We start from the raw sequence: 56,446 nt of genomic DNA on the forward strand, positions 1-56,446 counted from the left end.
ATGCTTATACAGTTTAATGAAGGGCTTCCTGGATTTGAAAGAGAAAGGAAAACAATCAATACCACCTCTTCTAATTTCGAAGAAGAATTGATAAAGTTTTATGAACTTTATTTTGAAATAATAGAAAGAAAAAATCTTGATTTACTTAAAAATTTTTCTCTTTCAGAAGATTATGCTAAGGGATTTAAAACCTTTTTAAAAAGAATCCAAAATTTAAATCTTCCTATCGTGAAAGGACAAATTACAGGACCATTTACTCTGGCTACTTCATTAAAAACAGAAAATAAAGAAATTTCAATTTTTAGAGAAGATCTGAAAGATTTGATAACTAAATTTTTAACTTTAAAAGCCCTCTCTCAGGGCTTAGAATTAAAAAAATTTTCTTCAATAGTAGTTATTTTTCTTGATGAACCTGGTTTATCAGGCTTTGGATCTTCTTCTTTTATAACTCTTTCTAAAGATTTAGTTCTTTCAATTTTAAATGAAATGATAGAAATTTTAACAAATTTTGAAATAATTACAGGAATCCATATTTGTGCAAATACTTCTTGGGATATAATTTTAGAATCAAAAGTCAATATTATAAGCTTTGACAGTTTTAATTTTTACGATAAATTAATTATCTATAAAAATTTTTTAAAAAATTTTCTAAAGGACGAAAACAAATATTTAGCATGGGGGGTGATTCCTACAAATAGTGAAATATTAGAAAATATTAGTTTAGAAGAAATTATTCGTAAATTTAGATCTCAATTAAGTGATCTCAGCTCTACTTTAAATATTTCTAAAGAGGAAGTTTTAAGAAAAAGTCTTTTTACTCCGTCTTGTGGTCTCGGTAGTCTTTCTGAATCTTTATCTATTAAGGCTCTTGAACTTTTAAAAAATTTTAAAAGTTTTATAATAAAGGAGTAAAAATATGGCTATCCGTGCTTATATTTTAATTAATACCCAAATTGGACAAACCCAAAAAGTGGTAGAGGAATTAAAAAAATTACCCGAAGTAAAAAAAATTGATATAATTATGGGACCTTATGACATAATAGTAGAAGTTGAAGTTTCTACATATGAAGATCTTTCTCACATTCTTCTTAATCAAATACAAAATATCTCTGCTATTAACCATACTATGACCTGCCCGGTGGTGGAATAAAAATTGAGTCAAAACATTCTTCAAGAAAAAGTTTTAGTTTTAAATAAATATTATCAAGCTATACAAATTACTACAGTACAAAAAGCTATTTGCCATTTAGTAAAAGGAACTGCTAAAGTAATTACTACTCAATGGAGTATCCATGATTTAGATGAATGGATAAAAATAACTAAATTTCATGAAAATGGAAATAGTAGAATAATAAGAAGCCCTTCTATTTCTATTTTGGTTCCCGATGCAATTTATTTACCCTATTATGAAAGTCTTCCGAAAGTAGATGTAGTTTTTTCAAGACAAAATTTATTATTACGAGATAAATATACCTGCCAATATTGTGGTAAACTTCTTAAGAATCCAAAAGAAAGAACCATAGACCATGTAATTCCTAAAAGCCGAGGTGGAAAAACTGTATGGACAAATGTAGTTCTTTGTTGTAAAAAATGTAATTTAAAAAAGGGAGATAGAACACCAGAAGAAGCAGGCTTAAAACTTCTCAAACAACCAAAACCTCCTAAATGGCAAGCTCTTATTTTAGAAGAATTCCCTAAACATAAAAAGGAAGTTTGGAAAGTCTTCTTAGATTTTGCAGGGATTTTTGAATAAAAAATCTAAAACTTTTTAATCTTCCTGAGATTTAACAATTTTAACAGCTTCAAGAATCAATTTTTTTGCTTCAAAAGGAATTTTTTCTGGAATATAAATTTGAAAATCTATTAAAAGATCTCCTCTTTTACCATCTTTAAGGAAGGGTCCTCTGCCTTTTATTACTATAGGAGAACCATTAGTGAAAAGTTTTGAAGGAATACTTTCCTTTCCTTCTAAAGTATAAATAGTTATTTCTTCTTTTAATATTATTTCCCAAAAGGGAATTTTACATTTATATATTAAATTATTATTTTCTAAAGAAAAATAAGGATGAGGAACAACAGAGATTTCTAAATATAGGTCATAAGGAGAATCTATTCTTTCTTTAGGAATAAAAATAATATCTCCTTCTTTTAGTCCTAAAGGGATATCTATATAAACCTCTTTCTGGATCCTTAATTTCCCTTTTCCTTTACAATTATCGCAGTTTTCTGTAAATAAAAACCCTTGCCCTTTACAGTAAGGACAATTAAGATAAGTAGGGATATTTCTTCTTTCATCTCTTATTTCTATAGATCCAGATCCTTTACAAAATCCACATGTTTTAGTTAAGCCATCTTTCCTTTTTCCTGTCCCATTACAAGAAGGACAGATTATTTCTTCCCCAAAAACTTTTATTTTCTTTTTTCCTCCTAAGGCTATTTCTTCAACTGTTAATTCAAGCACTGAAAAGAGATAATTTCCTATTAAAGGGCATTTATTAACTACTTCTATTTTATGTTTTTCCTTAAAATTTTCTAAAACCTCTTGATACCAATTAAGTAAAATTAAAAATTCTTTCCTATTTCCTCCTTTGTCAGGATGCAGTTTTTTTGCCTGTTCTCTAAAATACTGTTTAATTTCTTCAAAAGAAGAGAAATTCAAATTAATCTGGGACATTTTTAATCCTTCTTTCTATAAAAAATTGTTTTTCCTATTAGTTTTTTTTCCATATCCGAAAAAGTTACAGTTGGAACTTCTGTTGCTCCAAGAAGTAAATAGCCTCCAGGATTAAGCAATTTCCACAGATCTATTAAAACTTTCTTTTTAATTTCTTCAGAAAAATAAATTAACACATAACGACATAAAATAAGATCAAATTTTTCTGATAATCTCATTGAACTTTCTAATAAATTTAGTCTTTGAAATTTTACCAATTTTTTTACCTTTTCATCAATATACCAATGAGCTCCGTCTTGTTTAAAATATTTTATCAAATAAGTAACGGGTAACCCTCTGTTTATTTCAATCTGATTATAAACTCCCTTTTCAGCTTTCTCTAAACATTTTTGAGATATATCAGTTGCTAATATAGTAATTTTATAAGTTTGCAAAAAACGTGGAAAATGTTCAAGTAAAAGCATTGCTATACTATAAGGTTCTTGCCCGGTTGAACAGGCTGCTGACCAGATATTTATTCTTTTTTCAACTTCTCTTTTTTTAAATAATTCAGGGAAAACATGAGTTCTAAGTGCTTCAAAAGGGTGATAATCTCTGAAGAAATAGGTTTCATTAGTAGTTAAGGCGTCTATAATTTCATTTAATAATTTCGAATCAACTCCCTTTTTTACTATAGATTGATAAAGTTCATTAATATCTTTATATCCTAAAGATAAAGCAAGTTCATTTAATCTACTTTCAATTAGATATTCTTTCCCTGTAGTATAAGAAATTCCTGATAATCTTTCTAAAAGGGCTGTAAAAAATTCTAAAATTTTCTCATCCATTTTTTATTTAACTCCAAAAAGTTCTTTTAATCTTTCAGGAATTTTAAAAAGATTTATCACCTCATCTGCTAAGCCTTCTTCAATTACTGCTTTAGGCATACCAAATACAACTGAGCTTTCTGCATCTTGCGCTAAAACTACTCCCCCTTTTTCTTTTATTTTTTTTGCTCCCTCCTTTCCATCACTTCCCATACCTGTTAAAACTAAGACCAAAGTTTTGCCATTATAAACTTCAGCTAAAGATTCAAAAAGTTCATCTACAGAGGGTCTACAAAAATTACGAGGAGGTCCTTGATGTAATTTTATTTTAACAAAAGCATTCTCTTTTTTAACTCTCATATGATAATCACCAGGAGCAATATAGACTATTCCATCTCTTACGATTTCACCTTCCTCTGCTTCCTTGACCCTTATTCTTGAAATTGAGTCAAGTCTTTCTGCTAATTGTTTAGTAAAAAGAGGGGGCATATGTTGAACAATTAAAATAGGAGCTGGAAAATTAGGCGAAAGTTCAGGAATTATTTTAAGAAGAGTTTGAGGTCCTCCTGTTGAAACCCCTATCCCACAAGCTTTATAAATTCCCTTTTTTATCTCAGAAACCACATAAGAGGGTCTATAAATTGATTTTATCTTTTCTAAAGGTGTTACACTTTTTATTTTAGGTATAAGATCTTGTTCGATTTTTTTTATACTTTCCCAAAAGGACTTACTTGAGGGCTTAGGAACAAAATCATAGGCTCCCAAAGTTAAACATTCAATTGTTATTTTGGCACCTTCTTGAGTAAGTGAAGAAAACATAATAATTTTTGTTTGAGGTACCTCTTTTCTTAAAATTTTTAGAGCTGTAATTCCGTCCATCTCAGGCATTTCTATATCAAGGGTGATTACATCTGGTTTTAAAATTTTTGCTTTTTCTACAGCCTCTTTACCAGTTTTTGCAGTGTCAATTACTTCTATTTCTGGATCATTTTTCAAAATATCTGTAATTAATTTTCTCATTATAGGAGAATCTTCGACTACAAGAACCTTTATTTTTTTGTCCATTTTTTAAAAAGCCTCTAAAAGATGTTTGACTTTTACTTCTAACATTTCTTTATCAAAAGGTTTCATAAGATATTCATTAGCTCCAGCCATAATAGCTTCAATTACACTTTTTTGTTGATTTTCCGTAGTTACCATCATAACTTTAATATCTGCCCACTTAGGATTGGATCGAAGTTTTAATAAAAATTCATATCCATTCATTACTGGCATATGCCAATCAAGTAAAATTAGTTTTATATCAGGATTTTCTTCCAAAATTTTTAAAGCTTCCTCTCCATTTTCCGCTTCCAAAACTTCAAAACCCAACTCTTCTAAATATTTTCTTTCTATCTCTCTTATTGCTTTTGAATCATCAACTACTAAAATTTTATACATACTATCCCTCTTTTTTTAAAAGCTGTCCGGGCAAAATTTCTCCCATGTTTATACTAATTTTGGCAGGAATTTTGTATAATAAAAAGAGATTTTCTAAACTTTTAATCTCCTCTTTTGCAAATTCAAAAGATTCTCTATTAGCAAAATAAAGGTCTATAAATACTTCATTCTCCATATAACTTAGAAAACATTCCATTAATCCTAAATATTCAAAAAACATTTTAAAATAAAAAAGTTTAATCTTGCCTTGTTCTTCCTTAGGTTCTCCTAATTCTAAAAATCCCCAAGATCTTTCATCGCTAAAAACAAAGGAAATTACTATTTTTTCGTCTTTATAAAAAATGTTTAGAGATTTTATTTTCTCTCCAAATAAATCTTTCAATTCCTTATCAATAGTTTCTTTCTTTTCTTTATTTGTTACTCCTGTTAAATCTTTAATTAATGTAGCTAAAAGATTAAAATCTTTTTGGAAAACTTCTTTATTAAAAGGTTTTTCAGCAAGTTTTGCATTTATTAAATACAAAAATTTAAGTTCTTCTGCTTCTTTTTCTGGAGAAACAATTTGAAGAATAATGGGATTACCTGTTTTTACTACTCTTACCTTTAAAACTTCTCCTATAGCAAAATTTTCTGAGGTAAGAGTACCTCCAATTCTTGCTTGAAATTTTTCGCCTCCCAACTCTAAATAAAGGGTTTTTCCTTCAATATTAAGCACTCTTATTAACAATTCTCTCCCAGGTCGCGTAAAAAGGGACCATAAATTTTCAGGAAGATAAATAATAGGTGCTGGGGCTGTAATTTGCATAATTTTTTATTTTTTTAAAATTTTTTCTTTGATGACAAAACTAATTCTACCTCAGCTTCAGAAATACCTAATTTTTTAGCAATTTCCTTAAAAGAATATCCTTGCTGAGCTAATAAATGAATCTCCTTTTTTAAATCCTTTTCAGAACCTTTATCCGGAATTGCTCTTAATTTTTTAAGCTCTTCAACCAATTCTTGAGCTCTCTCAATACTTTCTTTAATATCTTCCCAAGGTAATTCAAAAACTTTCTTAAACCTTATATAAAAGAAAACAAAAGCTCCTATCATAATAATATCTATTATTAAAAGAAGAATTAAGAGGGCTTGCATTTTTTTACCTTTAACCTTTTAATATTAACCCTTCTAATCTTATCTTTTGGGGCAAAGGTTTTATGTTTTCTTTTTCAAACTCTTTTTTAATCTTTTCTTCTAAAGCTTCAACTTCTTTAGCATCTTTCCATATATCTGGTGATACATTTTTTAGATAACTGTAAAGTTTCTCTCTAAAATAAAGTTCTGCCTCTGCTAATTCTTTTGCTGAAGTACTGTTATCAAAATAAAGGGTCACATTTAAACTTAAAAACTCTTTTAAACCAAATGGAATTAAAAAATTTTTAAGTTCTAATTTATAAGGATATTGAACCTCTTTTTCTTCTTTTGAAATTACTATTTTAGAGAATTTTTTAATTACTTCCCCTTCTGGAATTGAGACATTGGATTCAGAAAAAGAATTTAAATCCTTCCCTTTTTTAAATTCCCCTTTTATTAATTTTAGACTTATCCATACCCCAAAAACAATAGATATTATAATAAAAATACTTCCAAATATAAGAACCACATCTTTTGGTTTAAATTTTTTTGGTTTTTTTTCTGGTACTTCTTCTTTTTCTTCTTCAGGTTTTATTAATTTTTCTACTAAACCTTCGGCCTTTTCAAGAGTTATATCTATTTTTTCTTCGGTTTTTTCTTTTTTAGATTCTTTTTCTAAGGAGGTTTCTTTTGCTTTTACTTCTTCTTTAATCTCTTCTAATTCTTTTTTAATATCTTCTTCCAATTTAGTCTCCCAACACCTTTTCTAATTTTTCTTTTAAAGTTTCTGGAGTAAAAGGTTTTACAACATATTGATTAACTCCATATTTAATAGCTTCTATAACGTTTTCTTTTTGTGCTTCAGCTGTAACCATAATAAACTTTATATCCTTTAATTCCTCATTACTACGAACAGCTTTAAGAAGCTCGATACCAGGCATTTTAGGCATATTCCAATCAGAAATTATTAAATCTACTTTTTGTTTTTTAAGAAGTTCAAGTGCTGTTGTTCCATCATCTGCTTCTAATATATCTTTAAATCCAAGTTGGAGGAGAATGTTTTTAATAATTTTTCTCATAGTTGCGAAATCATCCACTACTAAGATTTTAATATTCGTATTGAGTGCCATTTTTATACCTCATTAAATATTATTTATTCAAAAGGCTTCTAAGTTTTAAAATTGCTTTGTTATGTATTTGAGAAATTCTACTTTCTGTATAATCAAGTATTTTTGCAATTTCCTTCATAGTTAAACCTTCATAATAATATAAAGCTAACACCAATCTTTCTTTTTCTGAAAGACAATCTAAAGCTTTTTCCAATTTTTCTTGTAATTCCTTTAAAGCGTATTTTTCAAAGGGATCCTCTCTTTGGTCTCCTGCTATAAAATTAAATATATCTTCTTCTTCTAATTCTAGAAATCTTTGCTTTAAATTTTCTATATCAATAAAAGTGATTCCTTTTATACTTTCTAAAAACTTATAATATTCTTCTAAACTAAGCTCCATAAATTCTGCAATTTCCTCATCCTCTGGCATTCTACCCAATTCTTGATAAAGTTTTCTTAATCTTTCTTCAAAATCACTTATTTTACTCTTTATACTTCTTGGTATTATATCTAATTTTCTTATTTCATCAAGCATAGCTCCCTTAATTCTAAATTCTGCATAGGTTTTAAATTTTACATTTTTAGAAGGATCATACCTGTGATAAGCTTCTATAAGTCCTATAAGCCCAGCAGAAACAAGGTCTTCTTTACTAATTACTGGCATCCCGTAATAAACATATCTATTTGCCCAATAATTAATTGTAGGTAAAAATTCTTCTATCAGTTTTTCTAAGGGTGGCTTTTCTAAAAAAATTTGATTCATTAATTTTTCTTTCATTTTTAACCTGTTGTTAATTTTTCTAAAAATTGTTCAAGCCCTTTTGTTTCTTGAGGATTAAATTTAAGTAATTTCAAAGCAATTTGTGTTAATTTTTTACTAATTTCATTTTCAGGACAAAGCTTTAAATAAGGAATTTGAGATTTTACAGCAGTTTTAACACATTCATCAAAAGGAAGTCCTCCTAAATAAGAAAGTTTAACCTCAGGTAAAAACCTTTCAATTACATATAAAAGTTGTTGATAAATTCTTTTACCTTCTATCTCATTTTTAATCATATTTACTACTAAATAATAATCTTTTATTCTATGATGTTTATATCCCACTTTCATAAGGGCATAGGCATCAGCTATTGAAGTCGGTTCAGGGGTGCAGATTATAATTCTTTCTTCAGCAAGATACATAAAAAAAAGCACATTTTCTGAAATCCCTGCAGAACTATCAAAAAGTAAGTAATCGTATTTTTTAAATACTTCCTCCATTTGATCTTTTAAAATAAGTTTTTGATTAGAATTTAAGTTTGTTAATTCCACTACTCCTGAACTTGCAGGAATAAGATCAAAATTATATTCTGTAGGATAAACAATGTCTTTTAAATTAAGGTCTCCATTAATTACATATCTTATATCATATTTAGGAGATATCCCCAACATTACATCTATATTTGCAAGCCCAAGGTCTGCATCGAAAATAAGAACTTTTTGAGAATATTGGGAAAGAGCCAAAGCTAAGTTTATAACAAAACTTGTTTTGCCTACTCCACCTTTTCCACTTGCTATGGAAATACTTCTCATAAAACCTCCTTTTGATTTAAATTTAAAATACTTTTAAAAAGTATTTTCTTAATTATTTCTTCTTCTGCCTTCAAAATGTCTTCTGGCAATCTTTCTCCATTAGAGATGAAAGTAATTGGGGGTATTCTACTATCAAGAATCCATAAAAGTGGTAAACTACTATAAACCTTATCCACAAAAGTAAGAACTATACCTTCCACTGGAAATTTTTCAATTCTTTCCCATTGTTTTAAAATATATTCATAATGTTCAGTTGCTCTTACAACCCATTGAAATCTTAAAAAGGGCATTTTTAAAATCAGTTCCTCTAAATCACTTATAAGCAATCTTTTTTCTAAACTTGGAGTATCTATTAGAATGAAATTATATTTAGGAAAAACTATTGCTATTTCTTTAAGTTCTTCAAGATCTAAAATCTCAAAATCAACTTCTAAAAGTTCTGCCAGTCTTTTAGTCTGAAAATGGCTACCTATTTTATAATTATCAAGGCTTATTACCAAAACCTTAGCTTCATATTTATACTTATACCAAGCTGCCAATTTAAAAACACTTGTAGTTTTCCCAGTTCCTGAATCTCCTATGAATACTTGATATTTAGAATGGGGAACAGTTCCTTTTTCTTTTAAGGCTTTAGAAACAAATTCTTCTAAATCAGGATTTGCTTTGCTTAGTTCTTTGGCTATAAAAGGAGGCACACCTTTTTCAATCAAATCTAAATAATTTACATTTTCAGGCTGAGGATTTAAAACTTGATTAAGCATTTTCTTTATTTCACAAATCTCCCTTTTTAAATATTCTTTTAACTCACTATAGTTTTCTTCTGCATAAGTTTTAAAAACTTGATGTCCTCTTTTTATCTTAATTTCTTCTTCTTCAATTGCTGCAGTTATTTCAAAAAGTGTTCCTTCTTCAGTTTTTATCTGTTCTGAAGCAAGAATAACTGCTTGTTCTCCAAATTCTTCTTTTACTCTATTTAAAGCTTCTAATATAGTTTTCCCTCTAAACTTTTTGATTCTCATTTCTTATTCCCTCACCAATCTGACAACTTCTAAAACCTCTATTTTTATTTCTGTTGGAATTTCTGCTTGAGAAATAACTGGTACATAAGCCAAAGTTCTTTCTATAAGTTTTCTTAAGTGCCTTCTTATTATAGGACTGCATAAAATTGCAGGTATAATATTTTTTTGACCTGCTCTTTCTACAGCCTGAGTAAATGCAGTCACTATTTTACTTCCTATCTTGGGATCAATCATAAGAAATGTTCCCTGTTCAGTTCTTTGGAGAGATTTTTTAATGGTTTCCTCTATATCATCTCCCGTTAAAATTACAGGTAAAGTATGATCTTTTAAAACAGGTTTTATTATGTATCTTGATAGTTTTTGTCTTACATATTCTGTTAAAATTTCTGGATCTTTAATAGTTGCCCCATAATCCCCTATTGTTTCAAAAATGGTTATTAAATCTTTAAGAGGAATACCTTCTTTTATTAAATTCTGAAGTACCTTCTGAATAATAGTTAAGTTAACATTATTAAGGCACTCTTCTACTATTTTTGGATAATACTTGCTTAAAGTATCTATAATTCTCTGAACCTCTTGTTTAGTTAATAATTCGTCTGCGTATTTCTTTATTATTTCAGAAAGATGAGTGGTAATTACTGTAGATAAATTAACTACAGTAAAACCTGCTATTTCTGCTTCCTCTCTAAGTTCTTCACTTATAAAATAGGCATCCATCCCGAAAGTAGGCTCTTTGGTAGGTATTGCACCTTTAGGAGGAATTAGATCAGACCTTGAAGGTAAAGCCATTAAATAATTAGGCATAAGTTCTCCTTTTGCTACTTCAACACCTTTAATTAAAATAGAATATTCTCCAGGTTTTAAAGCTAAATTATCTCTTATATGAACAGGTGGAATCATTATACCAAGCTCTTGGGCTAAATGTTTTCTTAAATTTTTAATCCTTGCAAGCAAATCTCCTCCTTTTGTTTCATCTGCAAGATAAATTAGTCCATATCCCAATTCAATAGCTAAAAGTTCTACCGGTCTTATTTCCTCTATTTCAGGAGGTGGTGGAGGAGCTTTTTCTTCTAAAATTGTCTCTTTTGCTTTTTGAGCGGAATAGGAAAGATATCCTAAGGCAAAAAGTAGAGCACTTAAAAGGAAGAAAGGTAAAAAGGGTAATCCTGGAACTAAAGAAAGAATAAAAACAACCCCACCTGCAAGCATTAAAACCTCTGGACGTCCAGCAAATTGGGTTGCTATGTCTCTTCCCATTCCTGCTTCTGCTGCAGCTCTACTTATTAAAATTCCAGCAGAGGTTGAAACAATAAGAGCAGGAATTTGAGAGACTAATCCGTCTCCTATAGTTAAGATAGTATAGGTTTTAGCTGAAGTTGCTAAATCTAAACCCCTTTGTAAAGTTCCTATTAATATACCGCCAATTATATTGATGCAGACAATGATAAGTCCTGCAATTGCCTCTCCTCTAATAAATTTAGAAGCACCATCCATAGCTCCGTAAAAATCTGCCTCTTTTGCTATTTCTTCCCTTCTTCTTTTAGCTTCATTTTCATCAATTAATCCTGCATTCAAATCTGCATCTATAGCCATCTGTTTTCCTGGCATAGCATCTAAGGTAAATCTTGCTGCTACCTCAGCAATTCTTTGAGCTCCTCTGGTAATAACTATGAAATTAATCAAAACCAAAATTAGAAATACTATAAAACCTACAACATAGTTTCCTCCTACTACAAATTCACCAAAGCTTTTTATAATATGCCCAGCTGCATGGGTTCCTTCATGCCCCCTCAAAAGAATTACTCTTGTGGTAGCTATATTCATAGAAAGTCTATATAAAGTAGTTATTAGAAGCAAGGCAGGAAATCCTGTAAAATCAAGCGTTTTGTTAACCTGCATAGTCATAATGAGAATAAGGATAGAAATTGAAAAATTAAGAGCTAAAGCAAGGTCTATAAGATAAGGAGGTAAAGGAAAAAGGATAATAGAAAGTAAAATAATAATTCCTATTATGGCGGAAATATTATAAAAATCGAAAAATTTTTTTAAAGTAATATCTCTTTCCATAATTTTTACTTAATTTTACATGTTTTCTTTAAAGATTGGTTCTTTAATTTTTCCCATTTTTTTCTTAAGCATATAAACATAGGCAAGAACTTTTGCTACAGCTTGATATAATTCTTCAGGTATAAACTCTCCTACTTCAACCTTTTCATAAAGTAGCTGAGCAAGTGGGGGGTCATGATATATGGGAATTTTATGCATTTCTGCAATTTCTCTAATTTTTTGAGCAAGAAAATTTTTACCTTTAGCTATTACTTGTGGAGAAACCATTTTACCTAATTCATATTTTAGTGCTACAGCATAATGGGTAGGGTTTGTAATTACCACATCTGCTTTGGGCACTTCTGCAAGCATTCTTCTACGTGCAATTTCTCTTTGTTTTTGCCTAATTCTTGCCTTAACCCAAGGATCTCCTTCTGTTTGTTTTAATTCTTCTTTCAATTCATGACGGGTGAGTTTGATTCTTCTTTCCACATCCCACCAGTTATAAACCCAGTCTAAAATCCCAAGAATAGCAAGAATAATAAGAAGCTTTGAAAAAAAGTCTTTCAGTAAAACTTTAAAATTGTATGCTAAATAGGGAACATCTACCCCAAAAAGTTTTAAAATATTTGCCATATATTTGCTAACAATCCAGTAGGTAACCCCTGCAATAATTAAGATTTTTAATAAAGCCTTTACTAATTCAAAAAGAGCTGTTAAAGAAAAGAGCCTTTTAAATCCTTCTACAGGATTAATTCTTTCAAATTTAAAACCAATAACTTCCTCTGCCCAAACTCCTCCTCCTGTCTGAATAAGATAGACTATAATAGCAACCAAAGAAATAAGTAAGAAATAGGGTAAAAGGATCTTAAAAACAAAAAGAAAAATTGTTTTATTTAAACTTAAAAATGTAGCTAAATTTAAATCAAAATAATAGCTATTAAAAGCTTTATAAAAAACTAAATAAAATTGACGGAAAAATACATAACTAAGAAGTATAAAGGAAAAAAATCCCACACCTAAAATAGCAACTGAGGAAAGTTCTCTACTTTTAACAACCTGTCCTCTTTTCCTTGCTTCTTCACGCCTTCGCGGCGTAGGTTCTTCTGTTCTTTCTTGAAGAAGTTCTTCAGGCATTTTTTACCTCAAAAAGAAAAATATAGATTTAAAATAATCAGTAAAACAGGGATATATAATCCTTGGAAGAATAGCAAGCATAAGACCAAAAAATAAAATTCCAAGTCCTGTTATCAAAGGAAAGGCTACAAAAATAATGTTTATTTGAGGTATTAATCTTCCAATAACAGCCAAACTCACATAAATAAGCATCATAAAAACTAAAAGAGGTGCTAAAAATTTAATACTAAGCTCAAATATAAGTTTACTCTTTTTAAGAATAAAAATGCCAATTTCTTCTTTTAAAAGAAAGCTTCCGGGAGGTATCTTTTCAAAACTTTCATAAAGAAAATAAATTAATTGATGATGGAAATCAAAACTAAAAAAGAGTAACAAAAAGATAATATACACAAATTGAGAAATAACAGGCATACTAAACCCAGATATAGGATCTATGGTTTGGGAGATGCCAAATCCCATTTGTATTCCTACAAGCTCTCCCCCTAACTGGATTCCTGCTAAAATAATTCTGAAAATTAAAGAAATAAGGAAAATGAAAATAAAATCTGAAACCAAAATTCTTACTACATTCACATCAGTAAGAGGAGGGAGTTTAAAGGTTAAAACCGGAGCTAAAATTAGGGCAAAAACTAAAGAAATAATAATTTTTAACTTAGTAGGAAAAAAGGTTACACTAAAAAGAGGAAAAAGAAGAAAAAGAAGAAGGGTTCTATAAAATATAAAAAAGAAAGTATAAATATTTTTTTCTAATATCTGTAGTATCTCCATGCTATTTAACAAAGTTAGGTATGTTTAAAATTAAATTTTCTGTAAAGGTAATCAATTTTTTTAAGGTCCAGGGCAAAGTCAAGATAAATACTAAAACCATAGCAAGTATTTTGGGAACAAAGGTAAGTGTCATTTCCTGAATTTGAGTTACAGCTTGTAAAATACTTATAATTAAGCCAACTACCAAGGCAGTAAGAAGAAGAGGTCCTGAAAGAATTAGAGAAAGAATAACCGCTTCTTTAGCTAAATTTAAAACTGTAGTATCAGTCATTTTATGCTCCCTTTAATAAAAACTTTTAACTAAAGATCCAACTAATAAATTCCAACCATCTACAAGGACGAAAAGAAGTAATTTTATAGGAAGAGATATCATCATAGGAGGTAACATTAAAATTCCCATAGATATAAGAACGCTGGATACGACCATATCTATAACTAAAAAAGGTATATAGAGTAAAAAGCCTATTTGAAAGGCTGTTTTAAGTTCACTTATCATAAATGCTGGAATAAGAGTAAAAATAGACACATCTTCAGGTGTTCTGGGACGTTCTTCATTTCTTAACTTTATAAATAAAGCTAAATCTTTTTCTCTTGTATTTTTAAACATAAATTCTTTAAAAGGTTTTGATGCTCTTTTAAACATTTCTTTTTCATCTATCTTTTTATTTAAATAAGGTACTAAAGCGGATTCATAAGCTTCTTTAAAAGTAGGAGCCATAATAAAGAAAGTTAGAAAGAGTGCTAAAGAAATTAAAACTTGATTAGGAGGTGTTTGTGCTGTTCCAATAGCATGTCTAAGAATAGAGAAGACTACAATCAATCTGGTAAAGGATGTAAGCATTAATAGAAGTGTCGGAGCTATAGCAAGGAGAGTAAGAAGAATTAAAATCTGTAAAATAGTAGAAAATTGCTCTGGAGATTGAACATTTTCAAAACCGATTTTAACAGTAGGAAGCATAACTGCATAAAAACTAAGCATCATCTTTAATCTCCCCTAAATAGGTAAATCCCTTATCTGAATATCCTAATAATATTTTTCGATTTTTAACTTCGATTAACAAAATTTGTGCCTTATAATTAATAGGTTTTATCTCAAGAATTTTTATATAATCAGATGCAAACTTTTTGACATTTAATTTTTTATAAAAATGAGCTCCTAAGGGTAAAAAACTTAATATTAAAAGGATAATTCCTAAACTTTGTAAATAATTAATCCATTCCATAACTTTTTAAGATCCTAATTTTTTAACTCTTTCTTGAGCACTGATAATTTCTGTGATTCTTACTCCAAATTTATCATTCACTACAACTACTTCTCCTTTAGCCATGAGCTTTCCATTAACATAAATTTCAACAGGTTCACCTGCAAATTTTTCAAGCTCAATAATGGAGCCTTGGTTGAGTTTCAAAAGATCTCTAATTAGCATCTTAGTTCTTCCGATTTCAGCAGAAATTTCAAGAGGTATATCAAGGATAAATTCCAATTCTGGATAAGCTCCTGTTCTTTGGGCTGGAGAAAGTTCTTCTAATTTGGCTGGCTGGGAAGATGGAGTTTCTTTTTTACTTAAAGCTGAAGTTTCCTTTGCTTGAGCTTCTTTTGCTTCTGCCTCCTTTGCTTGAGCTTCTTTTACTTGTGCTTCTTTAAGTGCTTCTTCCCACATAGCCATTAACTCGTCAGGACTCATATCTCCAGAATCTTCAGGATTTTCAGAGCCTTCAGGTTCTTTTTTAAGTTTTTTTTCTTCTTCTATTCCTTCTAAATTTTCCTTTGTTTCTTCAGGCATCAACTTTCCTCCTTTTTAATATTTTCTTCTTCAAGGGTTAAAAATTTTTGAACTTGTACAGCCATATGATTTTTAAATACACCTAATTTACCAAGTATTTTCGGAACACCTTCTATATAAACTTCTACAGGCTCATCTATCTTTTTATCTAAAACGATTACATCCCCTTCTTCAAGATTTAATAAATCTTCCAAAGTTATAGTAGTTTTTCCTAAAACAGCAGAAAGATTAACTTCGCTATTAAAAACATATCTTTCTAAAGATTTTCTCCAAGCCAAATCTATATATTCCTCAAATTGATAAGGAGAATATAACTTTTCTTTAACTGGCTGAAGAGTATTTAAAGAATAACAAAATAGAATTTTTCCACTTATAGCCTCAAGTTCTATATTGTAACCCATAACTATTACAGTTTCTTCAGGCATTAAGACTCTTGCAAATTGGGGATTAACTTCTCCTCTTATATATTTTGCTTTAACAGGTATTATATTTCTCCATGCTTTTTCTAATTCATTAAAAATAATATTGACTACTTTTTTAATAAGTTTTTGTTCAATGGGTGTAAATTCCCTACCCTCAACCCTTACGTGTTTTCCTTCACCACCCAAGAATCTTTCTATAAACAAATAAGCTAAGGTTGCATCTATAACCAAAAGACTTTGACCTTTCAGAGGTTCTAATTTAAAAATATGAATGGATGTAGGAACAGGTATCCTATTTAAAAAGTCTTTAAACCTTTCCATATAAAGAGGAAGACTATGAATATCAACTGCTTCTCTTAAAATAGTTGAAATATGCATCCTTAAACTTCTTATTAATTGCTCACTTATTACTTCTAAGCCCGGAATTCTTAAACGAGTTGAAATAGTATAATTTCTAAAATCAAAGGGTTTAACCTCCCCTACATCTACCTTTTTCTCAGGTTCAGTTTCTATTTTTCCTTCAGCAAGTCCTGCAAGTAATGCATCTATTTCTTCTTGACTTAAGATTTTTTCTTCCATTCTTTACTCCACAATATATTGGATTATATATATATTTGAAATAGCCTCCTCTCCTAAGGCTGAATTTATTTTTTGTAAAAGTTCAGTTTTTATTAAATCCTTTGCTTCGGGCTGTAATACATCTTCAGGAGTTTTTGTACTTAGGGTACTAATGATTACATCTTTAATTTTTGGCTCATTAATTTTGATTTCTTCTTCCATTTTTTTATCCTTAAGTTCTAAAGCAAGTCTAATCTGTATGTATCTCTTTCCAGTAGGATCAAAAAGATTAACTACAATAGGCTCCATACTATAAATAACCGTTTCTTTAGGACTCCTTTCTTTTTCCTTTCCCTTATCACCTTTAAAAGTTGAAAACACAGCAATCACACTGCCTGCTAAAACTACTATCACTAAACCTATTACTAAAAATAACAAAAGCTTCTTTTTACTTACCTTTTTAACCTCCTTTTCTTGTTCCTCTGTTTTTGTCTCTTCAGCCATAAGCAAACCTCCTACTTTATTATTATTTTTTCAAAATATATGCCTAATCATAAATTGTTAAAATTCAAGCCCTTTAAAAACATTATGTCATCTTTTTGACATTATTTGTCAAAAATTTATAATTAAGTTCTCTATATATTAAAAACTGTTTAAGAAGTAGTCCTTGGGAATATCCTGTAAGCCCCTTATTTCCTATTATTCTGTGGCAGGGATAAACAAGAGGCAAAGGATTTTTTGAAAGAGCTAACCCTACAGCTCTATAAGCTTTTTTAAATCCTATTCTTTCTGAAAATTCTTTATAAGTTAAAATTTCTCCTATTTTAAGGGATTGAAGTTCTTTTAAAACCTTAATTTGGAAATTGGTTGCCCAAATTTTATGAGGAACTTTTATATAGTCTTCTTTGAAATTCCAGTAATCAAGAAGGGAATAATAGAAATTTTTAACCCAATCTAACACTATAGATGAACTTAGAACCTTAATTTTAGGTTTTATATCGAAACTAAATTTAAATTGCAATTTTATTAATTCTCCTCCTTCATTCCAAGTAAGATGGAACTCAAAAGGAAATACATTAAAAATTGCCTCTTGAATTTTCATATAAATAATTATAATAGTCAGTATGAAAAAGGTTAAGATTGGAGAATGCGTTTTAGAGCTTGTTCAAGGAGATATCACTGAACAAGATACAGAAGCTATCGTAAATGCAGCTAATGAAAGGCTTATTCCTGGAGGTGGTGTTGACGGAGCAATTCATAAGAAAGGAGGTCCTTCAATCTTAGAGGAGCTTAGAGCAAAATATACTCATTGCCCTACAGGACAAGCTGTTATAACAGGTGCAGGAAATCTTAAAGCTAAATATATTATTCATGCAGTTGGTCCTATTTATAAAGATGGAAAAAGTGGAGAACCAGAATTATTAGCCAGTGCTTATAAAAACTCGCTTTTAAAAGCTTTAGAATATAATGTAGATTCTATCTCTTTTCCAGCTTTAAGTACTGGTGCTTATGGTTATCCTCTTAAAGATGCTGCTCAAATTGCTCTAAAAACTGTTATAGAATTTTTGAAAGAAAATAAAAAACCAAAACTTGTTCGTTTTGTCCTTTGGGGAGAAGAAAGTTATAAAACCTTTGAAGAAGTCTTAAATACTCTTCTATAAATTTAGCTTTTTGTCCCCTTTTTTGGCAAAGGAATATATTCCACTGTAGGTGTTCCTCTTACTGGTTGAGGGAAAAGTTTCATAAGCTGATATATTTCAACAGGCATTTCATTACTTACTGGTAATCCCAGTTTTTTTGCTTCTTCATAGGTAATTGGATAATCATGAGTAAAATAACCTTGAGATAAAATTTCAGCAATTTCCTCTATTTTTTCTGGTGGATATCTCTCATCAAGAATTATTTTTAAATTTTCTTTCATTTGTTTTAAAGCCATTTCAGCAATATCAGCTAAAATAAGAGTGCTATCATCAATATGTTCTGGTGGTTTTCTTTTAACTGCTCTCAAAATGGAGGCAGCAGGATATTCTCTTATTTGTGGATCAACTGGTCCAAGAACTGCATGCTCACCCATAACAATTTCATCGCAAGCAAGGGCAATTAAAGTCCCTCCACTCATGGCATAATGTGGAACAAAAGCAGTAACTTTAGCTGGATGTTTTTTAATTGCAAGGGCTATTTGAAGAGCTGCAAGAACAAGCCCTCCTGGTGTATGAAGAATTATATCTATAGGCACATCCTTATCAGTAAGACGAATTGCTCTTATTACTTCTTCTGAATCATCAATATCAATATATCTCATAATAGGAAATCCCAATAAACTCATAGTTTCCTGACGATGAACCAATAATATAACTCTTGAACCCCTTTTTCTCTCTATAGCTTCTATAGCTTTCTGTCTGGCAATTTCTAAAAATTTTTGCCTTAAAAAGGGTTGCATTGCTATAGCAATAAAAATAATCCAGAAAAGATCTCCAAATCCCATACTATTTTCCCTCCCCTGCATTTCTTATTTTTTATCTATGTCAAAAAGGGAACCAAATATACAATATTCATCTAAATAAAATCTTCTTTTTTTACAAAAGATTCTGTAGGTTAATGCACCCACTAAGAATCCTCCTATATGAGCAAACCAAGCAACTCCACCGAATGAAGTAGGAAGGGCTAAAGAAAAAAGTCCACTATAAAATTGAATCAAAAACCAATAGCCTAAATATAAAAAGGCTGGAATTTCAAAAAAGATAGGAAAGAAAAATATAGGAAAAACAACCAAAATCCTTGCTAAAGGATACATCATAAAATAGGCACCCATAACAGCAGATATAGCTCCACTTGCTCCAACAACTGGAATAACAGAATCTTTATAAATTATAGCATGAGTTAAGGTTGCAAAAATTCCACAAAGCAAATAAAATAAAAGGAATCTAAAGGGTCCTAATCTATCCTCTACATTATCTCCAAAAATCCATAAAGTCCACATATTTCCTATTATATGAAGCCATCCTCCATGAATAAATAAATGAGTAATTAAAGAAAGATATTTACGATAAGCTGGTTCTCCTATTAATGCTGAAAAATAATCATCAAAAAATCTTGCTGGAACAAATCCCCAATGTCTAAAAAAAATTTCTCTCTCTAAAGGAGATAAAGAGATTTCGTAAAAAAACACCATCACATTTATTAAAATTAGAATCCAGGTCATTATGGGCGGATTTCTTCTTGGAAGAATATCTTGAAGGGGTATCATCCAAGAGCTCCTATAAGTTCTCCTCTTACTTTTTTCCTAAAAGCTTCACTTTTTTCCACAAGTTTATCAAATTCTTCTTTTTGCAAAGGAATTTTCCCAAATTCATAAGGCTCTTTTTTAACTAAATTTTCTAAAGGCTCCTTTCCTTCTTCTGAAAAAATTTTGGCAAGTTCTAAAAAAATACCTCCCCTTTTTGAGAGGGCATAAAATTCAGCACTTCTTAAAGCATATCTATTTCCGTTAAAGCTAAGAGAAACCCCCTTATTTTCTTTAATTAAAGACAATGCCTGAGTATCAGTTATACTATCTCCAACATAAAATCCTTCTGAAAGAGAAATGGATAGCTCTTTGGAAATCCTTTCACAGGCTTTTGCTTTTTCGGAGCCTCCAATTGGATTTACCTCCCTCAAAAAAACTCCTATATCCATATTCCAAATTATATCAAAAAATATTTTTTCTAAATAGTCCAATGTTTTTAAAAGTTCTGAGGGTAAATCTTCAGGTTTTTGCGCTTCCTTAGGTAGTTCTATAAGTGGCATATTAACTATTTCTTCATGAAATTTTTCTAAAATTTTAGCTTCAGAGGGCGAAAGTTTTACTTTATCTAAATCAACCTCTGTGCAAAAAACATTTTCCATAGGAAACTTTGTAACCTCGCAAAGTGCCTCTAAATAGGGCTTATAACTTGTGCTTATTATAAAGGTAGGCAAAATCTTATTTAAATTGGGCAAAACCTCTGGGACTTCAAGTAAAAAGGTAAGGGTTTTTTTAGAAAATTCTTTTAAGCTTTTATTATTAGCCCCAAAAAGTTTTAAAAAGGGCAAAATCAGTTTTAAAGTATCTCCAGCCTTATACCCTTCTTTCTTTTTTATATCTGCAAGATAATCGTCAAATCTTGAAATTTGAGTGAAAAAATAATCTCCCTTAGGAATAATAGCTTGGGAATATTCAAAGGCATTGTCATTAAGAGTTAATGGTCCTTCGCAGTCAAGAGCTAAAAATGGCATAAATTTTGTTTATTTAAAATTATCCTTTGCAATTTTAAAAATTATAAGGTTAAATTTAAAGGAAGTCAAGAAAAATCGATAAAAGAAAGGAGGAAAGTATGTTCAGTCCCTATTCAGCTTTTAAAAAACCAGTTATTGTTGAAAAGGAGCTCCATAAAAGGGTAAAAGTTAAACCCATTTCCAATTTTGAATTTATTAGAACTGTTGAAACAGTTCCTCTTGGTTTTTCTGAGCTTCTTTCAGCCTCTATGTATTATCCTGTGCTTTTTGGGGTATGGAAAGGGAATATTTTTCCTTTTGCAGTAATGGGAATCAACGGAAAAAATGTATATCTTAATGAAGAAGGGCTTTTTAAAGTAGATTACATTCCAAAAAGTGTAATGGTTTATCCTTTTGGAGTTATTAAACAAATTGAAGAAGACAAAGAGGAATTTTTAGTTATTGTTGATGAAGTTTGTTTTGATAAGGAAGGAAATTTTATTTTTGAAGAAAATGGTTCAGAAACTCCCTATTTTTTAAGTATAAAAGAGGAATTAACTCAGCTTGCCCTTGATTATCAGAAAGCACTTGATTTTGCTAAGGAACTTTTTGAGATAAAAGCTTTAAAATTAATTAATTTTACAGTAGAAACCAAATATGGAAATGCTGAATTTAAGAATGTTCTTATTGGAGATCTTGAGGGGATAAAGAAGATACAACCTGAAAAACTTTATTTTCTTAATGCTATAGGTTATCTTCCCTGTTTATATTCAATCTATTTTAGTGTGCGCAATTTTAAGCTTTGGAACCTAATCTAATTTTAGATTTTATCTCCTTCTCCCCAAATAATTTCTACAGCAGAAAACCTGATAGCTCTCTCAATAACCCTTTCCCAGTCTATTTTAGACTCACCTTTTACTGCAAGAGCATACATAAAGTTTCCTAAATAGCGAGAATTAAGATAAAGGGGTTTTAGATTTTCAAGAAGAATGGCTGTGCTATTAAGAGTGATTGTTCGTCCATCTTCAAGTTTTAGAGTAAAATTTAAGGGAGTTATACCTTCAAGAACAGTTCCCGGAATAAGTGGCTCAGTAAAGATATAGACCTGTGAGAAACCAGCTTTCTTTAAGGCATAAAAAAGGGTCCAGGGCTTCCAACGAGTTAGATGATGTGGGGGATAATCCCAAAACCACCATTTGAATTTACGGTAACCCTTAGCTAAGTTTTCAAAATTATAAAAAGGTGGGCAACTCATAAGAAAGTATCCTTCATCAGAAGAAAGAAGATTATAGATTCCTTTTAAAAACCCTAAGGGATCATCTACATGCTCAAGCACTTCAAAAGCAGTTATCACTTTATATGGTCCTCTAAATTCGGGAGTTAGCTCCTCAAAGGTTAAAGCTTTACATACTTTTAGACCAAAGTTTCTTTTAGCTATTTCAACTGCTTCAGAAGAAGCCTCCATTCCATAGACTTCAAAACCAAACCTTTTTGCTATGAGAAGAAAAAAACCCGTGCTACAACCAATGTCAAATAAGGTTCCCTTAGGAAGCTTATCTAAGATTGCTTGCAAGAGGGTAAAATGAGGAACTTTAAGCCATTTTTTGACTTCTGTTTTTGGGTCGGAAACTTCTTTGAAAGATTGATATGCAGTTTTAGTTAAATCAATAAGACCCATATACTTAGTTTTGCTATCATAGGCTTTGTCATAGTCTTCTGCTTTAATGGGATAGGCAAACTGAAGTCCGCAAGAGGGACACTCAAAAATTCTTGCTCCATTTATTACTTCAAAAAGAGGAATTTCTCCTTTGTATTCACAAACTAAACACTTATCAGGCTTAGCAAAATTTTTCTCTGCTAAAATTTCAGCATCCTTTAGAGCATAATAAACTACTCGAGCAGGAATACTCTGAAGGCAGGGACTATAAAATTCTCCTTTGAGTTCTGCCTCAGGGCAAGGACCACTTATGGCATGCTTTCCACAAGGGGCAACACAGGTTTTACCTCTGTAATTTGCAGGAACATTTATTACTGTAGGATAAGTTCGAGAGCGCAATTCTCCATCAATTGGTCCTGCAAGAAGAACTGTAGGCTTCTTTAATCCTCCTGCTATGTGAAGTGTTGCAGTATCAGCAGTTATTACTGCATCAGCTAAACTTACTCCAGCTATAAGATATCTAATATCTTTCATAAGATAAGAAAGATTACCAGCTGTTATATCGTAAGTTTCAAGTGCCACATCAACAGTTATATCCTCATCAGGAAGGCTACAGATAACCGGCACATACTCTTCCTTAATATATTCTTCAATCTCTTTTAAAAGTCTCGGAGGAAGAGTGCGGTGAACTGAAGAGGCAAGGTAATGAAAGAGAAGTATCTTCTTACCTCCGCTTAATCTTTTTATTTCTTCAAAAATCGGCTTTAACTCAGCAACAACCTCTTCATCAATCACTATATCTGGTGTCTCATCTTCAGCATGATAGACATAACACTTCCAAAGATAGTATTCTACTAAATTTAACTCATCAAACTGCGGAGTATTTACCATTTCTATAACTTTAACCAGGTAGTCTGCTTTAGAAACATATTTATAAGGTATAGGCATGGGAAGAAGTTTATCTATATAAGAAAGTTTCTCAAGCACAGGACGAGCTCTACCAGAGATACTTACCCAAAGCCTACAGTCAGGATATCTACGCTTAATTTCACGAAGGGCTGGAGTCATACAAAGGGCATCACCAATTGCTGCTTGAGCAATAACTAAAATAGTCTTTCCATTCAAATTTTCTCCACGATAAAATGGCGGAAAACCAACTTTTTCCTCTTTAAAGAGTGTTTTTAGATTTTGTGGAAGAAGGGCAAAAACATCCTCTGCAAAAAGAAGTTTCTCTCCTTTTTTCACTTCAAAATCATATCCATTAAAGTTGAATTTTAAATCCGCCCGAGCCATGTAAACTTTCATAACCCATCCTCCCCTGCACAAAACATGTTATTAACTTTATTTGCAAATTTTATACCTATCTTTTTTTCGCACTTCGTAAGTGCGATATCTTAGAATAATTCTAATTTATCGCACTTCGTAAGTGCGAAAGGTTAGAATTATTTTTATTTAGGGGGATTTTTAAATTGAGAAAGGGGGGAAAAATGAAAAAGTGGCGAGAGGGGGGAAACCACCTCTCGCCACTTAGAAGTTAAGGTTTAAAACCTTACCTCATGAGCTGAAGCACAAGTTGAGGTAAGGTGTTTGCCTGAGCAAGCATAGCAACAGTTGCCTGCATACGGATCTGATAGGTTACGAATTCTGCCATTTCCTTAGCATAGTCAGTATTGCGGATGACAGATTCAGCTTCTTTGGTGTTATCATAAGCTACTTTCTGAGAATCAAAGATAGACTGAAGGTTATTCATAACAGCACCAATTTGAGCTCTCACTTTATCTACCTTCTTAATTGCGGTATTTACAATATCCATTGCAAGTTCAGCACCAGAGTTTGTGGTCACATCAATGCTATAGAGATTATAGAAACTTCCATTACCTATATTTGCTACACCAAGGCCCTCATTAGTAGCACTTATTCCTGTAAAATTGTAGTTATATGAATCTGTTCCAGCAATTGTAAGATTTCCAACTTTTACAGCAGATGCTGTGGTGCTACTCCCTGAAGCACTTGCTGTAGCACCCTGAAGAAGCATTCCAAGATCAACAGAAGCAGCATTTGTATCTGATCTTATTACCTCCACTCCTATTGTTTCTCCAGTTGTTTGAAGGACAAGTTTATTTCCAGAGCTTGAAGCAGTAATATTTAATCCTTTAGCTGAAGCCTGTGTATTAATTTGTGATATAAGCTGATCTAATGTAAGAGTTTCACCTTGAGCAACAGTAATTTCTATTGCATCTGCAGAATTAGTTGATTTACCCACATAAAATCTCATTGTAACTGATCCTGTTGTACTTTGAATATTTGACCATTCAGTGGAAGCTATGCTAATATTTGTTGCTCTTGCAGAGATTCCTACTTGCTGTAAAGTAGCGTTATTATTTATTGCATCTGCTATTGCCTTTGCATCAACAGCTCCTGTATAACTAAGATAAATTGAACTATTGAGATTAACCCCTGCAACAGTTACTGTATCAGTTGAGCTATTATATTGCCAGTTTCCTGTTATTAATGAAGTATAAGCTGTAGTATCTGACTTAACCTTACCAGTACCCTGAACAACATAAGCACCGATATTAGATGCTTTTAGATTTGAAATGCTTACCGAAACTACCTGGTCTGCTCTCGGTCCATAATGGATATACTTCTCTGTAAAAGTTCCATCAAGAAGTTTAATTCCGTTATACTCGGTATCAGTTCCAATCTTTTGAATAGCATCAATGAAGTTGTTAATTTCCTGTTGTAAAGCTGCTCTTGCATTGGGGTCGTTAATGTCGTTTGCAGCTCTCTGGGCTCTTACATAGATTTCCTGAAGTTTTGTGTAAATCTGTCCAGCAGAGGATTCTGCAATCTGAAGAGCTGAAATACCTGTTTGAATGTTAGCATTTCCCTGATCCAAGGCTGCAGCTACAGTTCCAAGCATGTCAGCAATGAAAAGCCCTGCTGAGTCATCAGCAGCATTCAAAATTTTGTAACCTGTTGAGAGCCTTAAAAGGCTCTTACCCATTGCGCGCTCATTTTGAATGAGCGCAGTGTGTGTTTTTGCTGCTTCTGCGTTAAAATTAATTTTTACAGCCATCTCCTCCACCTCCTTTTGTCTTTATTTTCTTTTTGTATTTTTATATCGAACAATTTTTAAAAAACTTTAATCCAGTTTTTAACCCTTTAGTCTCATCTTCTTGACCCCTACCCTTTTCTACCACTTCCGAAGTGGTAGAAAGTTACCACTTCGGAAGTGGTAGGGAGTGAAATTGGCTCTTGACAAGACAAAATTAGACTTTATACTTATTTATAGCTTTTAAGTAGCTTTTAAGTGGCGGCGTAGCTCAAATGGTTAGAGCATGTGGCTCATATCCACAGGGTTGGGGGTTCGAGTCCCTCCGCCGCCACAAAAATGGAAAAATTGGCGGCGTAGCCAAGCGGTAAGGCGACGGCCTGCAAAGCCGTGAATCCAGGGTTCGAATCCCTGCGCCGCCTCATTCCTATCTATGTTCAAACTAAAAGTCCAAGACTACTTCTCCTCTGCTCATTACCTTAAAGATTATAAAGGACCCTGTGAAAAAATTCACGGACACAACTGGAAAGTAGAACTTATTGTTGAAGGCTCTGAATTAAATAGCTTAGATATCCTTATAGATTTTGCCATCCTTAAAAAAATTTTAAAAGAAGTCCTCTTTGAACTTGACCATAAACTACTTAACGAAATTCCCTATTTTGAAAATATTAACCCTTCCTCAGAAAGACTTGCAGAATATATTTTTAAAAAGGTTAAAGAAAAACTCTCTTCCTATCCCAATGTAAAAGTAAAAGAGGTTACTGTTTTTGAGACTGAAAAAGCAGGGGCAACCTATTACGAATAAAAAAAACAAAAAGTGTCTAAATTAAAAATTTCTGAGATATTTTTTAGTCTCCAAGGAGAGGGTCCTCTCATAGGTTACCCTACCCTATTTGTTAGACTTTTTGGCTGTAATCTAAACTGCTCCTGGTGTGATACCCCCTATGCAAAAGGAGAAAATCCTTATGAAGAAAAAGAAATCTCTGAAATAATTTCTTTTTGGAAAAAAAATTTTAGCTCTATACCTTTTATAACTATTACTGGAGGAGAACCTCTTATTCAAAGCTCTGTTTATAATTTAATAGATGCGTTTTTAAAACTTGGTTGTACTATAGCTTTGGAAACCAATGGAAGTATAAGTTTAGATAAAGTCCCTAAGGAAGTAATAAAGGTTATGGATGTTAAAACTCCTTCTTCTAAAATGGATAAGTATAATCTCTATGAAAACTTTAAATTTCTTACTAAAAAGGATGCAGTAAAATTTGTGATAAAAGACCGAGAAGATTTTGATTTTGCTATAGATATTGTAGAAAAATTTTATCTCACCTATTATACTCAGGTCTTTCTATCTCCTGCTTATCCCTTTTTAGACCCTAAAATCTTAGCAAATTGGATTCTTGAAACTAAAAAACCCATTAGATTCCAAATACAGCTTCATAAAATAGTAGGAATAAAATAAATTTGTGATAAAATATTTTTTATGAAAAATCCAAATAACGATAACGAGGCACTCGAACTTCCTAATCCAGTAGATTTAGATATAAGCACTCTTTCTGCCTTACCTATTATCATCGAAGATTATGAAGAACAGGTTCCTGCTAAATTTGATCCTCTGCAAAAATACTTGCAAGAAATAAGTAAATACCCAGTTCTCTCAAGGGAAGAGGAAGAGGCAATTGCGAAGGCTTATTATGAAACTAAAGACCCAAGATTAGCTTATAAGCTTGTAGTTTCCAATTTGAGACTGGTAGTAAAAATAGCTCTTGAATTTCAAAAATTTTGGGCACATAACTTTTTAGATCTTATTCAGGAAGGAAACGTAGGTCTTTTGCAAGCAGTTAAAAAATTCGATCCCTACAGAGGAGTTAAATTTTCTTACTATGCTTCTTTTTGGATAAAGGCTTATATACTTAAATATATTATGGATAATTGGAAACTTGTAAAAATGGGAACTACCCAGGCTCAAAGAAAACTTTTTTATAAGCTAAGAAAAGAAAAAGAAAGACTTGCTTCTCTTGGTTTTGAACCTACTCCTGCTGAAATAGCAAAAAGGCTTGGGGTAAAAGAAAAAGAAGTTGAAGAAATGGAACAAAGAATGTTTTCTCAAGATTTAAGTTTAGAAGCTCCGGTTTCTTATGATTCAGAAGATACTCTTGCTAATTTCTTAAAAGACTCAAAACCAACCCCTGAGGAATCCTTTGCAAGAGAAGAAATTTTAAATAAATTTAAACATCTTCTTAAGGAGTTTGCTCAAAATCTAACTGGAAAAGACTATGTAATTTTCCACGAAAGACTTATAGGTGATCCACCAAAAACTTTACAAGAACTTTCTCAAAAGTTGGGAATTTCTAAAGAAAGAGTTAGACAAATAGAGGAAAAATTAATAAAAAAACTCAGAAAATTTCTGGAGGAGAAATTGCCAGATGCGTACTACTATCCCCTTGCCCTACCTTACAAAGATTAGTCTTGTAATTTTTATTCTCCTTTTTATGAATTCTACCTATCTTTTTGCTGAAAAAGATAAAAAAGCTCAAGCCTATTATTATTATTTACTTGCCACCCAAGAAAGGGATCCTTCTGTAGCAGAAAAATATCTTAAAAAAGCCATAAAATATGATCCCCAAAGTTTGTATCTTAAAAAAACCTTAATTTCTCTTTATTTAGAAAATGGAGATTTAAAGAAAGCAGAATCTCTTTGTAAAAAACTTTTAGAAAATTATCCAAAGGATAGAGAAATTAATCTTTTTTTGGCTAAGATATATATCCTTGAAAATAGACCCCTTCGTGCTATTTCAATTCTTGAAAAGTATTTAGAATACTTTCCTAAGGATGAAATCATTTTAAGCCTTCTTGTAAATCTTTATCTTGACCAGAAAGATTGGGATTCAGCGTTAATTAATTTAGAAAAGTTATTAAAAATTAATGAAAATAATTATACAGCCTGGGTTTTTAAAGCCAGAATCTTAAAAGAACAGAAAAAGATAAAAGAAGCAAAAGAAGCCTATTTGAAGGCTTTAAATCTTGCCTCAGAAAATAAAGCTCTTTTATTGGAGGTACTTAAATTTTTAGACGAAAATTCAGATGTTGAAGAAATTGAAAGGCTTCTAAAATCTTATGTAGCAAAATATCCTGAGGATGAGGATTTTATAAAGCTTCTCCTTAGCTTCTATATTGAAAAATCTAATTGGGTAAAAACTGAAGAGGTACTAAAGGAATATTTAAATAAAAATAAATATACCCCAGAACTTCTTTTCTTTCTTGGATACTCACTTGAAAAACAAAATAAAATGGAAGAAGCTCTTCAAGTTTACGAAAAACTTATTTTTGAAAATAACTGGCATTATGAGGTCTCAAAGAGAATAGCAGAAATTTTTAGAGGAAAAACAAAAGAAGAAGCCTTAAAATATATGGAAGACTTTTCTAAAAGGTATCCTAAAAATAAAAACTATTATATTTTCTTAGCTAATTTTGCTGAATTTCTTGATTTTTGCGAAAAAGGAGTAAAGTATGCAGAAGAAGGAATTAAAGCCTATCCTGAAGAACTTGATATGATTTTAACTTTGGCTTCAGGTTATGCCTGTTTGGAAAATTATGAAAAGGTTTTGTCTCTTATTGAACCGCTTTTAAAAAAATATCCTCAAGATCCATTTGTGTTAAATTTTGTAGGATATAGTTATGTGGAATTGGAAAAAAATTTAGATGAAGCAGAAAGGCTACTTTTAAAAGCCTTACAAATAAATCCTTTAGATCCTTATATTCTTGATAGCTTAGGATGGTGTTACTATAAAAAGGGTGATTTAGATCTTGCTATTCAGTATTTAGAAAAAGCTGTAAAAAGACTTCCTGAAGATGAAGCTGTTATAATAGAACATCTTGGAGATGCTTATTTAAAAAGGGGAGATAAAGAAAAAGCTTGCGAACTTTACCAAAGGGCTTTAAAAGCAGTTATTCATAAAAGAGATAAAGAAAGGATTGAAAAAAAATTTGAGAACTGTCCAATTCTTAAGTAAAATTTTCCTTCTTTTTACCTTATGCTTTTCCTTGGGATGCTCTTATAAAGCACCTCCTTTAAGTAAAATATCTGCTAAAAATGTCTATTATGGAAAAATCTGGTGGGAGATTACTCTTTTTACTAATAATGAAACCAAAACCATAAGTAATTACGCAGATTTTCAAGCAGAAAATAATTTTATTTACTTAAGATTTAAATCTCCCTTTAATACTACATTAGGATATGGAAAATGGGAAGCCTCTTTTTACAATTTAATAGAAATCTTTGATCTCTATGATAAAAAACATTATTTTATAGTACTCGAACCAAAACCTGAATTAAGAGATATTCCCTTTTATTTTTTAGGTTTAAAGGAAAAAAATTTAACCTGGAGTTTCCTAAAAACTTCTTTTAATTATTCTTTTTTAGAAGATAAGAAAGAAGGTACAATAAGTTCTAAATTTTTTATACTGAGGTGGAGATTTAAAGAGGTCTTTACTTCAGAAGATGTTACACCTATGCTAAAAGATATTTCTCCTTTTAAAGATTTTCAAAAAGTAGAAATTACTTTATGATTTTTATTTTTACCTCTTCTACTTTCCGAGGGGTAGCTTTTAAAATTTCTATTTCTAAGTTTTTATAAGTGATTATTTCTCCTTGTTTAGGAATTCTTCCTGTTATAAAATAAATAAAACCATTAAGAGTTTCATATTCTCCAGAAGGAATTGGTATACCGAGAGCTTGTAATTTTTCTATTTCTATAAAACCTTTACATTTATATAAATTTTCGCTAATTTTTTGATATTCTGGAACATAATAATCAAGAGCATCTCTAAATTCTCCTAAAACTTCTTCTACTAAGTCTTCTATAGTTATAATCCCTGTAGTGAAACCATATTCATCAACTACAACAGCAAATTCAATCCCACTTTTTTGAAGCTGAGAAAGTACTTCATGAGCCAAAGCAACTTCAGGAACAAAAAAAGGCTTTAAACTAAAATCTTTAAGAGGTTTATCCTGTTCAAATAAGGTCTTACCTATAAGATGTTGCACTTTCACCACAGCCTTTATATTGCTTATGCTATCTTCATAAAGAGGTATATAAGAAAAATTATATTTTCTGCTGAATTCTATAGCATCTTTTACAGTAGCTGTAATAGGTAATCCCTTTACTTGAGTTAAAGGAACCATTACTTGAGAAACTCTCTTTTTAGCAAATTCAACGATTTTATGCATAAGTTCTCTTTCTTTAAAATCTATCTCTTCTTCGTATTTAATAAAAGTTAAAAGAACTTCTCTAAATTTGGTCAAAAAGAAAGGACTCTCCTCTTTTGATTTCATAATTTTGTTAGCAAGTTTGGCATTTAAAACAATAATAGGATAAAATGCAAAGGATATCAAATAAAGGATAGGCATTAAATAAAGAACTAATGGATAGGAAAATTTTCTCCCAAAAGTTTTAGGAATTATTTGCCCAAAAAGAAGCATAGATAAAGGTAAAAGGGTTGAAACAACTAAAAGCCCTTTTGTACCTAAGCTATTTATTAAAAAATAAGAAGTAAATATTCCATTTCCAGCAACACAAAGGGTAATCCCCATAAGGGTTGTAGTAAAAAGACGTTCAGGATTTTCCCAAAATTTTAGATAAATTTTAGCACCTATATTTTTAGAAGCTAAACTTTCTATAAAAATCCTTTCTGCAGAAAGAAAAGCAATTTCACTACAAGCAAAAAAGGCTTCTCCAAAAAGGAAAAATAAAAAGGAAATAAGAGCCTTAATCATTTCTTTTTTCTATTTCTACAAAAAGTATCTTTCTTCCCTTTATTTTCTTAACTGTAAATTTAAAATTTTTGTACTCTATACTATCCCCTTCCTTAGGTATTTCTTTAAATAAAGTTAAAAGAAATCCGTTTAAAGTTTTTATATTTTGAAATTCTTCTTCTACTATTTCTATTCCCAATAAAACCTTAAGTTCTTCTAAAAGAACTTTTCCATGAACTAACCACTTTTTATCACCTATTTTTTGAAAGGGCTCAATTTTAAGTTCCTTTTCTTCATAGATTTCTCCAAAGAGTTCTTCAAGTACATCTTCTAAAGTAACTAATCCTTTTAAAATACCATATTCATCTATTACCAAAGCTATTTTTATTTGTGCCCTCTGAAATTCAAAAAGCAAATCCCTTACTTTAAAAGTTTCAGGAATAAAATAAGCTGGTCTAACAAAATCTGAAAGTTTTTTAACATTTAGGATTTCTGGCGAGAAATTTGTAATAAGATCTTTAGCATATAGAATACCTATAACATCATCAAGAGTTTCTTTATAAATGGGAAATTTGTTATAGGGAAAGTGTTTTATTTTTTCAAGAAATTCTAAGGTTACAACTTGATCTTTAAAAGCTACTATTTCTGAACGTGGAGTAAGAATAGCTGAAACTGGTATTTTTTCTGAAAGAAAAAGTCCATGGATAAATTTCTTTTCCTTTTCTGTAATTTTTTTCTGTTTGTAAGCAGAATCTAACATATAAAGAATAATCTGCTCAACAGGAGAAAAGGCGTGAGAATAAAAAGGGGTAGAGGGAAATCTTTTTTCTAAACCAGAATAAATAAAGTTATAAATTTTTCTTATTGGATAGAAAATTTCGTAAAATAAATAATTTAGATAAAAAATTTTAGAAATTATTAAAGTTCTAAACTTAAATCCCACAATTTTTGGAAAAAAATCACCTAACCAAAATGCAATTATAGCAAAAATTATAAAAGCTATTTCTTTTCCTTTTCCTGAAAATAAACTGGTAAAGCCTTTAGAGATACAAAAGCTTGCAAAATAATCTACAATTTCATTTCCTGCTATTATAACAATCAAAAGTTCTTCAGGATGTTTTAACATCTGGAAATATTTTTCTGATAAACCAAGATTTCTTAATGAAGCAACTTCTAAACGTGAAAGAGAAAAAATTCCAGCTTCACTTAAATTAAAGAACATAGAAAAAAGTAGTAGAATTAATGCGACAATAAAATAAATTTCAACCATTAAAGGCTAAGAAACAAAACCCCTGTTTCTGATGAAGCTTTTAAGAAATTATTTTCAGGTATTTCTAAAATTTCAGATAGTGAAGCTTTAAATTTATAAAATTCCATCTCCTCGTTTAAAAATTTCTCTTTTTCAAAAATAAATTTTTCCTTCCAATCCTCTAAAAGTTTCTTTTCAGTTATTAATAAATCATTCAAGGAATAAAGAGATTCCCAATCTAAGTATTTTCCTATTAATTTCCAGGCAAAAATCCTTAAATTTAGGTTAGGAAGTTCTTCTTCAAATAAGTAGTTTGTTAAAGGCTCTTTTATATCTAAAATTTTCTCAAAGGTTTCGTCTTCTCCTATTATTTTTTCTTCAAAAATTTGATTATACCTATTTTCCATTTCTTTTAAAGATTTTTCAATTTCATATAATCTATAATCGAGTTTCTCAGCTAAGCATAAGAGAATAAGCGCTCTTTTAATTTCAGTTTCTTCTTTGGTTTTTTCTTCTTTTTTATTAAAAGAAGGATATATATTTTCAAGAGAGTCCTCAAGAGTTTCTTTGAATTGACTAAAATATTTAAGAGTTTCTGGGGTTCTAAAGTTAAGCCCCCATTCTTCAATAACGTCAACTTCTCTACTTAATTGATTCCAATCTATTTTTATTTCTTTTTTAAATTCTAAAAATGTTATCTTTTCTTTCCAAAAAATGGGCAAATCTTTGTAAATATTTTCTATCAAATCTTCAGTTTTAGAAAGTTTAAGAAAAACTATTTTTGAAACCAAGGGAAAAACTTTAACTACTTTTTCCGGAGAAAGAAAACTTTGTGGGTAAAGTAAAAGTTTTTGAGGAAGATCAGTCATTTTAAGAAACTATTTTTCTAAAAAGATTTTTAAAATATTCAAGCTGTTTCCCATATTCTTCATCAAGTTTTTCCTTTATCTTGTTCCATTCTTCTTTGAATTGAGGATGCTCTTCTACATTAACTTTAACCTCAGCTCCCAGTTGATCAGAAAGGGCTTTTTCTAAAGCAGCAACTCCAGCATTAAATCTTTTTAAAAGTTCATTATAAATAGCTTCTTTATGCATAACATATTCCTTAAGAAGAGCTTCTAATTGTTGGCAAACCTTTGACATTTCTGGAACTTTTTTAAAGATTTTTTTTAGCCCTTCAAGAGCCCTTTTAGCATCATCAAGCTGATATTCATATTTAGGAAGAACTATATTTTTTAAAAAAACATCTACTACACCTTGATAAATAACTTTCTTTTGTTGAGGGGTTTTATCTTTTAAAAGATTACTTAAGGAATTTTCAAAATCGGAAATTTCATTTCTTAAAAACTTTGCAGAAAGTCTTTGAGCTTCTTCTTTTAATTGGAAAAGCTCCAATTCTTCTTTTGAGGCTTTACCAATCTTTTCCGCTTTTTCAAGTGCTATTTCTAAAGTACTTTTTATCTCTTCAGCCATTAATCCCTTAAACCCCCTTTAGTTTTTAAATCTAAAATTAACATCTATCTTTATTTAATTCAAGGGGCATTTAAAATTAGATTTCTTAAGCCCCCTTGTAGATTCTTGCTAAAAAGTTTATAATTTAAAATTATGAAAAATTTAGAATTCTTAAAAGAACTTAACCCAGCTCAAGCTGAGGCTGTAAGAACTATATTTGGTCCCCTTTTAGTTATTGCAGGTGCTGGGTCTGGGAAAACAAAAACTATTATTTGTAGAATGGCTTATTTAGTAGCGCATGGAGTCCCTCCTGAAAAGATTCTTCTTCTTACTTTTACTCGTAAAGCTGGAAAAGAAATGATTGAAAGAGCAGGAGCGCTTCTTAAAATGGATTGTAATAAAATTATGGGAGGGACATTTCATTCTTTATGTCAGTATATGCTTAGATTTTACGGATATCTCTTAGGATACAAACCTAACTTTACTATTCTTGATAGAAGTGATTCCGAAGATTTGATAAATTTATTAAGGAACAGTCTTGGACTTGCTGAGAGAAAAAAGAGATTCCCTAAGAAGGATACTTTAGCAAGTATTTATAGTAAAATGATAAATCAACAAAAAACCCTTGAAGAAATCCTCTCCCATGAATATCCTCAATTCTTAGACCATTACTATGAAATAGAAAGGCTATTTATAGAATATGTAAATTACAAAAAGGAACACCAATTAATGGATTACGATGATCTTTTATTAAATTGGCTTGAGGTATTAAAAAACTTTCCTGAGGTAAGAAAGGAGATTGGTAAAAAATTTGAGTTTATTATGGTTGATGAATATCAAGATACAAATTTTCTTCAAGGAGAAATTATAAAATACATGGGAGAAACTCACAAAAATGTAATGGTAGTTGGAGATGATTCCCAAAGTATATATGGTTTTAGAGGTGCATATTTCAGAAATATCTTTGAATTTCCTAAACTTTTTCCTGATACAAAAATAATTAAACTTGAACAAAACTATAGAAGTACTCAAAGTATTTTAGACCTTGCTAATGTAATTATTTCTAATTCAAAAATAAAGTATACAAAAACTCTTTTTACTCTAAAAAAAGGAGGTAGAAAACCAGTTTTATTTAAAGCTAAGGATGAAACAGAATCAAGCAAATTTGTAGCAGATAAAGTATTAGAATTTAGAGAAAATGGAATTAAACTCTCTCAGATGGCAGTACTTTTCAGATCAGCTTATCATTCTTTTGACTTAGAAGTTGAACTTACTAAAAGAGGAATACCTTTTGTAAAATATGGAGGATTAAAGCTTTTAGAATCTGCTCATATGAAAGATTTTCTCTCCCTTTTAAGAATTATAAGTAATCCTCAAGATTTTATTTCTTGGCATAGAGTCCTTTTACTATTAGAGGGGATAGGACCAAAAAGTACAGAAAAAATTATCAGTTCTTTAAAACAGAATCTTTTAAATATTGATTATACCTTAGAAAAATTGATTTTTCAGTTTCCCCAAAAAGAATTTAAAGAATTGGTAATTCTTTTAAAGGAGTTGTGGAAAAATAAAAAATCTCTTTCAGAAATTTTGATTAGTGTTTGGGATTTTTATAAACCTATTTTTGAAAGGATATATTATGAAGACTATCATAAAAGAGAAAAGGATATAGAAGGAGTTATAGCCCTTTCAGAAAAATATAACCTCTTGGAAGATTTTCTTACAGATTTGATACTTGAACCTATTGAAGTTACAGATATAGAAAAACCAGCTAAAGATGAAGATTGTCTTACTCTCTCAACTGTACATTCTGCAAAAGGTTTAGAGTGGCATACTGTATTTATTATATCTCTTATTGAAGGAAGATTTCCCTCTGCTTATAGTATCCACAATGATGAGGAGCTTGAAGAAGAAAGAAGGCTCTTTTATGTGGCAGTAACCAGGGCAAGAGAGAACCTTTTCCTTATTGCTCCTATGACAATTTATATTCCGGGAGAGGGCAAAACCTTAGCTAAATTATCCCGTTTTATAAAAGAAGTCCCTCCTTCACTTTTAGAATTTTATAAAGAAGAGGAATTTAAAGAAAAAGAATTAGATAATGGCAAGAAATTTAAAGTGGGAGATATAGTTAAACATCCTCACTTTGGAATTGGAGAAGTAAGAGAAATTTTGAGTTCAGAAAAAATTAGAGTATTTTTTGAAGAAAAAGGAAATACCCTTTTAAATCTTAAGTATACCAATTTGGAAAAACTGATTATGTAAAAAATTTTTTTAGAGGGAATTTATGGAAAAAATAAGTCTTTCCAACAAAATAAAAACTTCAATCTTAATAAGAAATATTCAGTTAGGATCCCTTGATTATCTTCCTGATTATTTAAAAGCTGATTTAATAAACAAAGCCTTAAAAGGTGCTCTTATTTTTTATAATCAAAATCTTTTAAAAGGGACTTTAAAAGCTATTAATGAAAAAGAAATTTTTCTTGAAAAAGGACCGGGAATCCCTGAACTTTCAGAAGGTGATTTAGTAATCATTATTATTCCTCAGAGTAATGTAAGATTTGTTTTTCAAACATTAGTAAAAGAGATTCTTCCAGATGGTTATAAACTGGAAATTCTAAATCCAAGACATGATAAAAGACTAATTTTAAAAACTATTGTTCCAGCTTTTATCACTTACCTTAAGCCCAATTTATTTATCAATTTTATAGAGAATGAATATTACTTAGTAAGAAATTCAAATTTTTCTCTTGAAAATGCTCCTCAATTAAAGGAATTACAATTTTATGATCTTATCTTTAATGAAAAAAATCAAATTGATGAAGAATTTAAAAAAGCTATAAATACCCATCAAATACAAGGAGAAATTGTAGATATAAGTAGTGGTGGATTATGTATAAAAGCACCCTTTATAGTTCAAATTCCAGAGAATATCCATTTAGTTTATACTAAATTTGAAATTATTGTAGAAGATAAGAGTATAAAATCAGGATTACTTTGTCATTTAAGAAATACTCGCTTTGAGGGAACAAATACCTTTTTACATATGGCATTTTTGATACCTTTTAAACCTGAGGTGTGGAAAAATATAGAAGAGATATTAAAGCCTTTAATTAAGTAATCTTTTACACAAATTAATAGCTAAATCTAAAGGATTTTCACTAAATCTTATAAAAATTTTGGCAAAATTTTTCTCATTTTTAAAATAGAAATTGCTTCTCAGGTCTTTAAAAATCTTTCTAAATTTAAGGAGATTTTCTTGATTCTTAATAAGAAAAACCAAATTATTACCTTTTACTTCTATAAGTGGAAGTCCTATTTTTTTCATATAAAGTTTTAAAAGATAGATTTTAATTAGATTTTCTACAGAATCAGGCATTTTCCCATATTTATCTTCTATTAATTCGTAAAATTCTTTTAATTCTTCTTCATCTTTTATAAGAACAAGTTCTCTATAAAGGCTTAATCTTTCTTCTGGCTCAGGAACATAATTTGCTGGAATATACGCAGGAACTTTTATATTTACTTCTGGCTCCCAATCTTCTATTTTTTCTCCTTTTAAAGCTCTTACAGTATTTTCAAGAAGTTCAAGATAGAGTTCATATCCTACAGTATTAATATGTCCTGATTGACGAATTCCTAAAAGTTCTCCTGCTCCACGGATTTTTAAATCACTTAGAGCAAGTCTAAAACCTGAACCAATTTCTGTAAATTGCATCAAGGCTTTAAGTCTTTTTTGAGCCTCCTCTGTTAATCCTTTCAGGGTAGGAACTAAAAGGTAGGCATAGGCAAGTTCTTCTGACCTCCCCACCCTTCCCCTTAATTGGTAAATATCAGCAAGCCCAAACATATCAGCTCTATTTATTATAATTGTATTAGCAGAGGGAATATCTATACCGCTTCCAATTATAGGTGTACAGAGAAGAACATCAACTTCTTTATTTAAAAATTTATACATATTTCTTTCTATAAGTTCAGCTGGCATCTGCCCATGAATAATTTCTATTCTTGCCTGAGGAACAAGTTTTTTTAGATAATGGGCTAAGGAGCTTAAACCATGTATTCTTGGATTTACAAAAAATACCTGTCCCCCTCTTTCTAATTCTCTTTCTATAGCACTTTTAATAATTTCTGGTTCAAATTTAGCTAAAATTGTTTTTATAGTTTTCCTTCCAGGAGGTGGAGTTTCAATTACAGAAAGGTCAAATATATTTAACAGACTAAGTTGAAGACTTCTCGGAATTGGAGTAGCAGATAAAGATAGAACTTTTATACTTTTTTTATATTGTTTAATTTTTTCTTTTTGTTTTACCCCAAATCTATGCTCTTCATCTATAATAAGAAGACCTAAATCCTTAAAAATAATATCTGAAGAAAGAAGCCTATGAGTTCCTATAACTACTTTAATTTCTCCTTCTGCCAATTTTTTTAAGGTTTCTCTTTGTTCCTTTTGAGGTCTTAGTCTTGAAAGAATTCCTACTTTTATATTAAATGGCTCTAAACGCATTTTAAAATTTCTATAGTGTTGTTCTGCTAAAATGGTTGTAGGAACTAAAAAGGCAACTTGTTTCCCTGAATAGGCAACTAAAAAAGCTGCTCTTAAGGCTACTTCTGTTTTCCCAAATCCCACATCTCCAACTAAAAGTCTTTCCATAGGTTTTTCACTACAAAGATCATTTATTATTTCTTCTATAGCTATTTGTTGATCTGGAGTTTCTTCAAAAGGAAAAGTAGAACTAAATTCTTCATAAGCAAGTGCTGGAAATTTTAAACTATAACTTTTTAATGCTTTTCTTTCTGCATAAAGTGCTAATAGTTCCTGAACAACCTCTCTTAATTCTTGTTCTATTTTTTTCTTACGAATAATAAAAGTTTTCTTTCCTAATTTATCAAGTTTAGGCTCTTTATCACTAACTCCTACATAAGGATAAAGCTCATTTAAACGAGAAACAGGTAAATAAAGTTTATCTCCACCCTCATATTCAATCTGTAAAAATTCTCCCTCTATACCGTCTACTTTTAAAAAAGTTAATCCTAAATATTTTCCTATTCCATGGTATTTATGAACAACAAAATCTCCTATTTTTAAATCTTCAAATTTTCTAAAATAATTTTTTGCTCTTTTAAGAGCTACTTGAGAAATTTCTTTTTTAAGAGAAATTTTTCCAAAAAGTTCATATTCTGAAGTAACCCATATGAACCATTCAGGCAAATAAAATCCTCTTTTTAAAATCCCTTTTCTAATTTCCAAATTTTTAAAATCTTCTAATCCTCTAAATTTAAGTCCTTCTATCACTATTTTTTCTGTTCTCTCATCTGAAGCAACAAAAATAACCTTTTCCCCCTCTTCTAAAGATTTTTTGAGTAATCTAAAAGCATTATCAATCTTATTAAGGCTTTTATCCTCATCTAAGGTTTTTTGAGAAAGAAGAAAAGTAAGCCCCTTTTGTGAGGGTTCAGAAAGCTCGAAAGGTATCTCTTTTACAACTATTTTTTTTAAATCTTGAATAAAATCATAAAATTCATCTAAGGAAAGATATAAAAATGTTTCATCAAAATAAAGTTTTTTCTTTTCTTTTGCTTTTGAAGCATTTAAATAAATTCTATCCCAAAATTTTTCTGCGTTCTTTTCTATCAAATCCGGCTCATATAGAATCAGTAAGATTTCTTTTTCTTTTAAATTTTCCCACAGGGGATTTAATTTTTCGTAAAAAATAGGTAGTAAAAGATCCCTATTTTCAAAGATATATCTATTTTCTATTTGACTTAGAATTTGCGTAAAAAGAGATTCTGGAAGTTTATCTTTAAATTGAAAAAGTCTTTTATAGATTGGCTCTACATTTTCAGTAAAAATTATTTCCTTGCAAGGTAATATAATAAGTTCTTCAAGGGGAGCAAAACTTTTTTGACTTAAAGGATCAAAAAACCTTAATCCTGTAATAGTATTTCCAAAAAATTCAATTCTTGTAGGAGATTCATAGTTGGGAGACCATAAATCTATAATACCTCCTTTCACTGCAAAGGTTCCTTTTTCTCTTACCACTCCTGTTCTTTCATACCCTAAATCTAAAAGTTTTTTTAGAAAACTCTCTCTATCAATTTTTTCACCAAGGATTAGATAATAATAAGCTTTTTTGAGATTTTCTCTGGATATGGTTTTTCTTAAAAAAGCTTCAACAGTCCCTGCTAAAATTTTTATCTCGGGAAGTTCCCATAGAATTTTTATTCTTTGCAATTCTTCTTCAGCAAATGTATAAGCCTCTGAAAAAGGAGGAAGACTTGGGGTTGGATAAAGAGCTACTTTCTCTTTAGAAAAAACGTTTAAAGCCGAAACAAATTCCTCTGCTTGATTTTCTTCAGGAAAAATAGCTAAAATAAATGTATTTTCTAAAACTTTTAATTGAAAAGATAAAAAATAAGCTAAAAAAGATGAATTAACTCCTGAAATAAAAAATTCTTTATTATAATCTTTATTTTTTAAAAATATTTCAAAATTAGGAAAAATAAACATTTTTTTCTTTTTAAACCCATTAATACTATTCTTTTAAAATCCAATTTTTTCATAAAAAATTTAAGGTTATTTTAAAATTTTTTCAACACTAAAAAGCATTGATTCTCTTGACAAAATCTAAATTTAAGCTAATTTTAAGAATAAATTAAAAGGGGGGGTATTTTAGTGCTTGCAGTAATAAAAACAGGAGGAAAACAATATATTATAAAACCTGGAGATCTTTTAAAAGTTGAAAAAATTGAAGGTGAAGTAGGAGATATTGTGGAAATTAACGAAGTTTTATTAGTAAAAACTGATAAAGAAATTAAAATTGGAACTCCTTTAGTTGAAAATGCAAAAGTTAGAGCTTCTATTGTTGAACAGGGTAAAGCTCCTAAGGTTATTGTTTTTAAGAAAAAACCTAAAAAAGGTTATAAAAGAAAAAAAGGACATAGACAGCTTTATACTACTATAGAGATTAAGGAAATTATAGTGTAAAAGGAGGAAAAAATAAATGGCTCATAAAAAATCAGGCGGTGCTTCAAGAAATGGAAGAGATTCTATTTCTAAGCGTTTAGGAGTTAAAAGATTTGGTGGACAATATGTTAAACCTGGAGAAATTATTATAAGACAGAGGGGAACAAAATTTCATCCAGGGTTTAATGTAGGGTTAGGTAAAGATTATACTATTTTTTCAAAAATTGAGGGTATAGTTAAATTTGAAACCAGAAACGGAAAAAAAGTAGTTAGTGTATATCCACTTTAGTTTTTTTAAATTTTTCTTGTTTTTTTCTCATTTTTTATTAAAATATTTTATGTGTCTAATTTAATTTTCTTATTTTTTTTAAGCTATCTTTTAGGTTCTATTCCCTTTGCCCTTATTGTTTCTCTACCTCAAGGAGTGGATCCAAGAAAAGAAGGAAGTAAAAATCCAGGCGCTACTAATGTAGCAAGACTTTTAGGAAAAAAATGGGGGATTATCACTTTTTTAGGTGATTCTTTAAAGGGAGTTTTTGCTCTCTTTATTGCTTACCTATTTTTAGAAAAAATCCCCTATCCTAAAGAATTAGTTTTAGCAGGAACAGCTTTTTTTGCAGTATTAGGACATCTCTTCTCCATTTTTCTTAAATTTAAAGGAGGAAAAGGTGTAGCAACTACTATTGGGGTATTTTTAGTGCTTGCTCCAAAGGCAATGCTTATTTCTTTAATAATTTTTTTTATAGCTGTTTTTATATCTAATTATGTTTCTGTAGGCTCTCTTTTAGCTACAGCTTTACTTCCTTTAAATATTTTTCTTATGAATTATCCTTCCGAATATATTATATGTAGCTTTTTTTTAGCTATTTTAATATGGATAAAACATAAAGACAATATTAAAAGGCTCTTAAAAGGTGAGGAAAAGACCTGGAGAAAAATTAAAAAATGATAGATAGAGTACAAGCTAAACAAGAAGGAATATTTATTGATGAATTTTTAATTAAAGTTTCTCCTGATGATATGTTTCTTTATTTAGAAGTAGATCCTAAAAATCCTGTAATAATAAATTCTTTAAGAGAAAAATGGGAAAAAATAAGTGCTCAATTGAAAGAAAATAAAATTATAGGAGTTTTAGAGGATCCTGATTTTGTTGATAATATGTTAATTGTTGCAAAAGGAATAGCTCCAAAAAATCCTATTCCAGAGCGAATAGAACTTTTTGAAAAATTTTTACCACTTTTAAAAGAAGATAAAGAATTAGAAGAAAGATGCAAAGAAATTTCTGAAGAGGGGGCAGAAGATTTAAGAGATCTTTGTCAAAAGATAATATGTGTTAAAAGCGAAGAAGCTATAGGAAGATGGTATCCCTCAATACCAGGAACACCTGGAGTTAATATATGGGGAGACCCCATTGAACCTCCTCCACTTTCTGAAAAACCTCCTTTTACATTAGGAAAAAATTTATATATAGATGAAAAGGATAACCTGATTAAGGCAAAGGAAAGCGGAGTAGTTGTAATTGAAAAAGGTGTAATTGAAATATATCCCGAATACACCCTCAAAGGAGATGTAAATTTTTCAACAGGAAATATATACTTTTCAGGTAAGAAACTTACTATACAAGGAGATATAAAATTTGGATTCAAAGTAATATGTGAAGGAGAACTTGAATTACAAGGCAGTACAGAAAATAAAGTTTACATAGATGTTAAAGGCTCTTTTACTTGTCAAGGAATTATAAGAGGAGAAGAGACCCAAGTAAAAGTAAAAGGTAGTGCTCAAATAAAGGCTGTTGAATTTGCAATAATAGAAATAGAAGGCAATCTTACTATTACTAATTATCTCATATTCTCAAAATGTACTGTTTACGGAAACATTATCGCTACTTCAGGAAAGGGAATTATTTATGGAGGAGAAATAAAATGTAGCGGAAATATTGAAGCTAAAATTTTAGGTAACGAATCCCATACCCCTACTAAGATATTTGCAGGATATAATCCTGAAATTATAGAGCCTTATAAAAAAGCTTTAAAAGAAGAGATGAAAATAAAAGAAGTTTTAGAAAGGCTTGAACAAGGTATTAAATTAGGTAAAAAATTAAAAAAATATGGAAAATTAAGCGAACAAAAAGAAAAAATTTTATTAAAATTAGAGGAAGAAGCTGAAAAATGTTATAATGCTTTAGAAAAATTAAAAGACGAAATAAGCAATCTAAAAAAATTAATTGCTGAATATAAATCAAGAACTATTAAGATTCTTGATAAAGTTTATGCTGGTGTTACCCTTGGTATTACAGACATTACTTATACTTTAAATGAGGATAAATCAGGTCCTCTTACATTTTATTTAGAAGCTGATAAACCGAGCTTTAAAGATTAAGCCTCATGGAAAATAATTGGGAAAATTTTTTTGAAAATTTATCTTCAGAGATAAAAAGAGAAATTGTAGAGAATTATTTTTCAGAAAAATTATATTTAGAAGAGGAATGGAAGACATATGAAAGCCTTTTAGAAAATCTTAAAAAAATCCAAAAAAGAATTTTCAATAATGCTTGGAGAATATATTTTATACTTGATAAAGATGAAAACTTAATAAAAGAGTTTGAAACCCTAACCTCTTTTCCTCTTAAATTGAGTTGCGAAAAAAGTTTAGAATTATACGAAAATACTTATAAAATACCTGAAAAAGAGTTAAAGAAAAAACTTTTTAGTAATATATTTTCTCCTTTTGGATTTACTTCTAAAGGAAAATTTGTAAAACTTTTTTATAATATATATAAACGCCTTTATAAGATTCTGAATAATTTTCTAAAGGAATATCAAAAAGTTGAAAAAACTTATAATATTTTAAAAGATGAAACCGAAAAATTTCACAAATCCTTTGATCTTTCCTATATTTTAGGTTTTTTTGAAAGACTTGAAATTTCAGAAGCAGAAATAGGAGGCATTGAAAATAAAGAAAAGATTGTTGAAGATCTTATAGAAAAACTTAGGATACCGATCCCTGAACCATTAAATTTATATTTTTTAAATTATTCTCCTCTTCCTACCCCTTCTCAGGTTTCTTCTAAGCTTTCTCAACTTGCAAAAATTTCTTTTGAAAAAAATCCAGAAAATGCAAAAGAAATTCTAAGTTTTCTTGCTTAAAAATGTTTATCCAAACAATTAAAAGATTTATTGAGAAGTTTCAATTATTCCAAAAAGGTGATAGGGTTCTTCTTGGGGTTTCAGGAGGTCTTGATTCAGTTGTACTTTTAGAAACCTTATATCTTTTAAAAAAAGAATATAATCTAAGTCTTTTCGTATCCCATTATGATCATAAGATTCGTAGAGATTCTTATAAAGATGCGCTTTTTGTCTACCAACTTTGTAAGGAAAGGAAAATTCCCTTTTTTTATACTGCTTCTTCAGTTCCAGCTTATGCTAAAAGAGAAGGCTTAAGCTTAGAAATGGCAGGAAGAGAATTAAGATATAATCTTTGGTATTATTTAGCTAAAAAATATGACTTTCAAAAAATAGCCCTTGCCCATCATTTAGATGACCTTGCAGAAGAAATTTTTATGAAACTTATTAAAGGTACCGGAAAAAGAGGACTTGCCGGTATCCCAGTTAAGAGAGAAGATTTAATTGTAAGACCCCTTTTATTTGTAACCAAAGAAGAAATTAAGAAATTTGCTTTAGAAAGAGGTCTAACCTGGAGGGAAGATGAAACAAATAAAGATTTGAGATTTTTGAGAAATAAAATAAGACACATTTTAATTCCTTTTTTAGAAAATAATTTTAATAAAAAAATCAAAGAAAATATAAGGAAAACCGCCTTTCTAATAGCTGAGGAAGAAGAACTTATTGAAGAACTTGCTAAAAGCAAATTTGAAGAAATAAAATTTTACTTGGAAGGGGAAGTAGCTTTAAAACTTCATGAATTAAAACAAATTCATCCTGTTTTAAGAAAAAGAATATATTTTCTTGCTTTTAAAGAGGCAAAAATCCCTTTATTTAGAATAACTTATCCCCATCTTGAAAATTTAGAAAATTTAATAACTAAAAAAACTAAAGGACCCATATATTTGCCAGGAAATTTTTTAGCTTATAGAGGACCTGGTTATATAATTTTTACTAAAAAACTTTTTTCTTTTCCCTATTTTGAAATTGTCGTCTCAAAAGAAGGTGAATATCTTTTACCTAATAACAGAATACTTAAGGTTTTTAGAGCCCCCTTTACCAAAGATTTTATAAAACCAGAAAATAGCATGTCTTTTCCTGCTGAAAGACTTACTTTTCCTTTTATTGTAAGGAGAAAAAAACCAGGAGATAAAATATACATTCCTTCTCTCGGGCATAAAAAACTAAAAAAATTTTTCTTAGAAAAAAAAATTCCCCATTATTTAAGAGAAGATATATTACTTATAGAAAGAGAAAAAGAAATTGTAGGGGTGTGGAACCTATATATTCATCCTGAATACGAAATAACTGACAAAACAAAAGAGCTTATAATTTTACAAATTAAATAAATAAATTTTTCTTTTGTTGATTTTACAAAAACTTGTAATAAATTTATTTTAAAGATTTATTTGAAGGAGGTTTAATGAAAAATTTCGGGAAAACTCTTGCTATTTGGATAGTTATAAGTATTTTAGTTTTAGTTTTTTATAACTTCTTTTTTTCAGAAAAAGGGTTTTATTCTACCCTTAATACCAATAATGTAAGTTACTCTGAATTTTTAGAAAAAGTAAATAATAACCAAATTAAAGAAGTAACTATAGAAGGTAAAAAAATTATAGGAAAACTCTCTTCAGGTGACCAAATAATAACTTATGCCCCTGATGATACTGAATTAATACCTCTTTTAAAGCAAAAAAACATAAAAATTGTTGCCAAACCTGAAAATCAAAATAGCTGGCTTACTTCATTTCTTATTTCTTGGCTTCCCTTTTTAATATTAATTGTACTTTGGATTGTTTTTTTAAAACAATTACAACCTTCAAATAAACCTTTTTCTTTCATAAAAAGTAGAGCTAAATTAATTAAGGAAGGAAATACAAAAGTTACTTTCAATGATGTAGCAGGGATAGAAGAAGTTAAAGAAGAACTTCAAGATATAGTTGAATTTCTCAAAAATCCTCAAAAATTTACTAAGTTGGGGGCTCGTATACCGAAAGGAATTTTACTGGTAGGACCTCCTGGTACAGGAAAAACTCTTCTTGCTAAAGCTATTGCTGGAGAAGCAGGGGTGCCCTTTTTCAGTATAAGTGGTTCTGATTTCGTTGAGATGTTTGTAGGAGTAGGTGCTGCAAGGGTAAGAGATCTTTTTTCTCAAGCAAAGGCACATGCTCCTTGTATTATTTTTATTGATGAAATCGATGCAGTAGGAAGACAAAGAGGAGCTGGCCTTGGTGGAGGACACGATGAAAGAGAACAAACTTTAAATCAATTGCTGGTTGAGATGGATGGTTTTGACACAGGGGAAGGTATTGTTGTCTTAGCTGCTACAAATAGGCCAGATATTTTAGATCCAGCACTTTTAAGACCTGGAAGATTTGATAGACAAGTATATGTACCTCCTCCAGATGTTAATGGAAGAGAAGCCATTTTAAGACTTTATGCTAAAAAGTTCAAAGTAGATGAATCTATTGATTTTAAAGCTATAGCAAAAGGTACACCTGGTTTTACTGGAGCTGATTTAGAAAATATGCTTAATGAAGCTGCTTTAATTGCTGCTAAAAAGGGTAAAGAGAAAATAGAAATTGAAGATTTAGAAGAAGCAAAAGATAAAATTCTTATTGGAAAAGAAAGAAAAGGGATTGTTTTGAATGAAGAAGAAAGGAAAATTATAGCCTACCACGAAGCAGGGCATGCTTTAGTGGCTTATTATCTTCCCGATCCTGATCCTGTTCATAAAATAAGTATAATCCCAAGAGGACAAGCATTAGGAGTTACTCAGCAATTACCTTTAGATGATAGACACATTTATACAGAAGATTATTTGCTAAAGAAAATTACAGTTCTTCTTGGGGGAAGAGTGAGTGAAGAATTAGTTTTCAATAAAGTAAGTAGCGGTGCACAAGACGATTTAAAAAGGGCTACCCAAATTGCAAGAAAAATGGTATGTAATTGGGGAATGAGTAAAAAATTAGGTCCTGTAACCTTTGGAAGAAGTGAAGAACATATTTTTTTAGGTAGAGAAATGTTCCAAATTAAAGATTTTTCAGAAGAAACCGCTCGTATAATAGATGAAGAAGTAAAAAATATTATATTAAGTTGTTATGAAAAGGCTAAAACTATATTAAATCAATATTTACATAAACTTCATAAAATTGCTCAAACTTTGTTAGAGGAAGAAACTATAGATGCAGATAGATTTAAATTAATTCTTGAAGGACATTAAACTTTTATGTTTCCACCTTTAGCCTTAGGTTCTAAAATTTTAGACTGGAAAAATTCTCCCTATTTTGTAGGGATATTAAATGTTACCCCTGATTCTTTTTCAGACGGGGGAAAATACTTAAATATGGAATCTGCCTTAAAAAGAGTAAAAGAACTTTTAGAAGAAGGAGCTGAAATTATTGATGTAGGAGGTGAATCAACTCGCCCTTTTTCTGATCCAGTTCCCGAGGAAGAGGAATTAAAAAGAGTGATACCTGTAATTAAAGCTATTAAAAGTGAGTTTCCAGAAGCCATTATCTCTATAGATACTTATAAAAGTAAAGTAGCTGAAGAAGCTTTAAAAGCTGGAGCAAATATAGTTAATGATATAAGTGCTTTGCGTTTTGATCCAAAAATGATTGAAGTAGTAAGAGATTTTGGTTGTCCTATTATAATTATGCATATGCAAGGTAATCCAAAAACTATGCAAATTAATCCTACTTATAAGGATGTAGTTAAAGAAATTAAAGAATTTTTAAAAAAAAGAATTGAATTTTTAGTAAAAAAGGGAATTCCCTTTGAAAATATAATAATTGATCCTGGTATAGGATTTGGGAAAACTTTCAGCCATAATTTACAAATTCTTAAAAATCTTGATTCTTTTAAAGAGCTTAATCGCCCTCTTATGATAGGACATTCAAGAAAAAGTTTTATCGGAGAAATCATAAACAAACCCCCTTCTCTTAGAGATGGAGGAACTGTGGGGGTTTCTCTTTTTGCTTATTTGAAAGGGGTACAATTTTTAAGGGTTCATAAGGTAGATATTAATAAAGATGCACTTTCTACTTTCAAATTTCTAATAGAAAATTAAGGAGCTTACTTTGAATCTTTACTTTGAAAAATTATGGGAAGTTTCTAAAACCTTAACTATTAAAGATATTTTAGATATAGCTATTGTAACTTTTATTATATACAGAATCCTTCTTTTAATTCAGGGAAGTAGAGCTTTACAGATGGCTGCAGGATTAATTATAATAGTTTTATTATATCTTATATCAGATGTTTTTCAGCTTTTAACTTTAAATTGGATTTTGAACACCTTTATGTCTTCTATTTTTATTCTTATTATTATTGTATTTCAGGATGATATAAGAAAAGCTCTTGCTCAAATTGGAAAACCCACTTTTTTAAAAATTCAAACTGAATTTTCTTACGAAATAGAAGAAATTGTAAAAGCTGTCACGACTTTAGCAGAAAAAAGAATAGGTGCACTTATTGTTATAGAAAGAGAAATCAGTCTCAAAGATTTTTTAGAGAATGCAACCATAATTGATTCTAAAGTAACTAAGGAACTTTTAATCAGTATTTTTAATCCCAAAAGTCCTTTACATGATGGAGCAGTTGTAATTAGTAAAGGAAAAATTCTTGCTGCTGGAGTTATTTTGCCTCTTTCTACCAATCCAGATATAGCAAAAGATTTGGGAACAAGACATAGAGCAGCCATAGGAATTACTGAAATTACAGATGCAATATCCATAGTAGTTTCAGAAGAAACAGGTTATATTTCCTTAGCAGTTAGTGGTAAAATAATAAGGGATATCACTCCTGCTACTTTAAGAAAAATGCTTTCTCAACTTTTAGGATTTGAATCTAAAGCTCCTTGGTGGGTAAGAATAGGTTATGAAATTCAAAAGGGAACATAAATTAAAAATCATCTCCTTTTTTTTAGCTATTATCCTTTGGTATTTTGTTGTTTTGGGGAAACCTATAGAAAAGGAACTTGAAATTCCTATAATTAGAAAAAATTTTAACCCCAATTATTTAGTAGAACTAAATCCTTCTGAGGTTGTTTTAAAAGTTGAAGCTACAAGAAGAATCCTAAGAAATTTTCCTTCTAACAATTTGAAATTAGAAATAGACCTATCAAAATATCCCCCAGGAGTTCACCAAATAAGAGTACCTATAGAAAAATTAAACCTACCTTCAGATTTAAAAATAAAGGAGCTTAAACCTGATTCAATAACTTTGATAATAAAAAGATTAGATGTTAAAAAAGTTCCTGTAAAACCTATTTATGAAACTGAAGAAAATTTTCCTAAAAGATTTAAACTTATAATTAAACCCTCATATGTAGTTATAAAAGCTCCCATAGAAGTTTTAGTTAATACCTATTATATAACTACTCAGCCCTTAGATATTTTAAAACTAAAAATAAAAAAAGAGGTAGAAGCTGAACTAGCTATTCCTCCTGGTGTAATATCTGTGTATCCTGAAAAAGTGAAAGTCATTTATCATGAATGAGGGGGTATTTCTATGAAAAAGAAATTGTTTGGAACTGACGGAATAAGAGGTGAAGCGAATGTATTCCCTATGCTTCCTGAAATAGCTTTACAAGTAGGAAGAGCTATAGGATATTTGTTTAAAAATCATAATGTCCATTTTAGCAAAGTTCTTATTGGAAAAGATACTCGTCTTTCTGGATATATATTTGAATCTTCTTTAGTTGCTGGTCTTTGTTCTATGGGAGTGTCAACCTTTTTAGTGGGACCTTTACCAACTCCTGCTATAGCTTTTTTAACTAAAGATATGCGAGCTGATGCAGGAGTAATGATTTCAGCCTCTCATAACCCTTATTATGATAATGGAATAAAAATTTTCGATAAAAATGGATATAAACTTCCAGATGAATTAGAAGAAAAAATAGAAAATCTTATCTTTGATGAAACCTTTTCTACAAAAAGATGTTTAAAAAATGAACTTGGTAAGGCTTATAGAATTAAAGATGCTCCTGGAAGGTATGCAGTACATTTAAAGTCAGTAGTTCCTCCTCATTTAAATTTTGAAGGATTAAAAATTGTTATAGATTGTGCAAATGGAGCTGCTTATCAAATAGGACCTCAGGTTTTAGAAGAACTCGGAGCTGAGGTTATTCCTATAGGATGTAGTCCTAACGGAATAAACATAAATGATAATTGTGGAGCTTTGTATCCGGAAAAAACAAAAGAATTAGTTATACAAAATAAAGCCCATCTCGGGATAGCACTTGATGGAGACGGAGATAGAATTGTAGTAATTGATGAAAAGGGAAATCTAATAGACGGAGACGATATATTAGCTCTTTTTGCTCTTGATTTCAAAAATAAAGGCATTCTTTTAAACAATGTTGTTGTTGGAACTATAATGAGTAATTTAGGATTAGAAAAATTTTTGGAAAAACAAGGCATATCTTTTGTTAGGACTTCTGTAGGAGATAGGTATGTGCTTATGAAAATGAAAGAATTGGGAAGTATATTGGGAGGAGAAACTTCGGGACATATAATTTTTCTTGATAAAGCAACTACTGGTGATGGACTTCTTACAGGAATAAGACTAATTTCTTTAATAAAAGAAAAAGAAAAACCTCTTTCAGAACTTATTCCCCTTTTTGAAAAATTTCCTCAGGTGATGATAAATGTAAAAGTTAAAGAAAAAAAACCAATAGAAGAAATAGAGGGGCTTGAAGAAAAAATAAAATTAGCAAAATCTAAATTAGAAAAAAATGGAAGAATTATAATTAGACCTTCTGGAACCGAGCCTAAATACAGAATAATGGTTGAAGGAGATAAAAAAGAATTAATAGAAGAAATAGCTAAAGAGCTTGCAAATTTTATAAGACAAAAACTTAATAAATGAAAAAAATTATTCTTTTTTTATGGATCCTTATGTTTATTAGCTTTTTCTTAGGTATAATGTTAGGGGGAAATAATTTTGTAAAAGAAAGAGCTGTAACTCTTTGTCTTTCCTGTATGGGATTAGAGGAATGAAAAGAAAATGGTTTCAGTTAGTTTCAACCTTTGTTCATAATGGTTATGTGGGCTTTTTAGCAAATTCTAATATTTATACCGGATTTCTTAAAAATTTATGCGGACCGGGACTAAATTGCCACTCTTGTCCTGCTAGTTTATTTGCTTGTCCTTTAGGAATTTTACAAAATTTTCTTATCTCTATAAGGATCCTTCCTTGGCAGGCTTTGATAGGTTCTTTTTTTTATATTCTTGGTTTTTTTTTATTTTTTGGGCTTTTCTTAGGAAGATTTATATGTGGTTGGCTCTGCCCTTTTGGATTTTTACAAGACCTTATATATAAAATACCTTTCTTTAAAAAACAAATTAAATTTCCTCTGCATATAGAAAATTATTTAAAATTTATATTTCTAATTTTTTTTGTAATCCTTTTACCTCTTTTTATAATAAATGAAATCGGTTATGGAATTTTATGGTTTTGCAAATATATATGTCCTGCAGGAACTATAGAAGCTGGATATTTTAATCTTTTTCTCCAACCTTCCTTATTTTTTCTTATAGGTTTTGTTTTTTATCTAAAAACTTTTATTTTAGTTATAGTTCTGATTTTATGTTTAATAAATTTTAGATTTTTCTGTAAAAATCTCTGCCCTTTAGGGCTTATATATGGATTGTTTAATAAAATAGGAATTTTAAGACTTTCTTTAATTAAAAATAATTGTAATTCTTGCAAGGTTTGTGAAAAAGTTTGTCCTGTAAATTTAAGTCTTCCTGAAGAGATTAACTCTATAGAATGTATAAGATGTTTAAATTGTCTTAAAATATGCCCTACTAAGGCTATTAAATTAGAAATATATAAGCCCTATGAAATATCCGATTGTCAAACTTAATAAAAGAGGTGTTAAAAAATATTTGGAAAATCATTTGTGGTTTTCTTCTCAAGAGATTTTTCAATTTGAAAAAATTAAAAATGAAATTCCGGCAGGCTCCTTAGTAAATATAACTTCAGAAGATAATTTCTTTCTTGGGTGTGGATATTTTAACCCAAAAAGTTATTATTCTTTAAAACTTCTTACTAAAGAAAATATAGTTATCGATGAAGAATTTTTCTTAAAAAGATTTTCTAAAGCCATGGAATTAAGAAAAATTTTTTATCCAAAAGAAAGTTGTTTTAGGCTTATTTTTTCTGAGGGGGATTTTTTACCTGGACTTATTATAGATATTTATGAAAATGTAGCTGTCGTTCAGATACAAACTCTGGGAATGGAAAAATTGAAGGATTTTATAATAACTGCTCTTAAAAAACTTTTTGATTTTAAAGCTATAGTTTTAAAAAACGATTCCTCTAAAAGATTAGAAGAGGGCCTTGAGCTTTATATAGAAATAGCTTATGGTAAAACAGAAGAAATAATTTTAGCTGAAATGGATGAAATAAAATTTTTGATACCCATTTTAAAAGGACAAAAATCTGGTTTCTTTTTAGATCAAAGAGAAAACAGAAGATTTATCAAAAATATAGCAAAAAATTGGATAGTTTTAGATGGATTCTCTTATATAGGAGCTTTTGCTTTCTATGCTTTAAAAGGTGGAGCTAAAAAAGCTTACCTTATTGACAGATCAGATTTTGCCTTAGGTTTAGCTGAAGAGGTAGCCAAAATTAATGGATATAAAGATAAAATAGTACCTATACAAGGTGATGTTTTACAAATTCTTAAAAACCCTCCACAATCAAACCTTCTTATCCTTGATCCTCCTGCTTTTATAAAAACCTTTAAAGATATAAAAGCAGGAGAAAAAAAATATGAAAATCTTTATTTTTTAGGAATCAAAGCTTTAGAAAAGGGGTTTTTATTTGCTTTTTCTTGTTCCTATTTTTTAAAGCTTGAAAAAATGAAAGGGATAATTAAAAATAGTTTAAAAAGACTAAATAAAGAGGGAACTATTATTTTTCAAGGGTTTCAAGCACCGGATCATCCAATTAATCCTTCTGTCGAGGAAACTTTTTATTTAAAAGGTTTAGGGATTTATGTACAATGATTTGCAAAGTATGTAAAGAAGAAAAACCCATTATTTCTAAGATTTTAGAAGTTTGTTTAGATTGTTTAAGAAACTTTCCAGAAAAAACAAAACCTTTTATAGAGAAAGCTCATCAAGAAAGTAGAAAACCCTTTAAGCTTCCTCCATTTCCTCCTTCTGCAGAAAAGGGTATAAAATGCAAAATTTGTGGAAATGAGTGTAAAATTCCTGAAAATCATTTTGGTTTTTGTGGATTAAGAAAAAATATAAAAGGAAGACTAATAGGACCAACTTATAAAAAGGCTAAAGTTTCTTGGTATCTTGATCCTTTACCTACTAATTGTGTAGCAGATTGGGTTTGTCCAGCAGGAACAGGCTGTGGATATCCTGAATTTGCTTATAAACCGGGAGCTGAATATGGTTACTATAATTTAGCTGTATTTTTTCATGCCTGTAGCCTTGATTGTCTCTTCTGCCAAAATTGGCATTTTAGAGATCTTACCTTAAGACCCGAAACTAAATCAATAGAAGATTTTTTAAATGCTTTAACACCAAAAGTTGCTTGTATTTGTTATTTTGGAGGAGATCCATCTCCGCAACTTCCCTTTGCTATTAAAGCCTCTGAAGAGGCTTTAAAAAATAAAAAGAATAAAATTCTTAGAATTTGTTGGGAAACCAATGGTCTAATGAACAAAAATATGCTTAAAAAGGTTATTGAACTTTCATTAATTTCTGGTGGTTGTATAAAATTTGATCTAAAAGCTTGGAATGAAAATCTACATATTGCTTTAACTGGGGTATCAAATAAAAAAATTCTTGAAAATTTTGCGTTTGTTTCTCAATACATAAAGATGAGACCAAAAGTGCCTTTATTAATTGCAAGCACTCTTCTTATCCCAGGGTATATAGATGAAAAAGAAATCAATGAACTTTCTAAATTTATAGCTAATTTAAATCCTGAAATTCCTTATAGATTACTTGCCTTCTACCCACATTTTTATATGAGAGATTTGCCTTTAACTTCTAAAGATTTAGCTTATCGATGTTATGAAATAGCTAAAAAAAATGGGCTAAAAAGAGTTTCTATAGGTAATATCCATCTTTTACATTAAAACTCATTAATTTCTCTACTAAAATTATTTAAAGCTTCAATCCTTTTTTCTAAATTAATAGTTTTGTTTTTAAGTATATCAAAAAACTCATCCTCTTTTAATTTTTCAAAATCTATCACTACTCCTTCTAAAAAGATCTTTTGAAAATCCTCGAAATCATAAAAAAATATATAAGAATTGGATTTGATCTCTATTTCTAAAAATACAAGACACTCTTTTATAAATGCCTCCTTAGAAATAAAATTTTTAAAACTTTGATTTTCATCTTTAAATTCCCTTTCTAACAACACCCACGGCTCTAAATATTCTCTTTTTATACAACCAATATATCTATAATTTATAAATTTTGTATAATATTCTTCATAAGCTTTTCTTTTTAAGACGAAATTTTTAGTTAAAATAAGATCCTTAAAAAACATTTGCTTTTTTGTATTTCTAAAACCTGAAAAATTCATATAAGTAACTATATCAAAAATTCTAAGTTTTAGTCCCCTACCTTCTTCAAAGGATTTTTCTAAGAATTCAAAACCGTTTTCCAAACATTGCCAAAGTTTTTCTTTTAAAAGTTCATTATAAAAATTTAGCTTTCTATTTTGTGCTCTCAGTTCTTCTAATTCCTTTTGTAAAGTTTTTCTGGAAAGTCTTTCTATATACTTTTTACGATAATTTCTGAAAGTTTCTGGATTCTTTTCTAAATTAAGATTTTCAAAAGCAAGATTAATTTCTAAAGCCTTTTTAGGATCTCCCCCTTTATCAGGATGATAGGTTAATTGAAAAACTTTATAAATAGCCTTTATCAATTTAAACAAAACTTCTTCATCAAGTTCTTTAACAATCTGAGGAGAGAGTCCGAAAATTTCAAAGGGATTTCTTTTTTTATTTCTAATATTCATATCTTATAATCCAAAAAATCTTTTAATAATTCAAAAACTTTTTGTCTTTTAATTTTAATTTCCTCTTCAGGTCTTTTCTTAAAAAATTTCCCAACTTCATCAATTATAAAATGTAAAACCATAACTTTTATTTGTAAAGATATACCAATGGAAAATAAAGCTGAAGTTTCCATATCAAGAGCTTCTATTTTTTTTCTCCACTTTTCTAAATAAACCTTTTTTCTTTCAAAAACAAATGGTGCATCAACAGAAATGATGCTTCCTTTTTTAAAATCTATACTTCTTTCTATCATTTCTTTTTCTATTCTTTCAAAAAGAGTTTTATCAGGATTAAAAACCCTTTTTTTAGGAAAATAAAAATTACTTGTTCCTTCCTTAGCATAAGCCTTAAGTGGTAAAAAAAGATCACCTCTATTTATTTTGACACTCAATTTTCCAGCCCATCCTATTCCGATAATCTCTTCTATTCCCAAAGATTTTAAAACTTCTAAAACTATGCTTAAAAATGGAGCTCCTATTACTGGACCTAAAATAAGAGATTTTTCATTATATTTAATCTGCAAATTTAAAAAACTTACATTTTTTCCCGTGAGAATTTTTTCTTTTGCGTGATTCCATTCAGGCAAGGTAAAAAATATAACACTTCTTTTTCCTGTTTTAATTTTAAGTTTTGGTAAAAACATGGCTAATTTTATTTATTCTATATTCAATAATTAGCTTTTGAAACTCTTCCTTTTCAAGTGGATTATAAGAAAAATAAAAAAGATGAGATTTGCATTTACAATCTGAAGCACCAAAATCAGGAATTATTTCTTGAGAAAGCAGAGAAAGTTCTTTAGCAATTTCACATTCCCTTTTTTCAAAATCCCTTATAGGAATAACTTTTAAATTTTCTCCTTTTTGAAGCAAATAATCTATATGCCATTTTAGTTTTTTATTTTTTCTAAGGTGGCGATTAATTCTTTTACTAAGACTATTCATAGCAGAGCCTACATAAACATAAAATCCTTTTTTAAAAACTTTCTCTCCTAAATTTCCAATTTTTAGCTTTTCTTTATTTTTTATTTTAAAGACCAAAAGGTATAATCCCTTATCTTCTATTTTTTCTAAAAAATCAAAGGGTATTTGAAGCTCCTTTATTTCTTTTACATAAGTAAAGGTATCATCCCATTTTAAAGCGATAGCCCTTATTTCTATTTTATCTTTTACTTCAACTAATGCTTTAGAAAATTGATAATCAATGTGATAGGCAGGTAAAAAATATTTTATTTCTGGATTCATAACCACAAAAAGAATACCTCCTCTGAGGTCTTTTCCTCTAAGTTCTGCTAATTTTAAAATGTGTTTTGTTCCTCTTTTAGTTTCTGCATCAGGAAACATGGCTATTTCTTTACCAAAAAGCGTACAAGTTTTAATTTCTAAAATCAATTTTTCAAAAGTTCGTTTATCCTCTAAAATAAGATCAAATCTTGAA

General features: G+C 29.8%; 61 protein-coding genes and 2 tRNA genes (2 of these 63 only partly in view). 29 read left to right on the top strand and 34 right to left on the bottom strand.

Going from position 1 to position 56,446, the window contains the following annotated elements:
• The 3 genes in view from TOPB45_RS06785 to TOPB45_RS06795 are tightly spaced (at most 4 nt apart) and all read left to right on the top strand, a layout consistent with a single transcriptional unit that may run on beyond the window.
• Positions 1 to 912, top strand: the 3' portion of a protein-coding gene (locus tag TOPB45_RS06785; protein ID WP_013910094.1) for a uroporphyrinogen decarboxylase/cobalamine-independent methonine synthase family protein. The gene continues 141 nt to the left of window position 1, outside the view; 912 of the gene's 1,053 nt are visible here — the last part of the coding sequence; its start codon lies off the left edge, out of view; it ends in the stop codon at positions 910 to 912.
• A 4-nt stretch (positions 913 to 916) separates the two neighbouring features.
• The gene (locus TOPB45_RS06790; RefSeq protein WP_013910095.1) at positions 917 to 1,150 is read left to right on the top strand and encodes an Lrp/AsnC ligand binding domain-containing protein; all 234 of its coding nucleotides are present in this window, start codon (positions 917 to 919) and stop codon (positions 1,148 to 1,150) included.
• Positions 1,151 to 1,153: 3 nt separating this feature from the next.
• Complete coding sequence (locus TOPB45_RS06795) at positions 1,154 to 1,753, top strand: HNH endonuclease (RefSeq protein WP_013910096.1); 600 nt, start codon at positions 1,154 to 1,156, stop codon at positions 1,751 to 1,753.
• Between the two features lie 15 nt (positions 1,754 to 1,768).
• On the opposite strand, the gene TOPB45_RS06800 is transcribed toward TOPB45_RS06795, so the two are convergent.
• The 21 genes from TOPB45_RS06800 to TOPB45_RS08640 form a co-directional block, all read right to left on the bottom strand.
• Positions 1,769 to 2,674: a J domain-containing protein gene (locus TOPB45_RS06800; RefSeq protein WP_013910097.1), complete on the bottom strand. Its 906-nt coding sequence runs from the start codon at positions 2,672 to 2,674 to the stop codon at positions 1,769 to 1,771.
• A gap of 2 nt (positions 2,675 to 2,676) precedes the next feature.
• Positions 2,677 to 3,501 (bottom strand): CheR family methyltransferase, encoded by an 825-nt coding sequence (locus TOPB45_RS06805; protein ID WP_013910098.1) that lies wholly within the window; start codon positions 3,499 to 3,501, stop codon positions 2,677 to 2,679.
• 3 nt (positions 3,502 to 3,504) lie between these two features.
• Positions 3,505 to 4,545: a protein-glutamate methylesterase/protein-glutamine glutaminase gene (locus TOPB45_RS06810; protein ID WP_013910099.1), complete on the bottom strand. Its 1,041-nt coding sequence runs from the start codon at positions 4,543 to 4,545 to the stop codon at positions 3,505 to 3,507.
• 3 nt (positions 4,546 to 4,548) lie between these two features.
• A complete protein-coding gene (locus TOPB45_RS06815) occupies positions 4,549 to 4,920 on the bottom strand; it encodes a response regulator (protein ID WP_013910100.1) in 372 nt (123 codons plus the stop codon).
• A gap of 1 nt (position 4,921) precedes the next feature.
• Positions 4,922 to 5,725, bottom strand: coding sequence for a hypothetical protein (locus TOPB45_RS06820; RefSeq protein ID WP_013910101.1), 804 nt, complete (start codon positions 5,723 to 5,725; stop codon positions 4,922 to 4,924).
• Positions 5,726 to 5,739: 14 nt separating this feature from the next.
• On the bottom strand, positions 5,740 to 6,054 hold the full coding sequence (locus TOPB45_RS06825; protein WP_013910102.1) for a hypothetical protein: 315 nt from the start codon (positions 6,052 to 6,054) through the stop codon (positions 5,740 to 5,742).
• Between the two features lie 10 nt (positions 6,055 to 6,064).
• Positions 6,065 to 6,778 carry a hypothetical protein gene (locus TOPB45_RS06830; protein WP_013910103.1) on the bottom strand — a complete coding sequence of 238 codons (714 nt, stop codon included), beginning with the start codon at positions 6,776 to 6,778 and terminating at the stop codon, positions 6,065 to 6,067.
• A gap of 1 nt (position 6,779) precedes the next feature.
• Positions 6,780 to 7,163 (bottom strand): chemotaxis response regulator CheY, encoded by a 384-nt coding sequence (locus tag TOPB45_RS06835; protein ID WP_013910104.1) that lies wholly within the window; start codon positions 7,161 to 7,163, stop codon positions 6,780 to 6,782.
• 19 nt (positions 7,164 to 7,182) lie between these two features.
• Entirely contained in the window at positions 7,183 to 7,920 is a 738-nt protein-coding gene (locus TOPB45_RS06840) for a sigma-70 family RNA polymerase sigma factor (RefSeq protein ID WP_013910105.1), read from the bottom strand.
• Between the two features lie 2 nt (positions 7,921 to 7,922).
• A complete protein-coding gene (locus TOPB45_RS06845; RefSeq protein ID WP_013910106.1) occupies positions 7,923 to 8,714 on the bottom strand; it encodes a MinD/ParA family protein in 792 nt (263 codons plus the stop codon).
• Entirely contained in the window at positions 8,711 to 9,733 is a 1,023-nt protein-coding gene (locus tag TOPB45_RS06850; RefSeq protein WP_013910107.1) for a flagellar biosynthesis protein FlhF, read from the bottom strand. The genes TOPB45_RS06845 and TOPB45_RS06850 overlap by 4 nt, the downstream gene beginning before the upstream one ends.
• Positions 9,734 to 9,736: 3 nt before the next feature.
• The gene (gene flhA, locus TOPB45_RS06855) at positions 9,737 to 11,800 is read right to left on the bottom strand and encodes a flagellar biosynthesis protein FlhA (protein WP_013910108.1); all 2,064 of its coding nucleotides are present in this window, start codon (positions 11,798 to 11,800) and stop codon (positions 9,737 to 9,739) included.
• Positions 11,801 to 11,815: 15 nt separating this feature from the next.
• Complete coding sequence (gene flhB, locus TOPB45_RS06860; protein ID WP_013910109.1) at positions 11,816 to 12,916, bottom strand: flagellar biosynthesis protein FlhB; 1,101 nt, start codon at positions 12,914 to 12,916, stop codon at positions 11,816 to 11,818.
• A gap of 3 nt (positions 12,917 to 12,919) precedes the next feature.
• Positions 12,920 to 13,684, bottom strand: coding sequence for a flagellar biosynthetic protein FliR (locus TOPB45_RS06865; protein WP_013910110.1), 765 nt, complete (start codon positions 13,682 to 13,684; stop codon positions 12,920 to 12,922).
• Between the two features lies 1 nt (position 13,685).
• Positions 13,686 to 13,955, bottom strand: coding sequence for a flagellar biosynthesis protein FliQ (gene fliQ / locus TOPB45_RS06870; RefSeq protein WP_013910111.1), 270 nt, complete (start codon positions 13,953 to 13,955; stop codon positions 13,686 to 13,688).
• 12 nt (positions 13,956 to 13,967) lie between these two features.
• Positions 13,968 to 14,666, bottom strand: a complete 699-nt coding sequence (gene fliP, locus TOPB45_RS06875) for a flagellar type III secretion system pore protein FliP (protein ID WP_013910112.1) — start codon at positions 14,664 to 14,666, stop codon at positions 13,968 to 13,970.
• Positions 14,656 to 14,907, bottom strand: a complete 252-nt coding sequence (locus tag TOPB45_RS06880) for a flagellar biosynthetic protein FliO (RefSeq protein ID WP_013910113.1) — start codon at positions 14,905 to 14,907, stop codon at positions 14,656 to 14,658. The genes fliP and TOPB45_RS06880 overlap by 11 nt, the downstream gene beginning before the upstream one ends.
• 6 nt (positions 14,908 to 14,913) lie before the next feature.
• A complete protein-coding gene (gene fliN / locus TOPB45_RS06885; RefSeq protein WP_013910114.1) occupies positions 14,914 to 15,468 on the bottom strand; it encodes a flagellar motor switch protein FliN in 555 nt (184 codons plus the stop codon).
• Positions 15,468 to 16,469 (bottom strand): flagellar motor switch protein FliM, encoded by a 1,002-nt coding sequence (fliM, locus tag TOPB45_RS06890; RefSeq protein ID WP_013910115.1) that lies wholly within the window; start codon positions 16,467 to 16,469, stop codon positions 15,468 to 15,470. Before fliM ends, fliN begins: the two co-directional genes overlap by 1 nt.
• 3 nt (positions 16,470 to 16,472) lie before the next feature.
• Positions 16,473 to 16,952: a flagellar basal body-associated FliL family protein gene (locus TOPB45_RS06895; protein WP_013910116.1), complete on the bottom strand. Its 480-nt coding sequence runs from the start codon at positions 16,950 to 16,952 to the stop codon at positions 16,473 to 16,475.
• 82 nt (positions 16,953 to 17,034) lie between these two features.
• Positions 17,035 to 17,550: a methylated-DNA--[protein]-cysteine S-methyltransferase gene (locus TOPB45_RS08640; RefSeq protein WP_013910117.1), complete on the bottom strand. Its 516-nt coding sequence runs from the start codon at positions 17,548 to 17,550 to the stop codon at positions 17,035 to 17,037.
• A gap of 22 nt (positions 17,551 to 17,572) precedes the next feature.
• On the opposite strand from TOPB45_RS08640, the gene TOPB45_RS06905 reads away from it, so the two are divergent.
• The gene (locus TOPB45_RS06905; RefSeq protein ID WP_013910118.1) at positions 17,573 to 18,109 is read left to right on the top strand and encodes a macro domain-containing protein; all 537 of its coding nucleotides are present in this window, start codon (positions 17,573 to 17,575) and stop codon (positions 18,107 to 18,109) included.
• Between the two features lie 2 nt (positions 18,110 to 18,111).
• Here TOPB45_RS06905 and TOPB45_RS06910 read toward each other — a convergent pair whose 3' ends face one another.
• Genes TOPB45_RS06910 through TOPB45_RS06920 form a run of 3 tightly spaced genes read right to left on the bottom strand, consistent with a single transcriptional unit; the run spans position 18,112 to position 20,702 of the window.
• Positions 18,112 to 18,933, bottom strand: coding sequence for an SDH family Clp fold serine proteinase (locus TOPB45_RS06910; protein WP_013910119.1), 822 nt, complete (start codon positions 18,931 to 18,933; stop codon positions 18,112 to 18,114).
• Positions 18,934 to 18,957: 24 nt separating this feature from the next.
• On the bottom strand, positions 18,958 to 19,695 hold the full coding sequence (locus tag TOPB45_RS06915) for a rhomboid family intramembrane serine protease (RefSeq protein WP_013910120.1): 738 nt from the start codon (positions 19,693 to 19,695) through the stop codon (positions 18,958 to 18,960).
• Positions 19,692 to 20,702, bottom strand: a complete 1,011-nt coding sequence (locus TOPB45_RS06920) for a hypothetical protein (RefSeq protein WP_013910121.1) — start codon at positions 20,700 to 20,702, stop codon at positions 19,692 to 19,694. The genes TOPB45_RS06915 and TOPB45_RS06920 overlap by 4 nt, the downstream gene beginning before the upstream one ends.
• Before the next feature lie 98 nt (positions 20,703 to 20,800).
• Here TOPB45_RS06920 and TOPB45_RS06925 point away from each other — a divergent pair, with 98 nt between their 5' ends.
• On the top strand, positions 20,801 to 21,499 hold the full coding sequence (locus TOPB45_RS06925) for a SapC family protein (RefSeq protein ID WP_013910122.1): 699 nt from the start codon (positions 20,801 to 20,803) through the stop codon (positions 21,497 to 21,499).
• A 2-nt stretch (positions 21,500 to 21,501) separates the two neighbouring features.
• On the opposite strand, the gene TOPB45_RS06930 is transcribed toward TOPB45_RS06925, so the two are convergent.
• Positions 21,502 to 23,643 (bottom strand): methyltransferase domain-containing protein, encoded by a 2,142-nt coding sequence (locus tag TOPB45_RS06930; protein ID WP_013910123.1) that lies wholly within the window; start codon positions 23,641 to 23,643, stop codon positions 21,502 to 21,504.
• Positions 23,644 to 23,887: 244 nt separating this feature from the next.
• Positions 23,888 to 25,417, bottom strand: coding sequence for a flagellin N-terminal helical domain-containing protein (locus tag TOPB45_RS06935; RefSeq protein ID WP_013910124.1), 1,530 nt, complete (start codon positions 25,415 to 25,417; stop codon positions 23,888 to 23,890).
• A gap of 236 nt (positions 25,418 to 25,653) precedes the next feature.
• Here TOPB45_RS06935 and TOPB45_RS06940 point away from each other — a divergent pair.
• The 7 genes from TOPB45_RS06940 to TOPB45_RS06970 all read left to right on the top strand — a co-directional run bounded on the left by TOPB45_RS06940 (position 25,654) and on the right by TOPB45_RS06970 (position 29,959).
• Positions 25,654 to 25,727 (top strand) — tRNA-Met (locus TOPB45_RS06940).
• Positions 25,728 to 25,743: 16 nt separating this feature from the next.
• Positions 25,744 to 25,815, top strand: a tRNA-Cys gene (locus TOPB45_RS06945).
• 11 nt (positions 25,816 to 25,826) lie between these two features.
• Positions 25,827 to 26,198, top strand: a complete 372-nt coding sequence (gene queD / locus TOPB45_RS06950; protein ID WP_013910125.1) for a 6-carboxytetrahydropterin synthase QueD — start codon at positions 25,827 to 25,829, stop codon at positions 26,196 to 26,198.
• Positions 26,199 to 26,210: 12 nt separating this feature from the next.
• Positions 26,211 to 26,852, top strand: a complete 642-nt coding sequence (locus TOPB45_RS06955; RefSeq protein WP_013910126.1) for a 7-carboxy-7-deazaguanine synthase QueE — start codon at positions 26,211 to 26,213, stop codon at positions 26,850 to 26,852.
• A gap of 21 nt (positions 26,853 to 26,873) precedes the next feature.
• Positions 26,874 to 27,857, top strand: a complete 984-nt coding sequence (locus TOPB45_RS06960; RefSeq protein ID WP_013910127.1) for a sigma-70 family RNA polymerase sigma factor — start codon at positions 26,874 to 26,876, stop codon at positions 27,855 to 27,857.
• Positions 27,817 to 29,403 (top strand): tetratricopeptide repeat protein, encoded by a 1,587-nt coding sequence (locus tag TOPB45_RS06965; RefSeq protein ID WP_013910128.1) that lies wholly within the window; start codon positions 27,817 to 27,819, stop codon positions 29,401 to 29,403. Before TOPB45_RS06960 ends, TOPB45_RS06965 begins: the two co-directional genes overlap by 41 nt.
• Positions 29,366 to 29,959, top strand: coding sequence for a hypothetical protein (locus tag TOPB45_RS06970; protein ID WP_041430381.1), 594 nt, complete (start codon positions 29,366 to 29,368; stop codon positions 29,957 to 29,959). Before TOPB45_RS06965 ends, TOPB45_RS06970 begins: the two co-directional genes overlap by 38 nt.
• On the opposite strand, the gene TOPB45_RS06975 is transcribed toward TOPB45_RS06970, so the two are convergent.
• The 4 genes from TOPB45_RS06975 to TOPB45_RS06990 are packed head-to-tail and all read right to left on the bottom strand — an operon-like array spanning position 29,949 to position 33,867.
• Positions 29,949 to 31,166 (bottom strand): hemolysin family protein, encoded by a 1,218-nt coding sequence (locus tag TOPB45_RS06975; protein WP_013910130.1) that lies wholly within the window; start codon positions 31,164 to 31,166, stop codon positions 29,949 to 29,951. The genes TOPB45_RS06970 and TOPB45_RS06975 overlap by 11 nt on opposite strands.
• The gene (locus TOPB45_RS06980) at positions 31,159 to 32,415 is read right to left on the bottom strand and encodes a hemolysin family protein (RefSeq protein WP_013910131.1); all 1,257 of its coding nucleotides are present in this window, start codon (positions 32,413 to 32,415) and stop codon (positions 31,159 to 31,161) included. Before TOPB45_RS06980 ends, TOPB45_RS06975 begins: the two co-directional genes overlap by 8 nt.
• Complete coding sequence (locus TOPB45_RS06985) at positions 32,415 to 33,263, bottom strand: hypothetical protein (protein WP_013910132.1); 849 nt, start codon at positions 33,261 to 33,263, stop codon at positions 32,415 to 32,417. Before TOPB45_RS06985 ends, TOPB45_RS06980 begins: the two co-directional genes overlap by 1 nt.
• 1 nt (position 33,264) lies before the next feature.
• Positions 33,265 to 33,867, bottom strand: coding sequence for a hypothetical protein (locus TOPB45_RS06990; protein WP_013910133.1), 603 nt, complete (start codon positions 33,865 to 33,867; stop codon positions 33,265 to 33,267).
• A 132-nt stretch (positions 33,868 to 33,999) separates the two neighbouring features.
• On the opposite strand from TOPB45_RS06990, the gene TOPB45_RS06995 reads away from it, so the two are divergent.
• Together TOPB45_RS06995 and TOPB45_RS07000 are read left to right on the top strand one after the other, a co-directional pair.
• Positions 34,000 to 36,105, top strand: coding sequence for an ATP-dependent helicase (locus TOPB45_RS06995; RefSeq protein WP_013910134.1), 2,106 nt, complete (start codon positions 34,000 to 34,002; stop codon positions 36,103 to 36,105).
• Between the two features lie 22 nt (positions 36,106 to 36,127).
• Complete coding sequence (locus TOPB45_RS07000; protein ID WP_013910135.1) at positions 36,128 to 36,961, top strand: PilZ domain-containing protein; 834 nt, start codon at positions 36,128 to 36,130, stop codon at positions 36,959 to 36,961.
• Here the strand turns inward: TOPB45_RS07000 and mfd are convergent.
• A complete protein-coding gene (mfd, locus tag TOPB45_RS07005) occupies positions 36,950 to 40,351 on the bottom strand; it encodes a transcription-repair coupling factor (protein WP_013910136.1) in 3,402 nt (1,133 codons plus the stop codon). The genes TOPB45_RS07000 and mfd overlap by 12 nt on opposite strands.
• Positions 40,352 to 40,516: 165 nt before the next feature.
• Between mfd and rplU the strand changes: the two genes are divergently transcribed.
• From rplU to TOPB45_RS07075, 15 genes are all read left to right on the top strand, one after another.
• Positions 40,517 to 40,828, top strand: coding sequence for a 50S ribosomal protein L21 (rplU, locus tag TOPB45_RS07010; RefSeq protein ID WP_013910137.1), 312 nt, complete (start codon positions 40,517 to 40,519; stop codon positions 40,826 to 40,828).
• A gap of 16 nt (positions 40,829 to 40,844) precedes the next feature.
• Positions 40,845 to 41,096, top strand: coding sequence for a 50S ribosomal protein L27 (rpmA, locus tag TOPB45_RS07015; RefSeq protein ID WP_013910138.1), 252 nt, complete (start codon positions 40,845 to 40,847; stop codon positions 41,094 to 41,096).
• Between the two features lie 51 nt (positions 41,097 to 41,147).
• A complete protein-coding gene (plsY, locus tag TOPB45_RS07020; RefSeq protein ID WP_013910139.1) occupies positions 41,148 to 41,756 on the top strand; it encodes a glycerol-3-phosphate 1-O-acyltransferase PlsY in 609 nt (202 codons plus the stop codon).
• Positions 41,753 to 43,186, top strand: a complete 1,434-nt coding sequence (locus tag TOPB45_RS07025) for a DUF342 domain-containing protein (RefSeq protein WP_013910140.1) — start codon at positions 41,753 to 41,755, stop codon at positions 43,184 to 43,186. Before plsY ends, TOPB45_RS07025 begins: the two co-directional genes overlap by 4 nt.
• A gap of 5 nt (positions 43,187 to 43,191) precedes the next feature.
• Positions 43,192 to 43,953, top strand: coding sequence for a hypothetical protein (locus TOPB45_RS07030; RefSeq protein WP_013910141.1), 762 nt, complete (start codon positions 43,192 to 43,194; stop codon positions 43,951 to 43,953).
• 2 nt (positions 43,954 to 43,955) lie between these two features.
• A complete protein-coding gene (gene tilS, locus TOPB45_RS07035; RefSeq protein ID WP_013910142.1) occupies positions 43,956 to 45,317 on the top strand; it encodes a tRNA lysidine(34) synthetase TilS in 1,362 nt (453 codons plus the stop codon).
• 74 nt (positions 45,318 to 45,391) lie between these two features.
• The gene (gene ftsH / locus TOPB45_RS07040) at positions 45,392 to 47,191 is read left to right on the top strand and encodes an ATP-dependent zinc metalloprotease FtsH (protein WP_013910143.1); all 1,800 of its coding nucleotides are present in this window, start codon (positions 45,392 to 45,394) and stop codon (positions 47,189 to 47,191) included.
• Positions 47,192 to 47,197: 6 nt separating this feature from the next.
• Positions 47,198 to 48,040, top strand: coding sequence for a dihydropteroate synthase (gene folP / locus TOPB45_RS07045; RefSeq protein ID WP_013910144.1), 843 nt, complete (start codon positions 47,198 to 47,200; stop codon positions 48,038 to 48,040).
• Positions 48,041 to 48,050: 10 nt separating this feature from the next.
• Positions 48,051 to 48,872 carry a diadenylate cyclase CdaA gene (gene cdaA, locus TOPB45_RS07050; RefSeq protein WP_013910145.1) on the top strand — a complete coding sequence of 274 codons (822 nt, stop codon included), beginning with the start codon at positions 48,051 to 48,053 and terminating at the stop codon, positions 48,870 to 48,872.
• Positions 48,850 to 49,470 carry a CdaR family protein gene (locus TOPB45_RS07055; RefSeq protein ID WP_013910146.1) on the top strand — a complete coding sequence of 207 codons (621 nt, stop codon included), beginning with the start codon at positions 48,850 to 48,852 and terminating at the stop codon, positions 49,468 to 49,470. Before cdaA ends, TOPB45_RS07055 begins: the two co-directional genes overlap by 23 nt.
• 12 nt (positions 49,471 to 49,482) lie before the next feature.
• The gene (glmM, locus tag TOPB45_RS07060; RefSeq protein ID WP_013910147.1) at positions 49,483 to 50,841 is read left to right on the top strand and encodes a phosphoglucosamine mutase; all 1,359 of its coding nucleotides are present in this window, start codon (positions 49,483 to 49,485) and stop codon (positions 50,839 to 50,841) included.
• The gene (locus tag TOPB45_RS09175; protein WP_013910148.1) at positions 50,838 to 50,972 is read left to right on the top strand and encodes a hypothetical protein; all 135 of its coding nucleotides are present in this window, start codon (positions 50,838 to 50,840) and stop codon (positions 50,970 to 50,972) included. Before glmM ends, TOPB45_RS09175 begins: the two co-directional genes overlap by 4 nt.
• Positions 50,969 to 51,841: a 4Fe-4S binding protein gene (locus TOPB45_RS07065; RefSeq protein ID WP_013910149.1), complete on the top strand. Its 873-nt coding sequence runs from the start codon at positions 50,969 to 50,971 to the stop codon at positions 51,839 to 51,841. The genes TOPB45_RS09175 and TOPB45_RS07065 overlap by 4 nt, the downstream gene beginning before the upstream one ends.
• A complete protein-coding gene (locus tag TOPB45_RS07070) occupies positions 51,816 to 52,988 on the top strand; it encodes a class I SAM-dependent rRNA methyltransferase (protein ID WP_013910150.1) in 1,173 nt (390 codons plus the stop codon). Before TOPB45_RS07065 ends, TOPB45_RS07070 begins: the two co-directional genes overlap by 26 nt.
• Entirely contained in the window at positions 52,985 to 54,079 is a 1,095-nt protein-coding gene (locus TOPB45_RS07075) for a radical SAM protein (RefSeq protein ID WP_013910151.1), read from the top strand. Before TOPB45_RS07070 ends, TOPB45_RS07075 begins: the two co-directional genes overlap by 4 nt.
• On the opposite strand, the gene TOPB45_RS07080 is transcribed toward TOPB45_RS07075, so the two are convergent.
• The 3 genes in view from TOPB45_RS07080 to sfsA are tightly spaced (each overlapping or abutting the next) and all read right to left on the bottom strand, a layout consistent with a single transcriptional unit that may run on beyond the window.
• Complete coding sequence (locus tag TOPB45_RS07080) at positions 54,076 to 54,972, bottom strand: J domain-containing protein (protein WP_013910152.1); 897 nt, start codon at positions 54,970 to 54,972, stop codon at positions 54,076 to 54,078. The two genes, TOPB45_RS07075 and TOPB45_RS07080, sit on opposite strands and share 4 nt — an antisense overlap.
• On the bottom strand, positions 54,969 to 55,655 hold the full coding sequence (locus TOPB45_RS07085) for a phosphorylase family protein (RefSeq protein WP_013910153.1): 687 nt from the start codon (positions 55,653 to 55,655) through the stop codon (positions 54,969 to 54,971). The genes TOPB45_RS07080 and TOPB45_RS07085 overlap by 4 nt, the downstream gene beginning before the upstream one ends.
• Positions 55,636 to 56,446: the 3' portion of a DNA/RNA nuclease SfsA gene (sfsA, locus tag TOPB45_RS07090; protein WP_013910154.1), read on the bottom strand. 347 nt of this gene lie beyond the right edge of the window; 811 of the gene's 1,158 nt are visible here — the last part of the coding sequence; its start codon lies beyond the right edge, outside the window; its stop codon occupies positions 55,636 to 55,638. The genes TOPB45_RS07085 and sfsA overlap by 20 nt, the downstream gene beginning before the upstream one ends.

Origin of the sequence: Thermodesulfobacterium geofontis OPF15 (assembly GCF_000215975.1) — a bacterium.
Lineage (GTDB): Bacteria > Desulfobacterota > Thermodesulfobacteria > Thermodesulfobacteriales > Thermodesulfobacteriaceae > Thermodesulfobacterium > Thermodesulfobacterium geofontis.

Excerpts from the sequence above, each read along its gene's own strand:
- TOPB45_RS06790 (WP_013910095.1), top strand. The coding sequence starts at position 917 with ATGGCTATCCGTGCTTATATTTTAATTAATACCCAAATTGGACAAACC.
- TOPB45_RS06800 (WP_013910097.1), bottom strand. The coding sequence starts at position 2,674 with ATGTCCCAGATTAATTTGAATTTCTCTTCTTTTGAAGAAATTAAACAG.
- TOPB45_RS06805 (WP_013910098.1), bottom strand. The coding sequence starts at position 3,501 with ATGGATGAGAAAATTTTAGAATTTTTTACAGCCCTTTTAGAAAGATTA.
- TOPB45_RS06810 (WP_013910099.1), bottom strand. The coding sequence starts at position 4,545 with ATGGACAAAAAAATAAAGGTTCTTGTAGTCGAAGATTCTCCTATAATG.
- TOPB45_RS06815 (WP_013910100.1), bottom strand. The coding sequence starts at position 4,920 with ATGTATAAAATTTTAGTAGTTGATGATTCAAAAGCAATAAGAGAGATA.
- TOPB45_RS06820 (WP_013910101.1), bottom strand. The coding sequence starts at position 5,725 with ATGCAAATTACAGCCCCAGCACCTATTATTTATCTTCCTGAAAATTTA.
- TOPB45_RS06825 (WP_013910102.1), bottom strand. The coding sequence starts at position 6,054 with ATGCAAGCCCTCTTAATTCTTCTTTTAATAATAGATATTATTATGATA.
- TOPB45_RS06835 (WP_013910104.1), bottom strand. The coding sequence starts at position 7,163 with ATGGCACTCAATACGAATATTAAAATCTTAGTAGTGGATGATTTCGCA.
- TOPB45_RS06840 (WP_013910105.1), bottom strand. The coding sequence starts at position 7,920 with ATGAAAGAAAAATTAATGAATCAAATTTTTTTAGAAAAGCCACCCTTA.
- TOPB45_RS06845 (WP_013910106.1), bottom strand. The coding sequence starts at position 8,714 with ATGAGAAGTATTTCCATAGCAAGTGGAAAAGGTGGAGTAGGCAAAACA.
- TOPB45_RS06850 (WP_013910107.1), bottom strand. The coding sequence starts at position 9,733 with ATGAGAATCAAAAAGTTTAGAGGGAAAACTATATTAGAAGCTTTAAAT.
- flhA (WP_013910108.1), bottom strand. The coding sequence starts at position 11,800 with ATGGAAAGAGATATTACTTTAAAAAAATTTTTCGATTTTTATAATATT.
- flhB (WP_013910109.1), bottom strand. The coding sequence starts at position 12,916 with ATGCCTGAAGAACTTCTTCAAGAAAGAACAGAAGAACCTACGCCGCGA.
- TOPB45_RS06865 (WP_013910110.1), bottom strand. The coding sequence starts at position 13,684 with ATGGAGATACTACAGATATTAGAAAAAAATATTTATACTTTCTTTTTT.
- fliQ (WP_013910111.1), bottom strand. The coding sequence starts at position 13,955 with ATGACTGATACTACAGTTTTAAATTTAGCTAAAGAAGCGGTTATTCTT.
- fliP (WP_013910112.1), bottom strand. The coding sequence starts at position 14,666 with ATGATGCTTAGTTTTTATGCAGTTATGCTTCCTACTGTTAAAATCGGT.
- TOPB45_RS06880 (WP_013910113.1), bottom strand. The coding sequence starts at position 14,907 with ATGGAATGGATTAATTATTTACAAAGTTTAGGAATTATCCTTTTAATA.
- fliN (WP_013910114.1), bottom strand. The coding sequence starts at position 15,468 with ATGCCTGAAGAAACAAAGGAAAATTTAGAAGGAATAGAAGAAGAAAAA.
- fliM (WP_013910115.1), bottom strand. The coding sequence starts at position 16,469 with ATGGAAGAAAAAATCTTAAGTCAAGAAGAAATAGATGCATTACTTGCA.
- TOPB45_RS06895 (WP_013910116.1), bottom strand. The coding sequence starts at position 16,952 with ATGGCTGAAGAGACAAAAACAGAGGAACAAGAAAAGGAGGTTAAAAAG.
- TOPB45_RS08640 (WP_013910117.1), bottom strand. The coding sequence starts at position 17,550 with ATGAAAATTCAAGAGGCAATTTTTAATGTATTTCCTTTTGAGTTCCAT.
- TOPB45_RS06905 (WP_013910118.1), top strand. The coding sequence starts at position 17,573 with ATGAAAAAGGTTAAGATTGGAGAATGCGTTTTAGAGCTTGTTCAAGGA.
- TOPB45_RS06910 (WP_013910119.1), bottom strand. The coding sequence starts at position 18,933 with ATGGGATTTGGAGATCTTTTCTGGATTATTTTTATTGCTATAGCAATG.
- TOPB45_RS06915 (WP_013910120.1), bottom strand. The coding sequence starts at position 19,695 with ATGATACCCCTTCAAGATATTCTTCCAAGAAGAAATCCGCCCATAATG.
- TOPB45_RS06920 (WP_013910121.1), bottom strand. The coding sequence starts at position 20,702 with ATGCCATTTTTAGCTCTTGACTGCGAAGGACCATTAACTCTTAATGAC.
- TOPB45_RS06925 (WP_013910122.1), top strand. The coding sequence starts at position 20,801 with ATGTTCAGTCCCTATTCAGCTTTTAAAAAACCAGTTATTGTTGAAAAG.
- TOPB45_RS06930 (WP_013910123.1), bottom strand. The coding sequence starts at position 23,643 with ATGAAAGTTTACATGGCTCGGGCGGATTTAAAATTCAACTTTAATGGA.
- TOPB45_RS06935 (WP_013910124.1), bottom strand. The coding sequence starts at position 25,417 with ATGGCTGTAAAAATTAATTTTAACGCAGAAGCAGCAAAAACACACACT.
- queD (WP_013910125.1), top strand. The coding sequence starts at position 25,827 with ATGTTCAAACTAAAAGTCCAAGACTACTTCTCCTCTGCTCATTACCTT.
- TOPB45_RS06960 (WP_013910127.1), top strand. The coding sequence starts at position 26,874 with ATGAAAAATCCAAATAACGATAACGAGGCACTCGAACTTCCTAATCCA.
- TOPB45_RS06965 (WP_013910128.1), top strand. The coding sequence starts at position 27,817 with ATGCGTACTACTATCCCCTTGCCCTACCTTACAAAGATTAGTCTTGTA.
- TOPB45_RS06975 (WP_013910130.1), bottom strand. The coding sequence starts at position 31,166 with ATGATTAAGGCTCTTATTTCCTTTTTATTTTTCCTTTTTGGAGAAGCC.
- TOPB45_RS06980 (WP_013910131.1), bottom strand. The coding sequence starts at position 32,415 with ATGGTTGAAATTTATTTTATTGTCGCATTAATTCTACTACTTTTTTCT.
- TOPB45_RS06985 (WP_013910132.1), bottom strand. The coding sequence starts at position 33,263 with ATGACTGATCTTCCTCAAAAACTTTTACTTTACCCACAAAGTTTTCTT.
- TOPB45_RS06990 (WP_013910133.1), bottom strand. The coding sequence starts at position 33,867 with ATGGCTGAAGAGATAAAAAGTACTTTAGAAATAGCACTTGAAAAAGCG.
- TOPB45_RS06995 (WP_013910134.1), top strand. The coding sequence starts at position 34,000 with ATGAAAAATTTAGAATTCTTAAAAGAACTTAACCCAGCTCAAGCTGAG.
- TOPB45_RS07000 (WP_013910135.1), top strand. The coding sequence starts at position 36,128 with ATGGAAAAAATAAGTCTTTCCAACAAAATAAAAACTTCAATCTTAATA.
- mfd (WP_013910136.1), bottom strand. The coding sequence starts at position 40,351 with ATGTTTATTTTTCCTAATTTTGAAATATTTTTAAAAAATAAAGATTAT.
- rpmA (WP_013910138.1), top strand. The coding sequence starts at position 40,845 with ATGGCTCATAAAAAATCAGGCGGTGCTTCAAGAAATGGAAGAGATTCT.
- TOPB45_RS07025 (WP_013910140.1), top strand. The coding sequence starts at position 41,753 with ATGATAGATAGAGTACAAGCTAAACAAGAAGGAATATTTATTGATGAA.
- TOPB45_RS07030 (WP_013910141.1), top strand. The coding sequence starts at position 43,192 with ATGGAAAATAATTGGGAAAATTTTTTTGAAAATTTATCTTCAGAGATA.
- tilS (WP_013910142.1), top strand. The coding sequence starts at position 43,956 with ATGTTTATCCAAACAATTAAAAGATTTATTGAGAAGTTTCAATTATTC.
- ftsH (WP_013910143.1), top strand. The coding sequence starts at position 45,392 with ATGAAAAATTTCGGGAAAACTCTTGCTATTTGGATAGTTATAAGTATT.
- folP (WP_013910144.1), top strand. The coding sequence starts at position 47,198 with ATGTTTCCACCTTTAGCCTTAGGTTCTAAAATTTTAGACTGGAAAAAT.
- TOPB45_RS07055 (WP_013910146.1), top strand. The coding sequence starts at position 48,850 with ATGAAATTCAAAAGGGAACATAAATTAAAAATCATCTCCTTTTTTTTA.
- glmM (WP_013910147.1), top strand. The coding sequence starts at position 49,483 with ATGAAAAAGAAATTGTTTGGAACTGACGGAATAAGAGGTGAAGCGAAT.
- TOPB45_RS09175 (WP_013910148.1), top strand. The coding sequence starts at position 50,838 with ATGAAAAAAATTATTCTTTTTTTATGGATCCTTATGTTTATTAGCTTT.
- TOPB45_RS07065 (WP_013910149.1), top strand. The coding sequence starts at position 50,969 with ATGAAAAGAAAATGGTTTCAGTTAGTTTCAACCTTTGTTCATAATGGT.
- TOPB45_RS07070 (WP_013910150.1), top strand. The coding sequence starts at position 51,816 with ATGAAATATCCGATTGTCAAACTTAATAAAAGAGGTGTTAAAAAATAT.
- TOPB45_RS07075 (WP_013910151.1), top strand. The coding sequence starts at position 52,985 with ATGATTTGCAAAGTATGTAAAGAAGAAAAACCCATTATTTCTAAGATT.
- TOPB45_RS07080 (WP_013910152.1), bottom strand. The coding sequence starts at position 54,972 with ATGAATATTAGAAATAAAAAAAGAAATCCCTTTGAAATTTTCGGACTC.
- TOPB45_RS07085 (WP_013910153.1), bottom strand. The coding sequence starts at position 55,655 with ATGTTTTTACCAAAACTTAAAATTAAAACAGGAAAAAGAAGTGTTATA.